The 41945-nt window shown below is 46.7% G+C and carries 42 protein-coding genes and 3 pseudogenes (1 of these 45 cut by a window edge); 12 read left to right on the top strand and 33 right to left on the bottom strand.

What is annotated here, in order from left to right:
* Positions 1–715 precede the first annotated feature (715 nt).
* From ACPV3A_RS23895 to ACPV3A_RS23850, 10 genes are all read right to left on the bottom strand, one after another.
* On the bottom strand, positions 716–1189 hold the full coding sequence (locus tag ACPV3A_RS23895; RefSeq protein ID WP_113059803.1) for an HIT family protein: 474 nt from the start codon (positions 1187–1189) through the stop codon (positions 716–718).
* A gap of 148 nt (positions 1190–1337) precedes the next feature.
* Positions 1338–1814: a GNAT family N-acetyltransferase gene (locus tag ACPV3A_RS23890; protein ID WP_220685148.1), complete on the bottom strand. Its 477-nt coding sequence runs from the start codon at positions 1812–1814 to the stop codon at positions 1338–1340.
* A gap of 65 nt (positions 1815–1879) precedes the next feature.
* Positions 1880–2473, bottom strand: a complete 594-nt coding sequence (locus tag ACPV3A_RS23885; protein WP_426201622.1) for a GNAT family N-acetyltransferase — start codon at positions 2471–2473, stop codon at positions 1880–1882.
* 7 nt (positions 2474–2480) lie between these two features.
* A complete protein-coding gene (locus ACPV3A_RS23880; protein WP_426201620.1) occupies positions 2481–3092 on the bottom strand; it encodes a TetR/AcrR family transcriptional regulator in 612 nt (203 codons plus the stop codon).
* Positions 3093–3480: 388 nt separating this feature from the next.
* Positions 3481–5355, bottom strand: coding sequence for a cache domain-containing sensor histidine kinase (locus ACPV3A_RS23875; RefSeq protein ID WP_426201618.1), 1875 nt, complete (start codon positions 5353–5355; stop codon positions 3481–3483).
* Entirely contained in the window at positions 5348–6988 is a 1641-nt protein-coding gene (locus ACPV3A_RS23870; RefSeq protein WP_426201616.1) for a response regulator, read from the bottom strand. Before ACPV3A_RS23870 ends, ACPV3A_RS23875 begins: the two co-directional genes overlap by 8 nt.
* Positions 6989–7013: 25 nt before the next feature.
* Positions 7014–8270, bottom strand: coding sequence for an FAD-dependent oxidoreductase (locus ACPV3A_RS23865; protein WP_113059797.1), 1257 nt, complete (start codon positions 8268–8270; stop codon positions 7014–7016).
* Positions 8271–8336: 66 nt separating this feature from the next.
* On the bottom strand, positions 8337–9851 hold the full coding sequence (locus tag ACPV3A_RS23860) for an extracellular solute-binding protein (RefSeq protein WP_426201614.1): 1515 nt from the start codon (positions 9849–9851) through the stop codon (positions 8337–8339).
* 156 nt (positions 9852–10007) lie between these two features.
* The gene (locus ACPV3A_RS23855) at positions 10008–10883 is read right to left on the bottom strand and encodes a carbohydrate ABC transporter permease (protein WP_113059795.1); all 876 of its coding nucleotides are present in this window, start codon (positions 10881–10883) and stop codon (positions 10008–10010) included.
* Positions 10884–10896: 13 nt separating this feature from the next.
* Complete coding sequence (locus tag ACPV3A_RS23850) at positions 10897–11844, bottom strand: ABC transporter permease (RefSeq protein ID WP_194542867.1); 948 nt, start codon at positions 11842–11844, stop codon at positions 10897–10899.
* A 173-nt stretch (positions 11845–12017) separates the two neighbouring features.
* Between ACPV3A_RS23850 and ACPV3A_RS23845 the strand changes: the two are divergent.
* From ACPV3A_RS23845 to ACPV3A_RS23835, 3 genes and pseudogenes are all read left to right on the top strand, one after another.
* Positions 12018–12272 (top strand): annotated as a pseudogene (locus ACPV3A_RS23845) (helix-turn-helix domain-containing protein); the annotation flags it as partial.
* A pseudogene (locus ACPV3A_RS23840) lies at positions 12227–12772 on the top strand (IS3 family transposase); the annotation flags it as partial. The pseudogenes ACPV3A_RS23845 and ACPV3A_RS23840, both read left to right, overlap by 46 nt.
* Positions 12717–13286, top strand: coding sequence for an MBL fold metallo-hydrolase (locus ACPV3A_RS23835; protein ID WP_426201611.1), 570 nt, complete (start codon positions 12717–12719; stop codon positions 13284–13286). The pseudogene ACPV3A_RS23840 and the gene ACPV3A_RS23835, both read left to right, overlap by 56 nt.
* Here the strand turns inward: ACPV3A_RS23835 and rarD are convergent.
* The 6 genes from rarD to ACPV3A_RS23805 form a co-directional block, all read right to left on the bottom strand.
* Positions 13268–14125 carry an EamA family transporter RarD gene (rarD, locus tag ACPV3A_RS23830; protein ID WP_426201609.1) on the bottom strand — a complete coding sequence of 286 codons (858 nt, stop codon included), beginning with the start codon at positions 14123–14125 and terminating at the stop codon, positions 13268–13270. The genes ACPV3A_RS23835 and rarD overlap by 19 nt on opposite strands.
* Before the next feature lie 211 nt (positions 14126–14336).
* Positions 14337–15191, bottom strand: coding sequence for an RNA polymerase sigma factor SigJ (gene sigJ / locus ACPV3A_RS23825; protein ID WP_194542871.1), 855 nt, complete (start codon positions 15189–15191; stop codon positions 14337–14339).
* Positions 15192–15273: 82 nt separating this feature from the next.
* The gene (locus tag ACPV3A_RS23820) at positions 15274–16098 is read right to left on the bottom strand and encodes an SDR family oxidoreductase (protein WP_339293923.1); all 825 of its coding nucleotides are present in this window, start codon (positions 16096–16098) and stop codon (positions 15274–15276) included.
* Between the two features lie 93 nt (positions 16099–16191).
* Positions 16192–16812 carry an FMN-dependent NADH-azoreductase gene (locus ACPV3A_RS23815; RefSeq protein WP_113059788.1) on the bottom strand — a complete coding sequence of 207 codons (621 nt, stop codon included), beginning with the start codon at positions 16810–16812 and terminating at the stop codon, positions 16192–16194.
* A 338-nt stretch (positions 16813–17150) separates the two neighbouring features.
* Complete coding sequence (locus tag ACPV3A_RS23810; protein ID WP_113059787.1) at positions 17151–17795, bottom strand: LysE family translocator; 645 nt, start codon at positions 17793–17795, stop codon at positions 17151–17153.
* Between the two features lie 57 nt (positions 17796–17852).
* Entirely contained in the window at positions 17853–18185 is a 333-nt protein-coding gene (locus tag ACPV3A_RS23805; protein ID WP_113059786.1) for an antibiotic biosynthesis monooxygenase family protein, read from the bottom strand.
* 114 nt (positions 18186–18299) lie between these two features.
* Between ACPV3A_RS23805 and ACPV3A_RS23800 the strand changes: the two genes are divergently transcribed.
* Positions 18300–19181 carry a LysR family transcriptional regulator gene (locus ACPV3A_RS23800; RefSeq protein WP_426201606.1) on the top strand — a complete coding sequence of 294 codons (882 nt, stop codon included), beginning with the start codon at positions 18300–18302 and terminating at the stop codon, positions 19179–19181.
* A 5-nt stretch (positions 19182–19186) separates the two neighbouring features.
* Here ACPV3A_RS23800 and ACPV3A_RS23795 read toward each other — a convergent pair whose 3' ends face one another.
* From ACPV3A_RS23795 to ACPV3A_RS23770, 6 genes and pseudogenes are all read right to left on the bottom strand, one after another.
* Positions 19187–19462 carry a hypothetical protein gene (locus tag ACPV3A_RS23795; RefSeq protein ID WP_426201604.1) on the bottom strand — a complete coding sequence of 92 codons (276 nt, stop codon included), beginning with the start codon at positions 19460–19462 and terminating at the stop codon, positions 19187–19189.
* A pseudogene (locus ACPV3A_RS23790) lies at positions 19447–19539 on the bottom strand (sugar ABC transporter permease); the annotation flags it as partial. The pseudogene ACPV3A_RS23790 and the gene ACPV3A_RS23795, both read right to left, overlap by 16 nt.
* A 744-nt stretch (positions 19540–20283) precedes the next feature.
* On the bottom strand, positions 20284–20652 hold the full coding sequence (locus ACPV3A_RS23785; protein WP_194542876.1) for a DoxX family protein: 369 nt from the start codon (positions 20650–20652) through the stop codon (positions 20284–20286).
* A gap of 296 nt (positions 20653–20948) precedes the next feature.
* On the bottom strand, positions 20949–21815 hold the full coding sequence (locus ACPV3A_RS23780) for a helix-turn-helix domain-containing protein (protein ID WP_199341199.1): 867 nt from the start codon (positions 21813–21815) through the stop codon (positions 20949–20951).
* Positions 21816–22240: 425 nt separating this feature from the next.
* Positions 22241–22474, bottom strand: coding sequence for an XRE family transcriptional regulator (locus ACPV3A_RS23775; protein WP_194542877.1), 234 nt, complete (start codon positions 22472–22474; stop codon positions 22241–22243).
* Between the two features lie 105 nt (positions 22475–22579).
* Positions 22580–23068, bottom strand: coding sequence for a DUF6022 family protein (locus ACPV3A_RS23770; RefSeq protein ID WP_194542878.1), 489 nt, complete (start codon positions 23066–23068; stop codon positions 22580–22582).
* A gap of 154 nt (positions 23069–23222) precedes the next feature.
* Here ACPV3A_RS23770 and ACPV3A_RS23765 point away from each other — a divergent pair, with 154 nt between their 5' ends.
* Positions 23223–23921 carry a MerR family transcriptional regulator gene (locus ACPV3A_RS23765; protein WP_426201601.1) on the top strand — a complete coding sequence of 233 codons (699 nt, stop codon included), beginning with the start codon at positions 23223–23225 and terminating at the stop codon, positions 23919–23921.
* A 109-nt stretch (positions 23922–24030) separates the two neighbouring features.
* On the opposite strand, the gene ACPV3A_RS23760 is transcribed toward ACPV3A_RS23765, so the two are convergent.
* The 7 genes from ACPV3A_RS23760 to ACPV3A_RS23730 all read right to left on the bottom strand — a co-directional run bounded on the left by ACPV3A_RS23760 (position 24031) and on the right by ACPV3A_RS23730 (position 32866).
* Complete coding sequence (locus ACPV3A_RS23760) at positions 24031–24261, bottom strand: FIMAH domain-containing protein (RefSeq protein WP_339293930.1); 231 nt, start codon at positions 24259–24261, stop codon at positions 24031–24033.
* Between the two features lie 161 nt (positions 24262–24422).
* Entirely contained in the window at positions 24423–25697 is a 1275-nt protein-coding gene (locus tag ACPV3A_RS23755; protein WP_339293931.1) for a Gfo/Idh/MocA family oxidoreductase, read from the bottom strand.
* Positions 25698–25793: 96 nt separating this feature from the next.
* Positions 25794–27476, bottom strand: a complete 1683-nt coding sequence (locus ACPV3A_RS23750; RefSeq protein ID WP_426201599.1) for a response regulator transcription factor — start codon at positions 27474–27476, stop codon at positions 25794–25796.
* A gap of 12 nt (positions 27477–27488) precedes the next feature.
* The gene (locus tag ACPV3A_RS23745; RefSeq protein WP_426201597.1) at positions 27489–29219 is read right to left on the bottom strand and encodes a sensor histidine kinase; all 1731 of its coding nucleotides are present in this window, start codon (positions 29217–29219) and stop codon (positions 27489–27491) included.
* A gap of 40 nt (positions 29220–29259) precedes the next feature.
* Positions 29260–30138, bottom strand: coding sequence for a carbohydrate ABC transporter permease (locus tag ACPV3A_RS23740; RefSeq protein ID WP_426201595.1), 879 nt, complete (start codon positions 30136–30138; stop codon positions 29260–29262).
* A gap of 43 nt (positions 30139–30181) precedes the next feature.
* Complete coding sequence (locus ACPV3A_RS23735) at positions 30182–31087, bottom strand: ABC transporter permease (RefSeq protein WP_426201593.1); 906 nt, start codon at positions 31085–31087, stop codon at positions 30182–30184.
* Positions 31088–31201: 114 nt separating this feature from the next.
* Positions 31202–32866, bottom strand: a complete 1665-nt coding sequence (locus ACPV3A_RS23730) for an extracellular solute-binding protein (protein WP_426201592.1) — start codon at positions 32864–32866, stop codon at positions 31202–31204.
* Positions 32867–33173: 307 nt separating this feature from the next.
* Between ACPV3A_RS23730 and ACPV3A_RS23725 the strand changes: the two genes are divergently transcribed.
* Positions 33174–34022 (top strand): AraC family transcriptional regulator, encoded by an 849-nt coding sequence (locus ACPV3A_RS23725; RefSeq protein ID WP_426201591.1) that lies wholly within the window; start codon positions 33174–33176, stop codon positions 34020–34022.
* 105 nt (positions 34023–34127) lie between these two features.
* The gene (locus ACPV3A_RS23720; RefSeq protein ID WP_426201590.1) at positions 34128–35510 is read left to right on the top strand and encodes an ADP-ribosylglycohydrolase family protein; all 1383 of its coding nucleotides are present in this window, start codon (positions 34128–34130) and stop codon (positions 35508–35510) included.
* Between the two features lie 235 nt (positions 35511–35745).
* Here the strand turns inward: ACPV3A_RS23720 and ACPV3A_RS23715 are convergent, their stop codons facing one another.
* On the bottom strand, positions 35746–36309 hold the full coding sequence (locus ACPV3A_RS23715) for a phosphoglycerate mutase family protein (protein WP_426201589.1): 564 nt from the start codon (positions 36307–36309) through the stop codon (positions 35746–35748).
* A 446-nt stretch (positions 36310–36755) separates the two neighbouring features.
* Here ACPV3A_RS23715 and ACPV3A_RS23710 point away from each other — a divergent pair, with 446 nt between their 5' ends.
* Together ACPV3A_RS23710 and ACPV3A_RS23705 are read left to right on the top strand one after the other, a co-directional pair.
* Positions 36756–37604 (top strand): AraC family transcriptional regulator, encoded by an 849-nt coding sequence (locus ACPV3A_RS23710; protein ID WP_426201587.1) that lies wholly within the window; start codon positions 36756–36758, stop codon positions 37602–37604.
* A gap of 12 nt (positions 37605–37616) precedes the next feature.
* Positions 37617–38555: a hypothetical protein gene (locus tag ACPV3A_RS23705; RefSeq protein WP_426201585.1), complete on the top strand. Its 939-nt coding sequence runs from the start codon at positions 37617–37619 to the stop codon at positions 38553–38555.
* Positions 38556–38646: 91 nt separating this feature from the next.
* Here the strand turns inward: ACPV3A_RS23705 and ACPV3A_RS23700 are convergent, their stop codons facing one another.
* From ACPV3A_RS23700 to ACPV3A_RS23690, 3 genes are all read right to left on the bottom strand, one after another.
* Positions 38647–39237 carry a quinone oxidoreductase family protein gene (locus ACPV3A_RS23700; RefSeq protein ID WP_426201583.1) on the bottom strand — a complete coding sequence of 197 codons (591 nt, stop codon included), beginning with the start codon at positions 39235–39237 and terminating at the stop codon, positions 38647–38649.
* A gap of 2 nt (positions 39238–39239) precedes the next feature.
* Complete coding sequence (locus ACPV3A_RS23695) at positions 39240–39620, bottom strand: alcohol dehydrogenase catalytic domain-containing protein (protein WP_426201581.1); 381 nt, start codon at positions 39618–39620, stop codon at positions 39240–39242.
* Positions 39621–39817: 197 nt separating this feature from the next.
* Positions 39818–40525 carry a DNA alkylation repair protein gene (locus tag ACPV3A_RS23690; protein ID WP_426201579.1) on the bottom strand — a complete coding sequence of 236 codons (708 nt, stop codon included), beginning with the start codon at positions 40523–40525 and terminating at the stop codon, positions 39818–39820.
* 504 nt (positions 40526–41029) lie between these two features.
* Here ACPV3A_RS23690 and ACPV3A_RS23685 point away from each other — a divergent pair.
* The 3 genes in view from ACPV3A_RS23685 to ACPV3A_RS23675 are tightly spaced (at most 17 nt apart) and all read left to right on the top strand, a layout consistent with a single transcriptional unit that may run on beyond the window.
* The gene (locus ACPV3A_RS23685; protein WP_426201577.1) at positions 41030–41476 is read left to right on the top strand and encodes a LytTR family DNA-binding domain-containing protein; all 447 of its coding nucleotides are present in this window, start codon (positions 41030–41032) and stop codon (positions 41474–41476) included.
* Positions 41473–41883, top strand: coding sequence for a DUF3021 domain-containing protein (locus ACPV3A_RS23680; RefSeq protein WP_339293943.1), 411 nt, complete (start codon positions 41473–41475; stop codon positions 41881–41883). The genes ACPV3A_RS23685 and ACPV3A_RS23680 overlap by 4 nt, the downstream gene beginning before the upstream one ends.
* 17 nt (positions 41884–41900) lie before the next feature.
* Positions 41901–41945, top strand: partial view of an ABC transporter ATP-binding protein gene (locus ACPV3A_RS23675; protein ID WP_194542894.1) — the start only. Its footprint extends 867 nt past the window's final position; only the first 45 of its 912 coding nucleotides appear in the window; the start codon lies at positions 41901–41903; its stop codon lies off the right edge, out of view.

Genomic DNA, 41945 nt, shown 5'->3' with positions numbered 1-41945 from the left:
ACTTCTCTTTTTGATTTTGTGATCAAATTCGATTTCTTCAAAAAAAAGAAAAAGTGAATGGAGTGCACATGTATTGGATCTCACAACTTCTCCGACAGGGCCGGCCGCGATGCGGTTAGTCGGAGCGGATGCGTCCGCCTAATCCTGCTCCACTACCTATCTCCTTTTATTTTTAATGATAAATGATATGAAAATCTCTATCGCTTGCTCGGCATTGAACATATAGTTCTAAAATGGTGCCTTTTGTTAAAACAATTGGGTAGTTTTTTTACCATTTCCTTTTCTTTCTATTTCCAAATAGGGCTAGCTTCATCAAATAGGCTCCGTCTTTTTTGATAAAAGGAATGGTTGCAATACCTAATACGACGATATATATAAATGCAATCGTAAAACAAGTTGAGGTAATTTTAGAGTATTGGAACAAACTCGGAGTATCCGTAAAGTAGCAAATCAATTTCAAGATAGATATGTTCAAGGCTATGGAGACCAAAGCCACAAACCCTGAGAGTGTACGTTTTCCCTCATTTTCAAGTTTTTGGGCACGAAATATCATCGACCAGAATAAGGATGTCCATATATAATACAGAATAACAATCAAAAACCAAATAAACCATAAAAATGCTAAGATTAACAATAGTATGTTTCCCAACTCCCTTCGGTGAAATCGTTGACAGGTTCATCTCCTACTAGGGTTATCATCCGCTACTCCTAGACCTTAAGTGTTTTCCTTTATCCAAGAACGCAACTTATCTGCATAGAAAGAGCGTTCATCTGGATCGGACTGAGAACCCATTGTCAGATAAAGTTGATCATTCTCATATCTAGGGTAAACATGGAGATGATAATGCCACACGTCTTGATTGCCAGCAGGTTCATTATGTTGCCGCGTAGATATTCCATCACATCCATATGTACTTTTCATTGCAAATGCTGTAAGCTGAGCCGCGCGGTGAATTTCCACAGCGTAATCCATAGGAAGTTCAAAGATGTTCTCGAAATGTTGATTAGGAACAACAAGAACATGCCCTTTATTGTTTGGCCACCATTTGCTCGCGATAAATGCCGTTACCTTTTCATTCTGATAGATGATTTCCCTTTGTTTTGTTCCCTGATTAGGTCGCTCGATACCCCAAATACGACAAAATGGACATTCGTATCCTTCGGGCTTATGTGAAAATGATGCTGTCATCTTTGTCACTCAACTCCTTTCATTTTTCTCCAAACAGCTATTAGACGCAGGCAGCTTCTGTCCGTTGCGTTATTGTTAGCAAAACGCGGCTTCCGATCCATCCGGCAGCCGCGTTATAGTTATTTATCATGCTAAGGTCACCCGTCCGTTAGTTCAACCTAAACTCCATTTTTCTACTCTTCGTTGTCATTCCAAATGATGTATAAAACGAACATGCAGAAGCATTGTTCTCCGATACCCCTAATTCAATACTATCGACTTTCAGGCTTCCTCCGAAATCAATAACATATTGCATAAGTCTCTTTCCCACGCCCTTATTTCTATACGTTTCGGAAACACACAAACTATTTACATATAATAGCTTTCTCGCATTTACAAATGAATTTTCCGTTATGTCTTCTTCCTTCGTCACTACTAGTCCGATTATCTCTAAGCCTATGGTAGCAACAAAAATATGCTGTTTGTGATCAATTAGCTGGCTTAAGAAAAATTCCTTCCCGACTGGAGTTGAGTTTTCTTTATACAAATCGGGTCTTTCAAAAACGTGGAGATCATGAACCTGCCTAAACAAAGGTAACAAAGACTCGTAGTCATCTTGGTGAGCGTTTCGGATAGATATATCCATATTTCTGGCCTCCAATATTTTAACATATTATATCATGATTTATTTTCGGCTTTTTCTAATCTGCATTATTTCGAATATTTCAATGATATAAGGTAGTTGATCCCGATCTTCTTTGCCCTTTTCATAGGTATTTGCCTGCGTTTATATTCTTCAAAACCTAATTTAGAATAGAGTTTCATGGCTGGGATATTGGTATCAGCAACTTCTTCAATCAAGTAAGCCTCATAAGGTGTATCCTCAAGGATATGACAAATCATTTGAGAAGCAATACCTTGCCCCCTGAATTCGGCAGCTGTTCCTACGAATTCGATTGAACCTACACCAGGTGAAGGATTAACAAAGGGAGTTTCAAATTCTTTTTTCAGGAAAATACCAGCTAAACTTCCTTTATAAATGCCTAAATGTTTGCGAAGCTCCTTTGTATCAAGTTTAACCGAGAGTGAAGTTCCATCCGTGCAAGAAGCCATCCCGATCACTTGTCCCTTGTATAAAGCCACATAAAATTGATCCAGAGCGAACATATGAGCGAACGCTGCAGCAATCTTCTTAGGATCCTTGGAGAAAAACCCTAGCCATTGTGTGAATCCCTCTGCGAATATTTCAGATATCCCTCGCCTCACATCAAACTCGGCCTGATCAGCTTTAACCACGTTAATCATGGTTTGGTCACTCCCTTTCCTTAAATAGAAATGCGGTGAGGATAGATGGAGAGGGCATGGTAAAGTTGCTCTTTAGTAATACTTTCATCTGAGCCAATCCCTGAATTGACGCATAAAAAAGAGCTGCCATTTCCTGCGCATCACCCGAGTGAAATTCTCCGCGCTCTTGCCCCTTTCGAATGAGCTGTGCCGTAGAATCAAGCAGCCTGGCATTTACCAGGAGGATCTCTTCATAATGTTTCGAGGCTGTGGCGGCTCCAGCTAATAGAGATTGATTAATAAGGATCAGTAGATGGGTTAGTTCCTCCCCGCTGATCATGTCCGTGTAGACTTCGTCGACAAACTGTGCCATCAACTTTTTAGGGGATTGGTCGGATTCAAAGAATGTAATATTGCGTTTCAATCCTGCAACCGCGTAAGCAACCAACTCGTTAAATAACTGATCCTTGTTTTTGTAATGACGATACAGCAGCCCAATGCTAATGCCAGCTGTATCCGCAATATCTTGAACATTCGTCGAGCCAAAACCTTGATTAACAAATAACTGCATCGCGGCTGAATGGATTTTTTCCCTAGTAACATTGCGCATTTCTTCAAACTGTTCCTTGCTGCGTGGCAAACAGTTCCCCCCTTTTTTTAATGAATGAAATTTCACTCATTATATAATATTGAGAGCGAAACAACAACATTCAACTCCAAATTAGCGAAATCAACTTTTACTTATCTATCCGGTAACCGGCCTTTACGGCAATCGGGACAAGAACTTATACCGATAAAACAAAAAAGCCGCTAAAATAGCGACTTTCAAAAGGACCATGTTTATGTACACCGACATCACAATTAGTCCATATTGAGCCGAACATAATAAAAATCAGTCCAAAAATTAATACGGAATGGCTCCGAACCAGCTTTCTACATCTCTACTAGTATCAATCTCGTAAGTCATTTTCATAGCGACTTCATGATTCAGCCTCTTTTTAGCCTGGGATACTTTGTGCAGCTAAACTTCATGAATTCCGGGAGGTCGCAAGCTCTGCTTTCATCCGGACGGTGACGGAGGTACCTACACAGAGCTTCGACGAGACGCTCAGGCCATACCCCTCGCCAGAGTACAGCTTGATCCGCTCGTTCACGTTAAACAAGCCGTAGGAGCTTCCGTTGCCCGAATGATCGCCAGAGCCGACTCGCTCCTCCGTCAGCAGACGGCGGGACAGCTCCTCGTCCATGCCGATGCCGTTATCCGAAATCACGAAAACGATGTCACCTTGATCCAACTCCACAGTAATATTGATAAGTCCCTTCCGGTCCTTCGCCTTACGTATGCCGTGCAGCAATGCGTTCTCGACAATCGGCTGCAAAATAAGCTTAGGCATACAATATGCTTCCAACTCATCCCCCGCTGCCACTTTGAAGTCGAACGAGCCGAAGAAGCGGCTCTGCTGAATTTCGAGATATACCTCTGCCAGCCTTAGCTCGTCCGTCACGCTTACGATGGTATTGCCTTTATTGAGACTCAGGCGGAAATACTTCGCGAGACTGTCAATCATCATGCTGATGTCGGTCGCGCCCTTACCGATGGCGATCCAGTTGATCGTATCCAGCGTATTGTAAAGGAAGTGTGGGTTGATCTGCGCCTGCAGCGCCGACAGTTGGGCTTCCCGTTCGCGAATCTCGGCTGTGTAGTTTTCTTCGACGAGCGTACGCACACGCAGGATCAGGTGGTCGACGCTTCGCTCCAGCATATGGAAGTCACCATTAACCGCCGGTAACTCATGTAGACCGTCAATCGCATCCTTGCCCTCCTTGCCTTCCTTCCGGATGACAGTGATCACGTGGTTGACGCGCCGATTCATTCCCCTCACGATAATCGCCAGAAGGACAAACGGAAGGATCAGGAACAACGCGACATATTCGATCAGCGAGCGCCACTCTGACCGCTTTGTCAGTCGCTGCGTAGCCGGCGACAGCTGGGATTCCGTTCCCTGGGCGACAAGCTTCCAGCCCGTCGGGTCAAGCGTCGTATACAACACATCGCTTTGTACATTGTTCAGCAGAAGCGACTCTGTTCCTTCCGCCCCCTCKTTCAGCGCATCCAGCATGTGAGGTTCAACCGCCGTGCCGATAAGCGCCGCATCAGGGTGATAAACGATTGCGCCATCCTCAGCAACAAGGTATACCGCTGTGCCCGGGGCGAACTGCAGCTCAGATAGAATAGTGGAGAGGATGTCTTGACGGACGTCGATCATGAGCACACCGGACACTTTGTCATAATCATCGGGATCCCGCAGCATACGCGCAGCAGATAATATCGTCTCATTGGGCGCACCGAGATACGACTCCTCATAAACGCCCGTCCATACGATTCCGCCGTTTCCATCGATGATGGAATGAAACCACGGTCTAACCATCAAGCTATCCAGCGTGAAGAAATTGATTCTCTCTTCCGCATACAGCTTAGATTTGTCCACGAACACCCGAACATGGAACACGTCAGCATTAGACTGTACGGTCTCGACCAAATACCTCAAATCCTCAATCACCTTGATCTGTGTACCGATGGACTGATCATCCGAATTAATCGATAAGTACGAATGCAGGTTTGCGTTCATGAAAGCGGCGTCGCTTATATCCTCGATGCGCTCCAGCCGGTAGGAGAGATTGCTCCCGGCCTGCTTAAGCGCTTGCTGCATCGTCCGGATGACCTCGCCCCTCAGAATATCCGCAGAACGCGCGTAATAGCCATACAAGAAAATGCCCGCCGGAAGCACAATGAGCAGCAGATACGCGATTAACCAAGAACGGGGGATCGAGAAACGGCGAATCGCCGCTGGCTGGCACAGCGGCGAAAGCAGGCCTGTTACAACGTTCCAGGCTCTACGCATGAGAATCCCGGTACGCGCTAGGTGTAACACCCGTCACCTTTTTGAAAAGCTTTGTGAAGTAACTGGGGTCGGTATATCCGATCGCGTAGCAAATATCATAGAACTTGTACTGCGGATCGCGCAGCAGATTCTTCGCTTTGTCCACTCGCACCTGGGTTAAATATTCGCCGACGGTTTGTCCCGTCTCTTGCTTAAACAGGAGACTGACGTACGTGGAAGACAAATAGACCGCCTTGCCGATATCGGCCACGGTAAGCCCGCCGTTAGCGTAGTTCTGATCGATATACCCGCGTACTCGCTCAATGACGTTTGCCACCTTGCCAGTCCGCTTCTCCCGGATGTGTTCGCTGACAGTCGCCAGATACGATTCGATCAGCCCCCGCAAATCCTTTAACGTCTCCTTCGCGTACAACGCCTCCGTTAGCTCTGCTTCCATGGTTTCCAGATCGGGGTCCCCCGCGCCAAGCTCCATGAGCAGCTGTCCAATCCCAAGCACCAGCTGCATGCACAGATTGCGGCCGTACTTCAGGCCGTCCGGGCGGGTGTAGGACAAGCTGGAAAAAATCATCTCCACGGCTTCGCTAATCTTGTCCTCATCGTCCGCCTTAAGTGCGGAGATCAGCTTCTCGTTAAGCTCAAAATCGTATCTGCGCATGGCGCCGTCCTCCGGCACCGCCCCCTCCAGACTGTCCATTGTGATGATACGGTTTTTGCCGAGGTACCACTTGTAATCGGCCGCTTCGCGGGCTTGCTTGTAAGCTGGCGCCAGTCCGGATAAGCCGCCTGCCAGATCGCTAATGCCGATCGTCACGCCGATCTTGAGCCAGCGCTCCAGATTGGAGCGAAGATCGCCGGCCAGTGCAAACAATGCCTCCGCCGCTTCGGTTGCTGAATCGCCGCCGGGCTCCGATCCCTGCAGCACGCCTACAAATTCGCCGGTACGATGCTCGAAGGCATACCCTCGCATATGCGTATCCAGCAGCTCCTCGTAGACGTTCAGCACCGAATACCACAGCAGCTGGCGGTCGCGCTCGGAACGGCTGGCCATCACATCGGCAAGATCATCCACGGAGACAACCATCACCCAATAGGAAGCGTCCACGGGCAAGTTCAGTCCCAGAAACGACACCCGCTCCGCCAATTCCGACTTCGGCGCACCCTCACTGATCATGGAGAGCAGGAACTTCTCACGCAGGAGCGGCATACCTTCCTTTAGTTTAACAAGCAGCTCCTGCTTATGAATCCGTTCGGAGCTCTCCGCGTCCAGATCGGTAACGACGCGTTCAATGACCGTACTCAGCTCCTGCAAATTAACCGGCTTGAATATATAGTCGACCGCGCTGACCTTCATCGCCGACTTGAGATAATCGGCGTCGTCGTGCCCGCTGACGAATATGATCTTAATGGAAGGATATTCGGCCGAGATACACTGCGACATTGTAATGCCGTCCATGGTCGGCATCCGGACATCCGTCAGTATAAGATCGGGCTGATCGCGGGTGATCATCTCGAGAGCCACGTCTCCGTCATCCGCTTCGCCCGCCACTTCAATTCCGTAAGCAGCCCAATCGAAATAAGTGCGCAGGCCCGCCCGGACCGCCGGTTCGTCATCCACGATAAGCAATCGATACATCGCCCGCCATCTCCCTTCTCCTAATTTATCGGCCTAACAGTCTAGCGTCTTGATTGGCAAGCTCGGCTTGCACCTTGTCGATGTCTACTTCGCGAACGGACACGCCGTCTTCGAGGGAGATCGCGGCCGCTATGCCCGCCGCTTGACCCAGCGCGTAACAAGTCGCTTGGACGCGCATCGAGGACATGGCGACATGCGTTGCGGAGATCGATCTGCCCGCAACGAGCAGGTTATCGATATCGCCTACAGGCACCATCGTGCGATACGGTATATCGTAGCCGTCGACGCGGCGCTCGTCGGTTGTCTTGCCCGCGTCCGGGCTATGAATATCGATCTCGTAATTTGTCTGGGCGACCACATCCGGGAAACGCGTACCGCTTACAACATCTTGTTCGGTCAACGTGTATAACCCTTCGATTTGATTGGTCTCCCTAACACCTGTCTGCGGAGCGATGTGTGCGATGGCGTATGTCTCGAAGCCCGTTCTCTGCAAATAATGCGCAATGGAGAACACCTGCTTAAGCGCTTCGGTCTCCGCGTAATTGACTTGCTCCATATCGGCTCCGTTCGCCTTGACGCGCGACATGTTAATCAGCAACACGCCGTCGTCGCGCTGCTTCCAATATAACCTGCGCCCCTGCGGCAGGTCGGATACCTCCTCGTAATAATAACAGCCTTCCGGAAGTATCTTCTCTACTGGCTTTCCCGTATCCTGCATCGTAAACATAAGTGTCATCGGCTGCGTGAGTCCATCAGACTCGCGGCCCGAGCGGTAAGGCACACCCGCGTCGATGGCTACTCGCGCGTCGCCCGTGCAATCGATGATGACATCACCTTCTATCGCTCTTAGGCCTTCGCGCGTCGAGACGATAACCGCACCGATCCCGCTGCCGCTGCGTATCGTGCCAACGAATTCACAATGGAAGTAGACCGATACGCCTTCCTTTTTCATTTTGTCATTCAAGTATTGGCGTAGCAAAAATGGCGAATATTGCGGCGCGATCGATTCGTCGTGGCCGGCGGGCAGATAGTCGGCCAGCATCTCCTTGACGATCTCGCGGTAGATGCCGGTCACATTGCCGACAGGCATAAACACGCTTACGTTGGCAAGCGTCCCCATCCCGCCGAGCTGAGCGGACTTCTCCAGCAAGATCACTTGTTTGCCGCGTCTGGCCGCGCCAATGGCAGCGGCTGTCCCCGCAGGTCCGCCTCCGATGACGACGACGTCCGCCTTGGTATGGGTTTTCACGTGACGTTCGAACGAATACACTGCATTATTCATAGTGATCTCTCCCTTAGATAGAAGAAGCGGTATGCGCAAAAAAGGATCACGCCGCTTATCCTATTTTTATTTAGTCGTTGCGTACCAGTCATTAATTTCCTTTGAAGCCGCTTCCCCGCCCGCTGACATAAATTTGGATTGAAAGTCGGCAAGGCCGTCGATGGACTCCGCGCCGGCAATCAGTTTGACCGTGTAGTCGCCAACCATTGTGCTCAATTGCTGATTCGTCTTCGAATATTGCTGCATGTACGGAGCAAGACCGAGAACGTTTTTGATTTTCACTTCGGCAGGCTGCTCGTTGTTGAGGAAGTTAAACGCTTCGAACATAACCGGGTTTTTGCGAACGCGCGCTTGCCAGTATTGCGGATAGTTTTCTTCATCCGTGCCCGCCATGTAGTTATTAGCCAGGTTGCGCTCGTCGGTGAAGATCGGCTGGATTGGCTCGTATGCTCCGTCTACTATTTGATAATGCATGCCTTCCACGCCGATCGCCATATTTATGAACGTTTCCGGCTCCAGGCTTCCATTGATCCATTTGATCGCATCTTCCGGATGCGTTGATGCTTTCGGGATGAACGTCAGACGGTCAAATCCGGCGTTTGCCGCGAAGCCGGCTTCACCGTTAGGGCCCTTAAGCGCCGGCACGAAAGCGAATTTGGCCTCCGGCTTGGTCTTCGCAAGCGAATCCGAGATGGCCGGAATGTCCGCCCAGTGAACGACAATGGCGCCGGCCACGCCGCTTGCGAATTTCTCCTTCGCCGTAGCGTCCTTGTTGGCTACGAATTCTCGGTCGATCAATCCTTTCTCATACAGGTTGCCTACGTAAGAGACATAATCCTTAAATGCCGGGTCCATGACACGCGGCACGAGCTTGCCGTCTACGTCGTTCCATGTGTTGGCGATGCCGAACGCGCCTACGAGGTTGTCAATCATCGATTGGTCGCCCTTGATCGTAAGCGGCACATTGCGGTCGCCGTTGCCGCCTGGGTCCTTCTCCTTGAACTGCGTTAGAACGTTCGTCAGCTCTTCGGTCGTCGTCGGCATGGACAGACCCAGCTTGTCGAGCCAATCCGTACGGATGAGAATGGAGCTGTTGATATCGTACGTCACGGTTACCGGGAGTGCATATAGCTTGCCATTTACCTTAAGCGCTTCCAATGATTCCGGCTTTATAGCCGCCTTAATATTTGGGCCGAATTCGTCGATGAGCGGCGTCAGGTCGACGAGCGCACCCTTCTGCGCATAATCCGAATACAAGGCCATGTCGTTATAGGAAGTGACGATGTCATACGCTTCGCCGGAGGACATGATCAGGTTCAGCTTCTCCGCCCACTTGTCTTGAGGCAGCATATCGTATTGCACTTTGTAGCCCGTTTTTTCTTCGAGCAGCTTGGCTACCGGGTATGCATTGTATTCTTCGTTCTGCCATACGTTCAGTCGCTTTAAGACTGGCTTCTCCGCATCCGGTTTGGTCGTCGCTTCGTTGCCCGTGTTCGTTCCGTTGCCGGAACAAGCAGCCATCGTCATAACCAGAAGCGCAGACATGGCCATGACAGTCATAAGTTTCAATGCTTTTTTCATAATGAGACCCTCCTGCAATTAGTATAATCTATATCATTAATTTCCCCACAACGTCCCGATGACGGGGCGATACTCCGGTACCTGAAGTCATGCCATGACGTGCATCGCATTGCGGGTAAAGTTAATGCCTTCGGAAGCTGCCTTACATGGCCGCAATCAACCTTTAACGGAACCGATGAGCACGCCTTTGATAAAATATTTCTGCAGGAACGGATATACGAGCAGAATCGGGATCGTGGATGCGATGACCGTTGCTGACCGGACGCCTTCCGCGGGCACGTTCATCAGATCGTCGGCCGTCTTATCAAGCGCCGAAGATGTATCGGCGTTCATGACGATGTCCTGCAGGTACAATTGCAACGGCTTCAGCGACGAGCTGTTGATGTACAGCATCGGGTTGAAGTAGTCGTTCCAATAATAAACGGCATAAAACAGACCAATCGTCGCAAGCACGGGACCGCTTAGCGGCAAAATGATACGGAACAGAACCGTCAAATTGCTCGCGCCTTCGATCTTGGCGGATTCCTCCAGGCTGGCCGGCAAGCTCTCGAAATAACTCTTGATGACCAGCATGTTGAATACGCTGATGAGCGCCGGCAAAATGAGTGAGCCTAAATGGTTAATGAGGCCCAGCTCGCGGATGAGCAGATAGTTGGGGATGATTCCCCCGTTAAACATCATCGTGAAGATGAACAAAATGATAATGATGCCCATGCCGGGAAGCTCGCGCTTCGACAACGGGTAAGCGGTCAGCGCCGTAATGAGCAGCGACGCGAGGGTACCGATAACCGTAATCAGCACCGATATCCACAGCGAGTTTAGAAACTGGCTGTTCGTGACAACGAATTTCATCGTGTCGAGCTGAAACCCGACAGGGAAAATTCCGACCTGGCCCGACAGGATGGCCCACTCCTCGCTGATCGACTTGGAAAATACGTTTACAAACGGAAGCAGTGTAATAAGCCCCATCGCAATAAGCACAACGTAGATAGAGCCATCCAGCATAACATCTTTGACGGTTTTCCTATACATGGTCGTTCCTCCTTTACCAGATGCTGCGATTCAGGAATTTGCGGCTGAGCATGTTGCCGATGACGATTAGCAGGAATCCGACCGCTGAATTGAATAGGCCAACCGCCGTACTGAAGCTGTAATCCTGCTGGCCGAGTCCCATCCGGTACACATAGGTGCCGATGACGTCCCCGGTCTCGTACACGAGCGGATTATACATGGTCAAAATCTGTTCCGTCCCCGCCTCCAGCAGGCTGCCAATCCGCAGGATGAACATCAACACGATGGTAGGCAGCATGCCCGGCAGCGAGATCGACCACATCTGTCTGATACGCCCCGCTCCGTCAATGGCTGCGGCTTCGTATTGCTCCTGTTCGATGCCCGCGATCGCGGCGATAAATACGATAGCGTTCCAGCCGATTTCCTTCCACCCCGCCGTGAAGACAACCAAGCTGCGGAACAGGCTGTTGTCAGTAAAAAACGAGATCGGCTCTCCACCGAACGAACGGATGATTTCGTTCACGATGCCGCCGCTTGGTGACAGGATGTTGAGGAACAACCCCGAAATAATGACCCAGGAAAGAAAATGCGGCAAATAAATGATCGTCTGGATTGCCCGCTTGAAGAACATGCGCCGTACTTCATTGAGCATAAGCGCGATGACGATCGGAATCGGGAATAAAATCGTTATTTTGTACAAGCTGATTAGCAGCGTATTAACTAGCACTTGCAGGAATTCATCCGATTGCAGCAACCTTTCGAACTGCGCCATCCCTACCCACTCGCTGCCGGATATGCCGCCGAAGATGTTGAAATCCTGGAAGGCAATGATGATCCCGTACATCGGCGTGTATTTGAACAATAACAAAAACATCAGACCCGGTATAAGCAGCAAATACATATCCAAGTTGCCTCTAATCAGCTTCCAACGCCGTCGGCCGGCGTCTAGGAGGGTTCCTTCTCCTCCGCTGCGTTTGTTCACGATCTCCACCTACTTTTCTCTGTCTTGTCTCTTATTGTAGGGAAGGCGGCCCAGAGGGAGTAGAGGTCGATCCTTTTATTTCTGGTCTTTTCCGACACAGTTTGGGAATGGACCAGGGACTTTAGCGGGCACCGGCAGCTTCGCGTGTCACTTATGAGACGAAGTTAGAGGCGGTACGCCTTCACCTAGTGGAAGGGTGTACCTATCGCAAGATCATGGAGCGGTTTGGGATTGCTGACAGACATCGTCTAAAAGTATGGATGAAGAAGTATAAGGAACTGGGCGAGTTTGGACTTGTGGATCAGCGGGGGCGACGTAAGGAATATATCGACCAGAACAGATACGTACAAGCGCTCGAACGGGAGATCAAAATATTAAAAAAGTGCTTGGAAATCTGGATGCAGAAGACGAAACGTATAGATATCTAACGATAGAGAAGGCTGCCAAAGACTACCCGGTCAGCACACTCTGTAAGATCTTTGGTGTCTCCAGAAGTGGCTACTACGCTTTTTTAAAGCGAAAGAAACTAGATCGCGATCGAGAAGATAGAGCGCTCGTGATGAAGGTTTATAAGCACTACAATGGTGTTTACGGTTACCGCCAGCTCCAGTTGTTCTTGCTGCAAGACCATGGGGTCTGGATGAATCATATGAAAGTGCTTCGGCTCATGCAGGTGTTAGGTATACGCTCTCGTATTCGACGGAAGCATCGTTGTAACTACGTTTTTTCTACTGAAGGACGCGTAGCTAAAAATTTATTGAAACGGGATTTCCAAGCAGAGGCGCCCAACCAGAAATGGGTTACCGATATCACGCAATACCGTGTAGGGGAATTCTGGCTGTATCTGTCCGCCATAAAAGATTTGTTCAATAATGAAATTATTGCCTACCAAACAAGTTATCGAAATGACAATGAGCTGGTACTCCAAACGTTCCAACAGTTGGGACCATCGGGAGGTTGTCTTGATCGACGCCGGTATTCCCTACCGGCTGCCCGTTTTTCAAGAAGTAATGGCTCAAGCCGGGATCCCCTTGGACAAACTCAAAAAAATCATTTTAACCCACCATGACTTGGATCATATCGGAGGGTTGACGGAGCTTCTGAACGCCATACCGCACAAAATCGACATACTTGCCACCGAAGAGGAAAAACCTTATATCCAGGGAGAGAACCGCTGCCGTATTGATCCCGATCTTATCCGCTCCCGCCCGCAGAATCCGCTCCAATCAGCTTTTCGAATTACAAAATCGTCAAACATCGCAAAAACTAGTATTAAACTAACGGCAAAACAGAAACAGCGGCAGCTTTGGACGAGAAAATTAAGTCCTAAAACTGCCGCTGTTTTATGGGGCTATCGTTGCACGTTAGCTAAATTCAATATAGGTATGGCCGCAAAAAAGTTGTTGAGCTCAAGTATGCCAGATTACACCTCAAACGGATAACGGCCATTTCCGTCGCATTGAACGGAAATGGCCTGGAAGCCGATGAGTAAAACCGGCGAGACCGATTCCTTGAACACGAATATGCTCAGTAACAGCATGATCGTCGGCCCGATGTACTGTACGAAGCCAAGCGTGGACAGCGTCATCCGGGCGGCCGCCCGCGCAAAGAAGAGCAGCGGCAGTGCCGTAACCACGCCGGAGAGAAGCAGCTCGACGAACATAGGCGCAGGCAGCGTCCATGCCGTCGTCTTTCCCACGACGGCCAAATAGATCCAGTAGCCGAGCGCGACGGGCAGGACTACTGCCGTCTCTGACAACAAGCCCACAGAAGCGTCTTGCGCGATCTTCTTCTTCGCGAGACCGTACAAGCCAAACGACACGGCCAGCGAAATAGCGACCCACGGGAACCGACCGTAGTCGATGGCGATGATGAGCACCGCGGCACCAGCGATGGCAATCGCTAACCATTGGCCGCGGTTTGGCTTCTCACGAAGAAAAACGACCGCTAATAGTACGTTGAGCAACGGGTTCAAATAATAGCCGAGACTTGTCTCGACAACATGGCCGTTGTTGACCGCCCAGATGAAGATGAGCCAATTAGCAGCGATCAGTAGTCCGCTGGCGGCAAGCGACATCAAGAGCGAACGACTAGCCGCAATCCTCTTTATGTCACCCCACCGGCGCTGGAGGGCGACGAGAATACCCATGAAGACGAATGACCAGACAACCCGATGTGATAGAATTTCGCCTGCCGGCACATCGTCAAACAACTTCCAATAAAGCGGGAGAACTCCCCACATGATATACGCGATAATAGCGTTAACCAACCCACTGTTCATAAATAGTTCCCCTCTTCTCACTCCGATGCCTTATCGAATTATACGCCTCGATCCTCGCTTAAGTAAAGGAAATAATGGGCCAGCTTGCAGGCATTCACGCTCTTGTCCGGCTGCCGTTGTATTAGCTATAGTCCTCCCGTTAGCTTAGTTAAGCCGCATAGAGTGCGACTTTCAAGGATTGTTATATTATCTCCGCAGACACAGCTACCGGCTAAACATGCGTAAGCTTATCCGGGTTTCTAACGACATAGATTCTCTCAAACTTTCCACGTCGGTGTTGTAAAAATATAACGGCTGCTGTTCTGCCCTCAGCGCGTAGTACGATACCTGTCTCACCGTTCAAAGGGCTAAACTCGGCGTGTACGCTGCCCTGAGACTTTAGCGCATGGAGCGCCCCGGCTAAGATTAGGGCCACTTGATCGCGAGTCTGTATTGGAGAAGTAGCCGCGACTACCTTTCCACCTCCGTCGGTAACGAGGATGACATCTTCACTCAGTAGGGACAGTACGTGATCGACGTTCCCTTGCTCAAGGGATGTGAGGAATCGGCTAACCCAATCCAAATCGACTGCTTCGGCGGCGACCTGCTCTTCCTCGGATATTCCCAACTTGCTTCTTGCCCGGCTCACCAGCATACGGCAATTCGTTACTCGCTTGCCGAGTAGTTCGGCTATTTCGGGATATTCGAATCCAAGTGCCTCACGCAAGACGAACGCCGCCCGTTCCGTCGGAGTCAACCGCTCAAGCAATACTAGCATGGCGTACGATAGCATATCGCGACGGACGACCTTATCGACCATATCCTCCTCCGGTGTCCGAATCGGTTCGGGAAGCCAGGGGCCGACGTACACTTCCCTCTTTCTCCGAGCCGACTTCTGCAGATCAAGACAGCGATTGGTTACCATTTTGCACAAATACGCTCTCGGCTCCTTCAATCGCTCGGGCTGAATGTCGCACGCCTTAAAAAACACATCCTGCACCGCATCCTCAGCATCTGCTGTAGAACCTGTCAATTGATACGCCAGCGTGAACAGAAGCGCTTTATATTGATCAAACAATTCCTCCATACACATTCTCACCTTTTCCGGATTGCAAATAATAATGCCCGCTTCCCATGCAACATTGCTGAATTTTCTCGCAGGCTCACCATTACAGGAAAGCTTCGGAGTGATCGGTCACCCACTGTTGGAAGGTGCGAGGTGCCCGGCCGGTTACTTCTTCCATTGTAGGAAGCACTTTAGAGAATCGTTGACCTTGTTTAGACAGATCAAAGAGAGCTTCCACCATTTCCGGAGGCATATGTCGAAGTAACTGTTCACGTGCGAGATCGTCTGTGATCGATTCAAACCCGATTTCTCGCCCCAAAACCTCGCCAAGTATTCGCATTTGTTGCCGACGAGTTAGCGATTCTGGTCCGGTTAACGTATACACCTTCCCTTCATGTCCGTCAGTGCTTAGCGCTTTTGCGGCGACGGCAGCAGTGTCCCGCGAATCGATCACTGGAATGCTGAGGTCGCCAAACGGTACCCGGACAACCCCCTCGGACCTGATCGAATCTGTCCATCGGAGCGTATCGGTCATGAAGCCGCTCGGCCGCAGGATTGTCCAGGATGCGCCCGATTCCCGGACTGCCTGCTCGGCATTTAAGTGAAGTCGCGCAATGGCATTTTGTACCCCAACTTCAACGGTTGCCGCTGAGAGCAATACGATATGCCGAACCCCGGACTGCCGGGCGATCCGCGGGAATTTAAAGTCGGCGGCTAGCGGTAACATCCAAAATACTTTTTCCACGCCGTCAAATGCGGATAAAAGTGACTCCGGCTTCGTTAGATCTCCGGCCACCCCCTCAACTCCTACAGGAAAATTCGCCTTCTCGGGATCACGGCTGACCGCCCGCACCCTATAACCGTCCTGGTGCAGCAACCGCACCACTTCACGGCCTACAGAGCCTGTGGCACCTGTAACTAAGATCATATATATTTCTCATCCTTTGCTATTCTTTGTAGGTTAGGTCGATAGATCACTATACCGCCTGAGATGGCGGTATAGTGTGATGCTTGTAGTGCATTAAAATCCAGATGCTACTTTTGCTGCTTCAGTCAATCCGGTTTCAATGATTTGCTGGGCGCGGTCTTGGAATTGATTGTGGCCTTCTACGACAACCGTTTCAATCGTTGTGATTCCCCAAAAACCGAGCATGCTTTTTACGTAATTAACCGACATCTCCTTTTCAGCCAGCGGGCCTTCAGAGTAAACGCTGCCACGTGCGTTAAGGAGCACCACTTTCTTTTCACTTTGCAATCCTACCGGACCTTGTGCTGTGTACTTGAATGTTTTCCGCGGTTGGCTAAGATAAGACAGGTAGGTGAGCAATTGAGCCGGAATCGTAAAATTCCAAAGCGGGAACGCGATTACGACTTTATCTGCTGCGATAAATTGATCTGTGTAGCGATTAGCGATTTGGACTGCTTTTTGTTCCTCGGCCGTTAGTTCACCGCCGCTGGCAAGCTTGATAATGCCCGAAAACATTTCGCCATTGTAATAAGGCAGCTCCACTTCGAATAGGTCCAATTCCGTAATATTGTCGCCCGGGTTTTTCGCCCGGTAAGCATTTACGAAAGCGTCGTAGAGCTTTATGCTGACGGATTGATCACGATCATTAGCTTTAATGAATAGTACATCTGCCATTTATATTCCCTCCTGGTTTTTCTGGAGAATTTTCCTGCTCTTGAAATTGGGATGATGACAGTATCAAGGTAAGAGATGCTAGCTCTCTCCGAAATCAACTCATGTCAAACCGCTCATTCTTCCTCAACTCCCTGTTCCGTTATGCACATATAACGATGCAGGGCTCTGATTTGTAACATCGAGATCGAATCACTTATGAGCAATCTCGACGTTTATGACTGCAAATTCTTGTCTCCATTTCGGGGCTCAAATAAGCGACAGACGTGGATTCAGCTAGACTAACAGTCATCGAATAATCTGTAATTGAGCGGGATTTTGCTATTTTTTTCTGCCACCTTCTACTTATTCATTTTACCTTCTAGTGCTAGCCATGTACCTAATCCAAGCAGTGTAACTCCACTTATTGTTTGCTGCCACCAAAGAGCAACTTTGTTTCTGGATAAAAAATTACCGAACAAACTTGCAATGAGTGCTACTGAAATATCAACCGTTAGTCCAATAATGCCTAATATTATGCCTAAAATGATAAATTGACTATTTATATTAGAAGTATCCGGATTTATAAATTGTGGAATGAATGTTAAGAAGAATAAAGCCACTTTAGGATTAAAAATATCCGTTAACGCTCCTTCCCAAAATGCTTTATATATACTAACTCTTATATTATTTGATGTAACATGAATTCCCTCTCTATTTCTCAGCGTTTGAATGCCCAAATAGAGTAAATAAATTGCACCCATGTACTTAATTATTAAGAAGGCCCAAACTGATGTCATTAATATCGCTGAGAGGCCAAGAACCGCTAAAAGGATATGTACTAACGTTCCCATTTGAATACCAATTGCTGTTGCAATCCCATGCCTGCGCCCCTGTGAAATACTCCGGCTGATAACAAATGCCATATCTGGACCCGGGGTGATACAAACTATAAATGCCGCTAATATAAATGCAGGCAAAAGAGAATAGTCTAGAAAATCAAACAAATTCGCACATCCTTTAAAAAGTTAATTAAATACTTAGCCAATGTAATTATACGAGAGTCAAATATTCATATAGTCGTCTCTTTCGACCTTACTCACCCGCAAGCCGAACCTTGCATACCACTCGCTCTTTCCTTTGTCTTGAGCCACCCTGTGCAGGGAGTTCTCCTTCCATGCCTTGATCGCCTCGAGCGATTCCCAATAAGAGACAGTAATCCCAACTCCATCCGTACCCCGAACGCTTTCGACTCCAAGAAAACCCGGCTGCTTCGAAGCCAGATCGACCATTTTATCTCCCATCTTCCCGTACCCTCTGTTCTCGCCTTCGGACATTTCTGAAGTGAAAATGACCGCATAATACGGCGGTGCCGGTGTCTTTGCAATAGCTCCCATCCTTGTTCCCCCTTATCATGAATTCAATTTGAATTATATCGAGCCTCTTACAATAAATAAAATGAATGTTTAAAATGGTTATAATGATTATTTCTCATGACAGGAGTGCTCAACATGACCTTGGCGAAATACGAAATTCTCGGGAAAGTGGTCGAGACCGGGAATCTGACCAGAGCGGCGGAGCAGCTGAACTTAACCCAGTCGGCGGTGAGCCGTGCCCTCATTAGTCTGGAGCAGGAATTGGGTATCAAAATCCTCGCCCGGGGCCGGTCAGGCGTCCGGCTGTCCCATGATGGAGAACGGCTTTGGGAATATATGAAGGAAATGCTTCATTTACAGAAAAAAATGCTGCAGGAAGCGGATCAGATCAAGGGGCTGATGAGTGGTACCGTTACGATCGGCACGTTTACGAGCATATTTCATTGGCTGCCGGATATTCTTAACCGTTTTCAGCAGAAGTACCCATTAATAGAAATCAGGCTGCTTGACGGGCATTATCATGATATCGAGCGCTGGATCGCCGATGGGACTGCAGATTTTGGATTCGTGAATATGCCTTGTTCACATGGACTGGAAACCACAATGCTCATAAGGGATCAGCTGATGTGCATCTTACCGGCTGGTCATGAATACAGCATGAAATCAGCGATATCGCTGGAGGATATTGTGGATGAACCGTTTATTATGCCCGCTAAAGGATGCGATACAGTTGTGAGAGCATGGTTTGACGGACAACGCGCGGTTCCCCGCGTACGGTTCGAGATTGAGGACGATCACGCCATTATGGCGATCGTGCGAAGCGGACTCGGCGTCAGCATCCTGCCGGAGACGATCCTTGCCTCGGCTCCTTCAGGTCTGGTCGCCCGTCCGCTATCCCCGGAAGCTTCGAGGTCGATTGCTTTAGCATCAGTTTCCTTTAAGAAATGTTCCCCCGCGGCAGCGAAGGCGATATCTTGTATTGTGGAGATGATGGGGGCGCATTCCGCGTCTTACTAGTAAAGTCAAAAAGACCGTTCGCTGTGATCCCAGGTTAGGGATGTCATGGCCTTATAATATTCGTTGTTCTCAAGCGCTTCCTTAATGTGGGGGTTTGCTCTTCGATCAGGTTGTACTGCGTGATGATCACCCCCTGTTGTCCGAACCTCAGCAAGTCCGGCTGCGAGAAACGGTCTACCCATGGAATAAGCCTTGTACAAGTCCGGATCGTCGCTCGGCGTAAGTGAGATTTGTCGATTTTTGGCCGAGCCGGTGGCCTGTTGTAGGTATTTTTGAACCATGCGCTCTTTACCTCGTTCAAGGCTAACGCCAGCAGAATCAGGATCGGAAAACCGACGATCAATTGATAGAACGAAATAATACAAAAAAGCCGCTAAAATAGCGACTTTCAATGGAACTATGAAGCTGATTCTCTCCTCGAAGCCTTCTGCCATATAATACCAAAATGGTGCCTTTCGTTAGATCGACCGGGTAGCTTTTTACCATTTTCTTTTCGTCCTATTTCCAAATAGGGCCAGCTTCAGCAAATAGGTACCGTCTCTTTTGATAAAAGGAATGGTTGCAATTCCTACTACAACGATATAAATAAATGCCGCCGTAAAACAAGCTGAGGTAATTTCAGAGTATTTGAACAATCTCGGAGTATCCGTAAAGTAGCATATGATCTTCAAGATAAATATGTTCGGGGCTGTGGAGACCATGAAGACAAAACCTGAGTGAGTACGTCTCCCCTCATTTTCAAGTTTTTGGGCACGAAATATCAACGACCGCACTTCTGTATGAATATTAACGGCTTCTATGGTCTTTTTCAAATTCATAATTATCCTTAGTTTCTTTCAAAATTATCCATCCTACTAATCTTTTTTCGCTATACTGCCCTAATCTCTTGTCGTTTCACTAAAGCAAAAAGCGATAAGAAATAATACCTCATCGCTTTATTAGTATAATCTCGTGTAAACAAAACCCACCAACTATGGTGGGTTTAATGCTTGGTTCATTGCAATATCAGCCTCATAGATGCCAGCGAATGCGCTCTCCCGCCACTACCGTCTTCACTACCACAAAACTCTTTTTCAGAAGCTTACAATATGGGATGATGATTTTATACAAAGGAAAGCAAAAGATTGTCTGCATTCAACATGGTTAATATGATGATGAACACAAGAAACACAACGGGTGTCACCGTTTTGCCGAACTGATCTTTAACCCTTATATGCGCAAGGACCGCTACCAACATCGTAATTCCAAGCCAAATCCCGGCCCATGCGACCGCCCCCTCAACCCAGTAGCCGATGATAAGCACGATGGCACCTACTAACTGGACTAATCCGGCGACGATACGAAACCACTGAGGCAGTCTAAGCGTGTTGAAAATATCGATCCAATATTTTGCGCCTATGACTTTTGCAAAGCCTGAAAAGAGGTAGTACAGGATCAATAAACTTTGAAGTACAATCGAAAATATGGTCATGAGGTACCCTCCCTTTATTTTACCGGTCTATCAACAGCTTTTTGAGCTGTCCGACCATGTTCACCAACCATAAACCACTCCTTTAACTCCCGAAAAAAGGGATCAAAAATGTTCTCATACGATCAACTCCTGAATTGTTTTGTGTGATACAATTTGACCACCTGTTGAAAGTATAGAGGAATTGCGGATTGCGGGATTGTAAGATTCGAACATCTTTTTGTACATAATTGCCATCTTGTAACTCGTAGAAAAAGAAAAAAACCACAACGAATTGTGGTTAATGATCCTTAAACTATTCAAGTTGACATGTATTCTCTTGGAGAAAACCCTGTAATTCGCTTAAAATGACGATTCAGATGGCTTTGGTCGGTAAATCCGAGCATCACTGCAACCTCTCCTACTGTAAATTCACGGCTCTTGATTAACGTCTTAGCTTTATCAATCCTTAAGTGTAAGAAGTATTGATAAGGACTTAGTCCCGTCGTTTGTTTAAACATTCGAATCAAATGTGTCTGACTTAAATTGACCAGTTTAGCCAATTCTTCAAGCGAAATATCCCGATCAAAATGGACATTCATATACTCAATGGCTCTTGCCAGCTGTTGTTCCGATAATTTTCTCGAAACATAAAGCTGCTTATGAGGGGAAGTTTTATTCATCTCCAACAGGTGAAGGGCCATCAGATTGGATAATGATTCGACGTATAACTTCCCTCTTGCTCCGTTGTTAGTGATTTCATCTTCTAACCATTGACTTAATTGAAATAGTTTCGAATCATATAAAGATATTTTGTTTGTTAATTCATCTTGACCTACAAATTCCAAGTCAGCTTGAGTTGCCACTTGATGAACCAATGAAGGAGACAGCATAATACAACTAAAAGAAGCCTCCACTTTCTCCAACCTAAAGTATTCTAAATTGCCTGGTATGAATAAAGCGGTCTCACCCACTCTCGCCACTCTCTCGTTGTCACGCCCTTCGAAACGAGACACCGCCTTAATTGGTTCTGGGGTTGAATTTACGGTAATCAAATAATAAGGCATGGATTCAACGTAGCTTTCCTGAGGGGCAACTTTATTCCACTTAACGTATTGAATGTGTTTCCATTCCAGATGATGGCTATTTAATACCGGCATGCCATCTATCATATAACTTACCGTCATGTCGATTCCCCTTCTCAATGGCTCAGCCAATCCAGGATTTACTACAATTATAACCCATTGCTGAAAAGTTGAGTACTCGATTTCCTATCATGACTTTGGGACTAACATTGGAGTTGTTCAATGGATATTCGCAGCTTTATGCCGGCGTTGGGAAGATTTGTGCCGCTCCTGGTTTTAGATCGGCAGCCACTTCGTAAGTTGCAGATGATATCCCTTAGTATGGTCCCCTGATAGGGTTACTCGATAGCTGCACCCGTTCCCCGGTATTCTACAGGTTCTAGGCGCATTCCACGTTTCGTTTTAGCTGCCCACAGCCAAAAAAAGCCGCGAATAGCGACTTTTAATGGGACCTTGCTTATGTCCATCGGCATCATTTTATTGGCATTTTCACCTCACAGCCTCAATGCCACCTACCATTTATTCCGTTATTCTCTTTTTGCTTCATGTTCGTTCGGAATTAATTCATACAAGGCACCTACTTCACAACCGATGGAATCAGCGATCGATATGGCAATTTTGAGTGGCATCACTCTTTTGTTTTCGATAAAGTCGTAAACTCGTTCCGGTTTAATAAGCAAGTCTTTGGCAAGCCATTCCGCTGACTTTCCGGATTCCATCAATCGTTCATTCAGCAAGCAACGTCCAAATTCAAATTTCAAGAAGCGATGTCCTCCCGCGTAAGATTATGCACTATTTAACCTTAAGCCTTGTCCATTGGCGGTATGAATATACTTTATAAAGGGAACCAAACGATGAAGGTAAAATTATTCTTTGATTCGTCGAATCCCTCGCGCAATTTGTTCCCTCTCATGCTCGCTCAGCGAATATAATACAGGTGCCCTAGGAATGTCGAATTTCAGATGAGAATGAGGGATTTCCGTCAATAGAGTTCCGATGGGTTGTTGACCATTCGTACTACGGATAACGTTCCAGAAAATTCTGGACCTATCTTCCTCGGTTCCCCATTTTTCAAGCGAATTGCGAAATAACAAACATTTCCCGATGACGAAATCATGCTCCTTGAGGGGCTCCGTTGCTTCGAACCCGGCGTCTTTAAGGCTATCAAATAGTGCGGGCATCAACTGGTCCAAATAAAGCCCATAGGCAGCATCCTCGATTTCACGAAAAGCGATCGTTAACTCATCAAACATCGAATCGTATAATGTTTTCCACACCGATTCGATATACTGATTACCTGCCACGCCAATCTCCTCAATGGTCATGTCGTACCGAAATACTGGTTTTAACGTCATATAAACTCCTCCTTGAACTGGATTACCTCCATCATACAACATGAAAGCCAATTGGAAGGTTTGGGAGATGAAGATGAAGGTAATCAACAAAATATCTAGAATAACATTACAATGGATTTAATGTTTGCGCATTTTTTTATGAAGGTGGGTTAACATGGACTTTCGACCGAAAAAACTGGCAGAAAAGTACGGGGTAAGCAGCAGCACCCTGCGGAACTACGAAGCGAAGGGATTGATACCTCCTGCTGAACGATCTTCAAATGGATATCGTATGTATACAGAACACCATGAAGCTTATCTGGCATGTATTCAAGCCATGTCTGCTGCATTCGGTATGGAAGTAACGAGCGAGGTAATGCATTGTCTTGGACGAAACGAGTTAGATGACGCATTGTGGATCGTCAGGGATCGAGAGGTCATGCTGCATCGGGAAAAAGCAAGTTTGGATCAACTGGTACGGGAGTTGAAATCGTATTCTGAAGGTAGCCGAGCTCACGATTTTAACCAATATTTCAGCATCCACGAGGTCTCCAGACGGACGGGGGTTCCTAAATCGGCTATCCGCTACTGGGAGCAAAGCGGCCTATTCACGGCTAAGCGAGACCCTGATAACGAATACCGTCTTTATAATGAAGCGCATCTCTTTAAAATTAGGATGATACAGGTCCTGCAGAGCTCTGTTTATTCCGAGGATACCGTCAACTTAAAACAATCCATTGCACGCTTAGAACTAGAGAACATCGAGCATGCGATGAAGCTTTCTGAACGTATCCAGACTTACCTGCACAAAACGATCAAATTTCAGATGCGAGCGCTCTATTTTCTATATCGCTTGATTAAAGACTACTGTTAGAGATGAGATGATTACAAAATAACATCGACACCGATTTAAAAGCAAAAGCCATAGGTCTCAGCGTGCAAATAACGCTAAGCCCATGGCTTTTATTGGAAATTACAAGTTATCATGCATCCCGTTTGTTATCGAATTGCCGCTTGCCCGAGAAATCTTTTATAACGCCATCGTTCAACAAAATATCAAGTTTCGCGTTAAATCCTCTCAGACACTTGTCGAATTGTGTCGCATCTGTTCCTTCGTAGCGTTTCATCAGCTCTAGATAATTGTTCAAAGAACGTGGCGCTTCGGCATTCGTAAATTGATTTTGTTCTACAAATCGGTTTACTAATGTTTTCATGCTGTCTGTGCTCGCGAAATGTTTTTGAAGATCAGTCCGACGGTAAACCATTTGCCGGCAGATCATCATCTGCAGCGGCAATGGCGCCGTCCACCGTCGCAGGTTCATTCGACCCATACGGCCAGTTTGCGGTTTAATTCAAATTCTGCAGATTTCTACAGTTAAACGCCCGCTTCTTCCTTCTGATACATGTCTGTCAGCTTTATGCTTCTACCTTGCTGCAAACGGGATCGTTCGGAAGCAAAGGCAATCAAATGGCTTTGCAAGGAAGCTGTAGCCGATGTAAGCCCTTGAGACGGGTTGCGGTCGAACTTATGTACATTTTTGAGGAAAGAGCTCACCATGCGCTCATCGCCTCCGCCGTGGCCGTCTCCCTGCACGCTGCATTTAATTTCAATCTCTTCGCCCGTCGCATAGCGGTACAGCATAAATGAGCCTTTATCCATGTCGCCAATGATCTCTCCCTGCGTGCCCATAATCTGCACACGGCGAGTTGCGCTCTGGGTCAATCCCGACATAATAAAGTTAGCGTTGGCGCCGCTGGCAAATTCCATATTGACGACCTGATGGTCGACAACATTGTTATCGCAGCGATAGACGCAGCGGCCGAACGGTCCTTCCTTAAGCGCCCGGATAATGCCTTCCTGTGATAAATCGTGCGTCATATAGCGCGCCCAATGGTCGGCAGGCTGCTCCAAATACATCTTAATCGCTGAAAAGGCACATTCCCTCTCGGCTTCGCAACCATCGATGCAGCGGTCCGTTGCACCCTCCGGCGCGTTCTCGGCTTTAAAATGCAGCAATGAGCCAAAGGAGCTAACCGCTGTGCACGGTTCATCCATCAGCCAGGAGATGAGGTCCAGGTCATGGCAGGATTTGGCCAAAATCATCGGGCTGGTTTCCTCGGAATTGCGCCAATTGCCGCGTACGTAGCTATGAACCATATGGTGATAGCCAACGTTCTCGGTCAGCTGAATGGTGCCGATGGCACCCAGCTCCCCATCCTCGATGCATCTCTTGATGCCCGACCAGAACGGGGAATAGCGAAGCACATGCGTGACTACCAGCAAACGCTTATGCTTAAGAGAAGCTTGCTCCAATTCTATGCATTCCCGCACATTCGGCGACATCGGTTTCTCCAGCATGACATGGTAGCCAAGCTCCAGCGCTTTCATTGCCGGTATATAATGCATCCGATCAAGCGTGCAGATGATCATCACGTCGGCTATTTTCCCCTGCTCGAATGCTTGTTCCCAAGAATGATAAACCTGCTCTTCCGCGATTTGATGAATCTCTGCAAAACGTTGTCTGCGTTCATCATCCGGCTCGGCTACTGCCACAAACTTCAGCTCATTCGGAAATTTTCCCGCATACGGTCCATAGATGTATCTTCCTCTACTGCCTGCGCCTAATAGTACAGCCGTTAATGTTCTCAATGTTAGTCCCCCTTGCATGTCCAATTGCATCTTAATTTCATTGTAAGGGGTGACTCCGGGCATCAAAATAGATCATTGCTTACATTCCATATACATTTATTGACCTTGCTGCATTGTTTCGGTGCGGGCCATCCGAAAATCCTGCGGCGTCATATCATTTTGCTTCTTGAAAAAGCGGATAAAGGCAAGCGCTGAATTGTAGCCGAGCTTGGCGGCAATTTCATTGACCTTCATGGATGTATTGAGCAGCATGTCTTTTGCAATGACATTACGGTAACCATTTACGTATTTAGACAGTCCGATTCCGGTTATCTGCTTGTAAAGCCTTGATAAATAGGATGGATTCAAGCTGACATAATCCCCAAGAGCGGATAGGGATATATCATCCTCAATATGCTCCTCTATATAGCGATGCACCTTACCCACGACCTCCGCCGGCAGCTCTGTTCCTCGAATCGCATTCCATTCAAAAAAGCAGTCCGCCATTTGCCAATAGTATGGAATGAGCTCCGTCCATGAAGCGGTCATCTCCTGGCGGAACAGTTTATCCAAATTAATCTGGGTATTCATATAGTCTCGAAAATCTTTATTTTTGTGCAAATGCGCCAGAAATACCGCAGATAGGAAATGGTACAACTCCACCTTGCGCTCATAAGGTGTATTCTCATCGTTCCAGATGTCAGTCAATTCAACAAATAGATGATTAAACTGCTCGCGGTGATTATTCTCAAGACAGCTCATCAGCAGCTGTACGCGAGCGTGAAAAAAGCTGTCATGATAGCTTTTCGCCTTCTCATTTTCTTCGGACTTCTGAATATCTTTATCTGTCATGATGACCTCATGGAACAAGCCATGGCCCTGCATAAGACCGTATTTCATCCCATGAAAACGATCCGACAGCCGATTCCATGGGACAGCCTCGCTGCCAATAAGAAAAGATACGGAGAGGCTCAGCAGCTTTCTGCTGGTCGCCTGGATCGTCTCCAAATTGCCGCTCACATAGCGGTATGCCCTGGTCCATTCCATCGTACCGGTATCCGTCGTTAACTCCGGGCTGGCTTTTGGCTGAAAGATCCATACCATTTTGTTCATCTCAAATACGACGGAGAAGCAGCGCACATGCGCAGATAAATACTCATCGCTGATATTTTGAAGAGCGTAAGCGAGCAAAGCCTTGTCCGGCGCCGTGAACATTTCCTTCCAGGCATCGATCCGGCCTATCAGTAAATAGACAGGCAGCGATGCGTCGAGCGGAATGTCCATTTCCGCAAAAGCGTCCCGAAGCTGCTGCCCCGTCATCGTCTTGCCTTGACATAAGCCCCAAATATATTCCTTCTGCAAGGAAGGCATCGCAATTCTCATTTTGGATTGGGCACGCAGGATCATTTGAGCCTGATCCTGTTCCTCTTCGATTTCCTCTATCGCCCGTTCAACGGTATGAATGATCTTCTCGTCGCTTTCCACTTTTAGCAAATAATCAAAAGCGCCAAACGTAAGGGCGTTCTTTGCATAGTGAAAATCATTGTACCCTGTCAATAAAATAACTTTGCACTTCGGCCACTGCGATTTGATTTCCTGCAGCAGCTCAATGCCCTCTATTCCGGACATCTTAATGTCCGAAATCACAATATCCATCCGGTGATGTGACAGCACCTCAAGCGCCTCTTCGCCGGAATAGGCCTTCATGACTTCAAGCTGCAAGCGCTCCGTCTTCTCGAACAACTCCAGAAGACCATCTACGATAATCGGCAGATCATCCACGATTAAAAGCCTGTACATGGCGATTCCTCCTTAGCTCATGCTCAGTTTAATAATAGCTTGAAGCCCGCCAAGCTCAGAGCGGGATACGGTAATCCCATACGCTTCTCCATAACGAAGCTGAATTCTGCGATGAACATTCAGCAGGCCGGTTGTCTCCTCCATCTGGTTCGTTGAATAACGAAGCCTCTTTCCAAGCGCATCGATCTCCTCGTCCGTCATGAACTCGCCGTTATCTTCTACATAAATGTAAAAAGCATCGTTTCGCAGCTTGCTGTGCACCCAAAGCTCGCCCGTGCCGCGCATATTGCCGAGGGCATGCTTATAAGCATTTTCAATGATAGGCTGCAAAATCAATCGGGGGACTTCAATCGGCTGGGCTTCGACTTCAAACAGCACTTGGATTCGTTCCCCGTAACAGATCGACTGCATCTCCACATACGTGCGGGAATGCTCAAGCTCCATATCCAGCAGAATGTCGTCATCATGATGGCGAGTAATGAACTGAAAATATTGCCCGATGTACAAACAGATCTGGTAGGCTTTTTCCTTCTGCGTATCGGATTTAATCAAGCGGCAAAGCACGAAAAAGCAATTATATAAAAAATGAGGATTAATTTGCGATTGCAATCGTTTCAGCTCCGAACGCTGATTGCGAATTTGCTGCTCATAATTTTCCTCAATCAATGTCTTCAAAGATTTCACGGTATCGTTAAAAGCCTGGTATAAATAGCCGAACTCATCCTGCCTGCGATCGATCAAAATCGGTTCCAGCTCGTTTTGCTGCATGCGGCGGAAGGAACGCACCAGCTTTAACAACGGACGGTATATTAACCGGATTATAAAATAGGTAAAGAATAAAAAAATAAAAACAGCAAGCGCGCAAGCCCACCAAAACAAAGCTCTATATACCTGCAATGAACCGAGAATCATCTCTTCCGGTATGCTCGTTACCGTGTATGAATTCCAAAGGCTGGAATACTTGAATACGGTAAGAAAACGCTTGTTTTTATAATGAATCGTATCATAGCCTTCATCTAATTTCGCTGCCTGCTTCTCAAAAGCCAGCTGCTTCATCAGATCACGCAATTCAAGGTCTGAGCCGCTATGGATTTCCCAGCCGCGCTCCAGATTAAACAATACGGTCTGACCACCCCTGCTATTGCCGATTTGCGCTAATGTTTCTTTAATTTTGCCGGTTGAGAGCTCTACGCCTACCACATAGAGCGGGTTCGTTTTGCTTGCAGGGTACTGCATCGTAATAAACAGCCGGTCCTGCCAATAAATAAAGGGCTCCGTATAAAGCTTCTTGTCCGGCTGCATCGCTTCATATTCTTCCGCATTCAACTTGGTCTCAAAGCTGTTGCTCAGCACCGTGCGCTCGATCAGCGGAATGTACGCTTTCGCCTCGCGAATGAACGGACTGGAATTTTTCATTAAATCCAGGCGGTGCTGAATATCCAATATTTTATACGACCGCTCATAGGAGTTCATCTGCTCCCCTGTCGCCGCCACTTCCATTAAATCCTTGTCCATGACATAGTTAGGCAAATATCGGCTGATCCGGTCTGCTTCCTGATCCAGGGAGTCTAAATAAAACCGCGTCGTATTCAGTATCGAATCGGATATTTCACTGCGGATATGATCGGCCCCTTGTTCATTCATCATCCAGGTAATCGCCATAAGCGGCAGTAAGGCTGCCAAAAAGGCAGCCATTATTTTTTTGAATATGGAGGAATCCTGTAATAAGAATATACTCTTCATCGTTTGTTCTCCTGTGCCCGAGATCTACGACCTTCTTTGTCTATTCTTTTACACTTCCCATCACAATGCCTTTGATGAAAAACCGCTGCAAGAATGGATAGACAATAAGAATCGGGAAAGCCGCAACAAAGATTTGTGCCGCCCTGCTTGTACGGTCAGACAGCTGCAGCATGAGTTCCACATTTTCTGATTTAATAAATCGGAAATCCATCTTAATAATAACGGTTTGCAAGAAGGTTTGCAGCGGGTAATTTTCCGGGTGATTCATGTAAAGCATACCATCGAACCAGCTATTCCAATGCCCTACCATCGTAAAGAGCCCCGTTGTCGCCAGTGCGGGCAACGATAGCGGAACATAGATTTTCCAAAGTGTTGAAAAATGCCCGGCTCCGTCAATCCGTGAAGCATCCTCAAGCTCCCTGGGCAAATTGCGGTAAAAGTTCAACAACAGGATGACATTGAACACGTTAATTGCCATAGGAAACACTAGCGCTCCTAGAGAATCAATAAGTCCCAAGCTTTTAATTGTCAAATAGGTAGGAATAAGTCCCCCGTTGAACAAAATCGTAAAAACGAAGATCCAGGCATAAACGGTTCTTAGACGAAACGTATTGCGGTCCTTGGATAAAGGATACGCCGTAACAATCGTTAACAGCATGCTTAATGCCGTCCCGACGACAACCCGATGAATAGAAATGCCAAAGGCTCTTATATATTCAGGCTTGCCGAACACGTTATCATAAGCCGCCGTTGTAAATTCTACAGGCCACAGTGCAACCTTGCCGGCTGCCGCCGCCGAACCCGAGCTAAAGGAAATCGCCAAAATATGAATGATCGGCATTAAGCATAAAAAAGATATAAACGTAAGAAAGATGAGATTGCTAACTTGAAAAGTCCTTCTTCCGAATGACGGTTTCATGATCACGGTGTGTCTCCTTTCTGAATCACCGACTTTTCCGTTACTAGAAAATACGGTAATTCGCTAGTCGGTAGGCGAGTACGTAGGATACGGAAATGAAAATAAAGGATACGACGGATTTCAATAAACCGACAGCTGTGGCAAATCCGAACTGGGCTTGCTGGATCCCCATGCGGTAGACGAAAGTATCAATGATATCGGCACTTTCATAAACCGGCGCGCTGTACAGGTTAAATATTTGATCAAATCCGGCATTCAGGACATTGCCGATATTAAGCGTAAGCATAAGTACAATGATCGGCATCATGCCCGGCAGCGTCACATGAAGCGTTTGTTTCCAGCGGCCCGCGCCATCGATTTGAGCAGCTTCATAAAGCGTAGGACTAATTCCTGTCAGCGCCGCCAAATAAACAATGGTGCCAAATCCAAATTCCTTCCATACATCGGAGACGACCATGACATAAGGAAACCAGTTATTGTCGCCAAGAAAGAAAATCGGCTTCATGCCGAACCATCCAAGCATCTGGTTCAATATGCCGGAGGAAGGAGACAAAATATCGACCAAAATACCGCTCAGCAGCACCCAGGATAAGAAATGGGGCAGATAGACCAGGGTTTGGAACGTTCTTTTCATCCATTCTCTACGCAATTCATTAAGCAAAATAGCAATGGTGATCGGCACGAACAAACCGGCAACGATTTTCATTACGGCAATATATACCGTGTTAAAAAAGATACGGCCGATATCCGGGTAATCCATTAACAGCTGGAAGTTCCTCCATCCGATAAACGGGGAGCCGAACAATCCTTTATTCGGCACATATTTTTGAAAAGCCATCATGATTCCTGACATCGGAATGTAACTAAAAATAACAATAAAAGCCAAACCCGGCAGCAGCATCAAATGAAGCGGCCATTCCTTCTTCCAGACGCGCGTCAGATTCTTCATATCTTCACCTCGCTGATTCACTTATCATGCTGTGCATGCCTTGCTCAAGAATCTGATTGTTCTTGAAAAAAGGAGGGATTGCATCGATTCAATCCCTCCTTTGCGCTTCAGATCCTATTTAATCGATTGATACCACTCGTTAACTTCTTTCGTGATTTCATCGCCGCCAACCTTCTTCCACTCTTCAACGAATGTATCGAATTCGTCCACGGATACTTGGTTCATCATGATTTTGATGAATATTTCATCACGTTTCTTCGTTAAAATTTCTTGACGGTCTGCCATCGTCGGCGTAGGTGCCCCGTAGAATTTGTTTTGCAGGTATTGCTTGTTCTTTTGAATTTCTGGAATATGCGAAAAGGCTCCATTAGGACCAGAGATTATATACTCCCACCACATGCTTGCATCGCCTTCAACGTATTGCATGGCGCGTGCATAACGCGTTTTTTGGTCTACAGTCTCAAGGATGCTTTCGTCCTTGTTTTCAATGGCTTTAGGCAGGATTTCGCCGTTATTGTCAAACTGTTTGCCTACACGAAGCGGGTTAAGCAGCCAGTAGTTGTTGCCTTTTTCCACAGGGTCTTTGCCATAAGTGTATACCTTCTGCTCTTCTGTCGGATGATTGTCAACAACGATCCATTGGTTCAGCAAACCGATTACGCCTTCCGGATGCTTGGCTTTTTTAGAGATCACATAGTACTCGTCAACGCCAAGGCCAATTTGATTCAATGTAGGTTTGTTATCGATTGAAGGGATAGGGAACACACCCCATTCTTGAACCACCTTGCCATCTTTCACAGCCCCTTGAACAAGCTGTGCCGGTGTCCAGGAAGCGCCAAATACCATGCCGATGCTGCCGTCGTAGATGAGCTCTGCGGCTTTTTCCGAATCTTTAACCGCAAACTCTGGATCGATCAACCCCTTTTTGAACATGTCTTGCAGCGCTGCAAGAGCTTGTTTCATTTCGGGCTGAATATCACTGTTCATCAAACCGCCGTTTCCGTCTTCCATCCAAATGTTTTCATAAGCATGATAGCCGTTCAAGAACGCTCTCAGACCGGTAACGCCTGTTTCTGTACTAAAAGGATTCTTGCTGACCGCAATACCGTAAGCTTGTTTTGTACCGCCAGGATTCTTCGCTTTGAACGCTTCGGCAATTTCAATGAAATCCTCCATTGTTTTTGGCTCCGGCAAGCCAAGTTCTTTCAGCCAGTCGGTACGAACGAACAAGAATTGATAGTTGAACGGGTTGTAGGAGCTTGGAATCCCCATCATTTTCCCGTCAATCATCGCTGTTTTCATTTGCATGCCGCCGTCCATGGTCAGAAACTTTTTTGTCTCTTCCGTAGCATGCTGATCATAAATCTCTGTCAAATCCATAATCATATCCGCCTCCGTTAGCTCTTTAAGCTGTGCAGCGTTTACAAGCAAGAAATCCGGAAGATCGTTGGATGCGATCGCAATTTTTACTCTCTCTTTAAATTGGCTTACATCTGCAATCCACTTGTTTGTAATTTTGACACCGATATCTTTTTCATAAGCGTCATAAACGGAGTTTTTGTCGAAGTCTTCACCTTCGTCAAATTTCAAGTAAGGATCGCTTGGCGAAACCGTTGAAACCTCAATAACATCCTTGCTGTTTCCAGTGCCTGTCGTCTGGATCGGCTCCTTGGAATTTCCAGGTGGTTGGTTTGGCTCAGACGACGTTTTGAAGCCGCAGCCTGTAATCGCCAATGCAAGCGTCAAGGAGATCATGACAAGTGCTTTTTTGCTCTTCAAATTTACCCCTCCGTGTATATTTCGTTTAGTTTTTGCTGCAAATTGTACTGCAGTCTTTCATATTTCCAGTATAGAAAGAAGCCCCCCGCTGTTCTATATACTAGTCTTTACTTTCGTATACACCTCTTGACACCAGGCAAAAAGTAAATAATTACCGTGAATTGACATATACAACGGAGCGTTTACTTTTCAATGAGTAACACCTCAAAAGTATGTATGAACGTAAATAACAGTATCTGGTTGAAGGCATCCCTTGTCTATATACTTAGCATATAAACTCATGATTGACTGGAGGCATTGGATCATAATGAAACTTCATATTGCTTATGACCATCCCATTCCTATCAATGCTTTCGAATGGACCCCTTCCACGTATCGGCAGCCGCCTCATATGCACGCGAGTCTGGAGATCGGCCTCTGTTTAACAGGCAAAGGCTATTTTTTCTTTGGCAACAAACAATATGCAGCGAATCCTGGCGACCTATTCCTGGTCAATAATGAAGAACGGCATATTGCCCAATCTGCCCCAGACGACCCGAGCCGCTATCTTTTTGTTAACTTTGATCCCGCGCTGCTGCTAGCGGAGGAGCCCGGTCTGCTGCTGCCGTTTTCCTATCGCTCCACTCATTTTTGCAATCATATTATGGGCGGCTCGTCCCTCGCCAAACAGCTTACGCCTTGGGTGCTGGCTATAGCGGAAGAGCTGCGGGAGAGGTCCCCAGGTTATTTAGCAATGGCCAAAAGCGCGCTCATTCAGCTGTGCGGCCGTCTTCTTCGACATTACGACGGTTTGCTAACCTATAAAGAGCGTCATCATATGGTACACTCCGTTCGCCAGGCGCAATCACTGGCCGCTTTGGTCGAGCATCGTTACCGCGAGCCGGTTAGCTTACGGGAATTGGCTGATGAACTTGGTTTAAGCATCTCGCGCGTGAGTCGGGCGTTTCTGGAAACGACCGGTTATCGTTTCTCGGAATATGTTTCCTTGCTGCGTGTCCAGGCTGCCAAGCGTGAATTGGCAGGTACGGACAAAGCTGTTGCTGTTATTGCATTCGAATGCGGCTTTCAAAGCTTGCCGACCTTTTACCGCGTTTTTAAAGAGACTGTCGGTCTGTCTCCGGTCCGTTATCGGCAATCTATAGGGGCTACGAAATGAGCAATAATGAGAATAACGCGTTCATGATTTGAGAAGCCATTGTCGTCATGACTGGTTATAATCAAGGCATATTTAGATTACATGGATTTCAGGAGGGCAACCGTGATGACGAAATGGATTGGACTGAGGGAATTAGTTCGAGACGAAATAAAACAGCGTGGAGAAGAAGGCTGTTATGTTGAGGGGATGACCGAAGGTCTCGAAGCAGCCAGCACCGACGATGCAAAGTTAATGGAAGTATACCAGACTTTAATGGCACTTGAACCACGTGCGGATTTCAAGTATATCGAGCCGTCGGAATTGGAAGCCATTCGCGCCGAACGTCCGGATGGACCGAGAATCCTGCCCGGAAACGGGGATGAACTCAAATGGCAGGATAAATTTCATGGTGCGTGGCTTGGCCGTTCGGCTGGTTGTGCGCTCGGAAAACCTCTCGAAGCTCCTTCCTTCATGCAAGGCTCCGGCGGAAGGCCCGGCTGGCACAATATCAAGTTGTGGTTCGAAGGCGCAGGGCAATGGCCGATTTGCCACTATACACCGGGGGATTCAACTGCAGAAGCCGAGTACGGTATCGAGATCGCAAGGTGGAGCAGCTTGGCCAGCTGCCGGGATAACATTCGCTTTATGGAAACAGACGATGATATTCGTTATACCGTTCTTGGCCTGCTCATGCTTGAGGAGCGAGGACTTGATTTCAACTCCTGGGATGTGGGCAAGCTGTGGCATCGTCATTTGTCCTTCGGGCAGGTATTCACGGCTGAAGCGCAGTCCTATCTTAATTTCGCTCGCGTCACTTCACATATGAGCGGCGATCAGCCAGATGACTGGGAGAAACATATCCATTGGGGTCGTTCTTATTTGAATCCTTACCGCGAATGGATCGGCGCCCAAATCCGTGTGGACGGATATGCATACGGTGCTGCCGGCCAGCCCCAGCTTGCTGCTGAGCTTGCTTGGCGGGACGCTTCCTTCTCTCATGTGAAGAATGGTATTTACGGCGCCATGTTTTGCTCGGCTATGATTGCCGCCGCATTCGTTGAACGTGATATGAAGCGAATTGTTGAGATCGGATTGAGTGAAATTCCGAAACACAGCCGCCTTGCAGAAGATATCGCTTTAGCGGCCAACATTGCTGAGGAAACGGAAGACACATTAGATTTGGTGAGTAAAATATGGGAAGCATTTAAGCATTATCACCCTGTTCATACCAATAATAATGCTGCCTTATGTGCTGCTGCGCTCATTCATTCCGGAGGCGATTTTGAAAAAGGCATTACGACAGCCGTACTTGGAGGCTGGGACACCGATTGCAATGGCGCCACCGTCGGTTCCATTCTTGGCGCATCGCTTGGAGCTGCAGCACTTCCTGCGAAGTGGATCTCGCCGCTAAACGATACGTTGTATGCCGATGTCAGTGGCTTCCACCCCATTGCCATCTCCGAATGCGCTCAAAGAAGCTATCGCGTCTTCCGAAAATTGCAGCATTAACATGATTAAGGATGAATCCAGTTGGAGGGGGCGGCTAGCTCCCTTCCTCTACGTCGAGTAGCCAGATGGAGTTTCACTTTTAGACTCTCACGGAACCTTACGTGAGCCTTCGGACTCTTTTACACATAGCCCATTTGACTAATCTTCGGTGTAGATAGTCAATGGTTTTCTTTGTCGCAGCCTACTCGAGATGATTATGAGACAATAGTTTCCCGTTAACCTAGTGACCAACTGACTAGAACTTCATTCGATATTCCCCAGCCTCACCGAGAAAATCTTCTCGGGTCAATTCTTTTTCCCCAAGCAATATCCGATAATTCGTTATCGTGCCATCATGTGAAATCATGATTACTTTTTTATAGCTTTCCCCGATCCAATCTAATAACCGCTTAGCATACCCTTCAAAAATATCTTGTTCGATCCTATTAATCCCTTCTTTCCAGCAATCCATTTTGAAATCAAGAATTTTAGTATCTCCATATAGATTTGTGATTTCAGTTTTAGAAAGGATGTGATCACATGCTAAAAAAGGAAGTTCGAGGTTCTGAGGAAACATTCTCGGACCAACCAATGGAGAAATAATGAAGTCCATATCATTTTTTATAATAGTTGCCGTCTCAATTGTACGTTTAGTTGGACTTACAAGAACTAAATCATCAGGATCAATTATTATTTCATTTCGTAGCTGCGTTACTTGAAATTTTCCGTATTCTGTAAGACTAGGATGCAGAGTATTTAACCGATTTGGATAATCGTTGAGATGTTCTCCATGACCGTGCCGAATAAATATGAATTCCATGTCTACCCTCCCTTATCTCATTCCCCTATTCGGCGTGATCCCATGAAGCGACTGAAATGCCCACGCAAATGAAACCGAAGACTCGTAGCCGTATTTATGGCGATATCGACACTCTAATCGCTTCGTTATTTTGCAATTCGAGCGCGGCAAGAGTAAGTTTTCTACGCATTCCTTCTCTCGACAAAAGTATACAATCCCGTCAATAGTTGCGTCTTCTTTTCTTGAGCACCTAGATTATGGCGTTCTCCGACCAGGCTGACTGTCTGTTTAATTTTAGCTTGGACCTGTTATCCATACAACTCTGGTAGTTTCGAGGTTCCAAAAATTGTTATGCATAAAGAGTGACAGGCATCCCAAAGCACGACACGGTCAAACATAGCAATTACGATCAAAAAACTCCTGATAAATTTTGCTATAATGACGTTAACCACTTAAGGGGGAGCAAGATGGAATCCTATGATACTAGTATCTTAAAGGTAACTGAATATATCGAACGTCGAATAAATCAAAAGATAACATTGGAAGAACTTTCGCGTGAGGCAGCATTTTCAAAGTATCATTTCATGCGAATTTTTAAAGCCTTAACTAAGGAAACACTTAATGAATACGTTAGGAAGCGACGGCTGACATTGGCTGCGAAAGAATTGATAGAAAGTGATRCATCTCTTATTCAAATAGCACTCAAGTATGGCTACGCCTCGCAAGAAGCATTCAGTCGAACTTTTTCATCTTACATGGGAACTTCGCCATTAAGTTATCGAAAAAAAGGTGCACATCATTATAACTTATATAAGGATGTTTTATCCGAGGAAATTTTACGGACAAGGAAGCACCCTGTTCGTCATGAAACATGCATAATCGAAATCTCAGGATTTTATATTGGAGGTATTGTTTTAGAAAAGAATGTCAATAACCACACCATATCAAAGCATTGGAATCAGTTTTATGATGAATTAATCAAGCTTTCTATCGACCCCCATACAAAAAAATGCTTTGGTTATGAATCTTTGGATCAAGATAACGAGCCTTACTATATTGCGGCGGTTGAAGTAGATAGTTTAGAAGAATTGCCTAAAAGCTGGATAGGGAAATACATACCGCCGCATAAGTATGCAGCAATTCCATTGGATAATGTAATTGAAAATATTCCATTTGCTATGGAAGAAATCTATCGAAATGAGTTACCTGCACTTCATGTTAAACCAGCGCTAAATTTCAGCCTGGAGTATTATGATGAAGATTTTACAGCCAATGAACCAACACATATGCTTCAATATTTAATACCCATCGAATAGGAGGAGATTGTATTGTATATTGGAAACGGAGCTTATTGTTATGCGAATTCGGCAAGTATGTTAATGAAAAGCGTTGGGGAGGATGTTCATCCTTCATTGCTCGAGGTTCTATCAGGAGTTGGTCTAGGGGTAACGATGTATGGTAATGGAAGTCTATTTTTACATAACAATACGGCAGATCCAGATGTTGCAATATCTAAAGCCATGGAGATTGCTGGATTTGCTTTCACAGAAGTATTTTCCAAAGCGGATGCTGAATGTCCAATTGATGATATGAAAAAGCTTTTAGAAAAGTCACCTGCTATGCTTGGACCAATTGATATGGGATATTTAACCTATTCGCCAAATCATCAATTTCAACAAGGTGCTGACCATTATGTATTAGCTTATCGCATGGATGACAAGTATGTTTACGTTCAAGATCCAGCAAACTTCCCGTATGTGCGACTACCTATTGAAATGCTCAAGAAGGCATGGAAAGCTGAGAATATTGCATATGGTCGAGGCAGATATCAATACTGGCACTCCATTAGAAGAGTAAGTAATCCTTCCATGGATGAGATTTATGATGCTTCCATTCGTTTTTTCCAAAATATTTATGAAAATACAGGGGAAAGCGGAAAACAAATTGGAGCAAAAACTGGAAAGGCAGCAATTGAAGTCTTCGTTGAAAAATTACGCAGCAATGAAATCTCTGATGATGCAGTTGGCAACCTTAAATTTTTCGTTTTCCAACTGGGAGCAAAGCGTGCCAATGATTTTGCTAATTATTTTGAGAACCGAAACGAAACTCTATCTCAACTAAAAAGACAACAAGCCGAACTCCTTGGATTATGTCATTCGCTAACCATGGAAGGCGATTGGAAAGAGCTTGCTTCTGTGCTTGAGAAGTTCGGAATATTGGAAGAAGCTTTTGAAGGAGAAATTCGTGGATTACATGTATATTCCTGATTAAAAAACATCCGCCTAATTTTAATTAGGCGGATGTTTTCGTCTAAAATCTAAGATTGTTATTGTTTGGATCATTTGGAAATAGGAATCGTTATGGATTCACTCTCAGACAAATTTTCCCCAAATAATGATTTTGGAGAGCCTCATGAGCCTTATTGGCGTCCTTCAGATCAAAAATATGACTGATATGAACGGTTAACCTAACCTGTGAAATATGACGTTGAAGTCGGGCTATAATCTCGGGCTCGGGTTCGCCGTTATATCCTGTAGCCTTGATTCCTACGGGTATCCGTAAATCTGGTTGTATCTCGTGAGGGTATACGAGTCGTCCATCTTTATGGAGACAGTTGACAGCAGTATTAGCCGCATCTCCCCCTGCGGTAATTATGGCTGCATCGAAACCAGACGGCTCAAATTTCCTAGCCATCGAAGAGATATCCTTATCTTTGCCGTTTACAGTAGCATCACAGCCAAGTTTCTTCATTATGGCAACTCCGTCTTCACCTGAAGCAATCGCAAATACACGGGCTCCCATTCCCTTCGCCAACTGCACGGCGATATGTCCAACCCCGCCGCTGGCTCCAAAAATCAGAATAGACTCCCCTTGTCGAAGTTGCAGTACACCCTCCAGCCCGCGCAATGCGGTAATTCCGACTCCAGAAATAACCGCCGCCTCCTGCATGGTTAATCCATCCGGAATTCGGGAGACATACTTGGCATTGATGGCCGCATATTCGCATAGAAGCCGCCATTAGGATTCAGAAAGGCTGGTGCATAGACCTGATCTCCCAAATCTACATTAGACACCTTCTCACCCCGCGCAATCACGATTCCTGAACCTTCCGAACCGAGAATATAAGGGAATTCTGGATTCATGTTTAACATTTCTGCATATCCGCCTTGTCGTTCGAATGCATCCCACTCTCCAACACCCGCATAGGCAACTTCAATCAATACATCTTCGGGGCCGATTTCAGGCACACCAATCTCCCGATGTATCAGTTCTTCTGGACCGCCGAACCGATCAAGCACTGCAGCCCTCATAGTATTTGGATGTTTAGTCATGGTTACCCCTCCAATAAACAAGTCTCTCCTTGCTAAGACCAACTTATCATATAAACATGTCAATAGTTGGCATGTTTATATCGATGGAGCTTTGTATCCAAGGCTAAACAACCGATGTTGGAACTTAACATCTATTTTAATGCATACTATTTTGGAACTTCTTGAGCCTAGATCGCACACCAGCCTCCGCTATTTGGCTAACAAATGCAGGTCTTTTTCTTGCTTCCGATTCGGCCCATCGCCTCGATTTTGCCGATATATTCCGTTGCAAGCGGCACTTTGCATGCCGTATTGCCGACATCCACATGCACTTTGCCGACCACCTCCGCGACTGCCTTCGCTTCCTCCGTTAATGGCTCAACGTATGCACCGACCGAAATAACGAAATTATTCATAACATAGCGGACCCAGTTGCGCTCGTCGTGGATGGTGTCGCGCACTCTTGTCAAATAACTGTGTAATTCCTCCATGTCGAGTGCTTCATCTGGCGCAACCGATACATAATTGGCATATGTACTCCATCCGCTTACGGCGACCAGTTCCTCCGGCGAATCAATCCACTCCACCGCCAGGTCATGCGCGTGCGGACTTTCCGCGGCTACTCTCGCTACCGTATACTCGGCAGGCGAATGCCAATTGGCTCCTGCCACCCAATGCTGCAACTGTTCTTTGGTGATGGTCTTCGGATTGATGCTAAGCCCCGCCAGGTACATCGCATCGTAGTTACCGGATTCATAGAGCTGCAGAGCGAGAGCTTGGTCTTTTTTCACATGCTTAACGAGCTTCTTCATGTCCCCGATTTTAACGCCGAAGAACGGCTCTTTCGCACCATGGCGAATATAAGTGCTTCTCGTCTGCTCACTGCCCATGCCAGCCAATGCCTGCATGATTTCTTCATAAGTCACCTATTAATCACGCTCCTAAACATATATTTAGCCTTGAGTGGTTCGTAGACATCATGCGAGTCATCGTTATTCTCTCCCTGCTGCAGTCGTCGTGCGACGATGACCTTCGTCCAAGGGTTCTTGTACGTGCAGATCCCGAATGCCTCCCCATTGCGCCATCGTCAAAAATACAGTCTTGAAGCTGTCTGGCCAAGTGGAACTTCCTCTGTTGCGTGATCTTATTCAACAAATAAACGATGTTTTCTTTCACTTTCACGCTTTCTCCCTTTCCGTCCAATTTAGTTATCGTGTGCATAGGATTAGCATACTTACTATATGGTCGTCATGCAATCATCATTGCCTCCCCCCTCGAGGTCAAAAGCCGCTTGTTATCCTGCAGGACGGACGCCGATACATGCATCTTACTGTTCGGTTCCTGTGGGTCGCCTTTGTTTTAATGACAATTGAAAAATCGCCATCTATACTAAACTCATAAAGCGTATGGAATGGAGGAGCCTTCTTTACATGAAAATCTTACTCGACATCAACCCGCGCAACGAAGAAACCACGGTGACGATTCACTGCAAAGAAATGACCCCAGCCATCCAGGAGATCCTCGCGTACCTCAATAAGAATGACACTGATTTGATCGTCGGAAAAGATGGAGAGAACCAGCACTTAATTAAGCACGAGGATATACACTACTTTCGTACAGAAGGCGATGTGGTCACAGCCGCCACCTCAGAAGGAATCTTTAAAGTAAAAGAAAAATTATATGAGCTCGAAAACTCCCTTCCCTCCCACCGCTTTATCAGGATCTCAAAGTCCGTCATTGCAAACCTGTATGCAATGAGCCATTTCGAACCAACCCTTTGTGTTCACTTTATATCAGGTGAGAAAGAATATGTTTCGCGTCATTACATCAGCCGAATTAAAGAAGTTTTAAAAATGAACCGGAGGGAAACGAAATGAATGCATTTATTTTCAGAAGCATCATCGGCATATTCTTCGGGGCTTTTATTGCTGTTATGACTACAAGTGCGCTTATTTATTTTGGTGGACAATCGACAATAGACGGGCTGCTTTTTATTAAAGATGCATTTGGCTATATTTTTTGCGGCTGGCTGTTTACTGTCACACCACTCTATTTTAAGATCCGCTCACTTCGCCTGCCCATGCAGACAGCCCTGCACTTTCTAACAGTCACCATCGTCTACTTTATATTAGGCCTATGGATTGGCTGGATTCAGATTGGTGTAAGGAACTTTTTGATATACTTGGTCATCTCTATTTTCGGTTATGCCATCGGATGGATTGGGTTTTATCTTTATTTTAAAAATGAATCGAAAAAGCTGAATAAAGATCTTAGAAGACATTGAATATTAGGAGGATCAGCATGGAGAGTGTTATTACAGTTAAAAATCTATCGAAAAACTTTGGC

It is taken from the genome of Paenibacillus sp. Dod16 (assembly GCF_049893405.1).
Taxonomy (GTDB): Bacteria; Bacillota; Bacilli; order Paenibacillales; family Paenibacillaceae; genus Paenibacillus_AQ.
The sequence above is the reverse complement of the archived record's forward strand: the minus strand, read 5'-3'. Positions and strand labels throughout refer to the sequence as shown.

Excerpts from the sequence above, each read along its gene's own strand:
- ACPV3A_RS23895 (WP_113059803.1), bottom strand. The coding sequence starts at position 1,189 with ATGACAGCATCATTTTCACATAAGCCCGAAGGATACGAATGTCCATTT.
- ACPV3A_RS23890 (WP_220685148.1), bottom strand. The coding sequence starts at position 1,814 with ATGGATATATCTATCCGAAACGCTCACCAAGATGACTACGAGTCTTTG.
- ACPV3A_RS23885 (WP_426201622.1), bottom strand. The coding sequence starts at position 2,473 with ATGATTAACGTGGTTAAAGCTGATCAGGCCGAGTTTGATGTGAGGCGA.
- ACPV3A_RS23870 (WP_426201616.1), bottom strand. The coding sequence starts at position 6,988 with ATGTATCGATTGCTTATCGTGGATGACGAACCGGCGGTCCGGGCGGGC.
- ACPV3A_RS23865 (WP_113059797.1), bottom strand. The coding sequence starts at position 8,270 with ATGAATAATGCAGTGTATTCGTTCGAACGTCACGTGAAAACCCATACC.
- ACPV3A_RS23860 (WP_426201614.1), bottom strand. The coding sequence starts at position 9,851 with ATGAAAAAAGCATTGAAACTTATGACTGTCATGGCCATGTCTGCGCTT.
- ACPV3A_RS23855 (WP_113059795.1), bottom strand. The coding sequence starts at position 10,883 with ATGTATAGGAAAACCGTCAAAGATGTTATGCTGGATGGCTCTATCTAC.
- ACPV3A_RS23835 (WP_426201611.1), top strand. The coding sequence starts at position 12,717 with ATGAAATTATTGCCTACCAAACAAGTTATCGAAATGACAATGAGCTGG.
- rarD (WP_426201609.1), bottom strand. The coding sequence starts at position 14,125 with ATGAACAGTGGGTTGGTTAACGCTATTATCGCGTATATCATGTGGGGA.
- sigJ (WP_194542871.1), bottom strand. The coding sequence starts at position 15,191 with ATGGAGGAATTGTTTGATCAATATAAAGCGCTTCTGTTCACGCTGGCG.
- ACPV3A_RS23820 (WP_339293923.1), bottom strand. The coding sequence starts at position 16,098 with ATGATCTTAGTTACAGGTGCCACAGGCTCTGTAGGCCGTGAAGTGGTG.
- ACPV3A_RS23815 (WP_113059788.1), bottom strand. The coding sequence starts at position 16,812 with ATGGCAGATGTACTATTCATTAAAGCTAATGATCGTGATCAATCCGTC.
- ACPV3A_RS23805 (WP_113059786.1), bottom strand. The coding sequence starts at position 18,185 with ATGGGAGCTATTGCAAAGACACCGGCACCGCCGTATTATGCGGTCATT.
- ACPV3A_RS23800 (WP_426201606.1), top strand. The coding sequence starts at position 18,300 with ATGACCTTGGCGAAATACGAAATTCTCGGGAAAGTGGTCGAGACCGGG.
- ACPV3A_RS23795 (WP_426201604.1), bottom strand. The coding sequence starts at position 19,462 with ATGGTTCAAAAATACCTACAACAGGCCACCGGCTCGGCCAAAAATCGA.
- ACPV3A_RS23785 (WP_194542876.1), bottom strand. The coding sequence starts at position 20,652 with ATGACCATATTTTCGATTGTACTTCAAAGTTTATTGATCCTGTACTAC.
- ACPV3A_RS23780 (WP_199341199.1), bottom strand. The coding sequence starts at position 21,815 with ATGACGGTAAGTTATATGATAGATGGCATGCCGGTATTAAATAGCCAT.
- ACPV3A_RS23770 (WP_194542878.1), bottom strand. The coding sequence starts at position 23,068 with ATGACGTTAAAACCAGTATTTCGGTACGACATGACCATTGAGGAGATT.
- ACPV3A_RS23765 (WP_426201601.1), top strand. The coding sequence starts at position 23,223 with ATGGACTTTCGACCGAAAAAACTGGCAGAAAAGTACGGGGTAAGCAGC.
- ACPV3A_RS23760 (WP_339293930.1), bottom strand. The coding sequence starts at position 24,261 with ATGAAAACATTAGTAAACCGATTTGTAGAACAAAATCAATTTACGAAT.
- ACPV3A_RS23750 (WP_426201599.1), bottom strand. The coding sequence starts at position 27,476 with ATGTACAGGCTTTTAATCGTGGATGATCTGCCGATTATCGTAGATGGT.
- ACPV3A_RS23745 (WP_426201597.1), bottom strand. The coding sequence starts at position 29,219 with ATGAAGAGTATATTCTTATTACAGGATTCCTCCATATTCAAAAAAATA.
- ACPV3A_RS23740 (WP_426201595.1), bottom strand. The coding sequence starts at position 30,138 with ATGAAACCGTCATTCGGAAGAAGGACTTTTCAAGTTAGCAATCTCATC.
- ACPV3A_RS23735 (WP_426201593.1), bottom strand. The coding sequence starts at position 31,087 with ATGAAGAATCTGACGCGCGTCTGGAAGAAGGAATGGCCGCTTCATTTG.
- ACPV3A_RS23725 (WP_426201591.1), top strand. The coding sequence starts at position 33,174 with ATGAAACTTCATATTGCTTATGACCATCCCATTCCTATCAATGCTTTC.
- ACPV3A_RS23720 (WP_426201590.1), top strand. The coding sequence starts at position 34,128 with ATGACGAAATGGATTGGACTGAGGGAATTAGTTCGAGACGAAATAAAA.
- ACPV3A_RS23715 (WP_426201589.1), bottom strand. The coding sequence starts at position 36,309 with ATGGAATTCATATTTATTCGGCACGGTCATGGAGAACATCTCAACGAT.
- ACPV3A_RS23700 (WP_426201583.1), bottom strand. The coding sequence starts at position 39,237 with ATGCAGGAGGCGGCGGTTATTTCTGGAGTCGGAATTACCGCATTGCGC.
- ACPV3A_RS23695 (WP_426201581.1), bottom strand. The coding sequence starts at position 39,620 with ATGACTAAACATCCAAATACTATGAGGGCTGCAGTGCTTGATCGGTTC.
- ACPV3A_RS23685 (WP_426201577.1), top strand. The coding sequence starts at position 41,030 with ATGAAAATCTTACTCGACATCAACCCGCGCAACGAAGAAACCACGGTG.
- ACPV3A_RS23680 (WP_339293943.1), top strand. The coding sequence starts at position 41,473 with ATGAATGCATTTATTTTCAGAAGCATCATCGGCATATTCTTCGGGGCT.